57 protein-coding genes and 1 pseudogene (2 of these 58 only partly in view) are annotated in these 55,366 nt (G+C 73.2%); 40 read left to right on the top strand and 18 right to left on the bottom strand.

Features of this window, described 5'->3' with window-relative positions; translation table 11 throughout:
* The 12 genes and pseudogenes from ACFOW4_RS11650 to ACFOW4_RS11595 form a co-directional block, all read left to right on the top strand.
* A pseudogene (locus tag ACFOW4_RS11650) lies at nt 1–262 on the top strand (flavin reductase family protein); its annotated part reaches 284 nt to the left of the window's first position; the annotation flags it as partial.
* A gap of 163 nt (nt 263–425) precedes the next feature.
* The gene (locus tag ACFOW4_RS11645; RefSeq protein WP_377526984.1) at nt 426–791 is read left to right on the top strand and encodes a DUF485 domain-containing protein; all 366 of its coding nucleotides are present in this window, start codon (nt 426–428) and stop codon (nt 789–791) included.
* Nucleotides 769–2,442 carry a cation acetate symporter gene (locus tag ACFOW4_RS11640; RefSeq protein ID WP_377526982.1) on the top strand — a complete coding sequence of 558 codons (1,674 nt, stop codon included), beginning with the start codon at nt 769–771 and terminating at the stop codon, nt 2,440–2,442. Before ACFOW4_RS11645 ends, ACFOW4_RS11640 begins: the two co-directional genes overlap by 23 nt.
* A gap of 92 nt (nt 2,443–2,534) precedes the next feature.
* A complete protein-coding gene (locus ACFOW4_RS11635; RefSeq protein ID WP_377526981.1) occupies nt 2,535–3,512 on the top strand; it encodes an NAD-dependent epimerase/dehydratase family protein in 978 nt (325 codons plus the stop codon).
* 76 nt (nt 3,513–3,588) lie between these two features.
* Nucleotides 3,589–4,818, top strand: a complete 1,230-nt coding sequence (locus ACFOW4_RS11630) for an LCP family protein (protein ID WP_377526979.1) — start codon at nt 3,589–3,591, stop codon at nt 4,816–4,818.
* A 206-nt stretch (nt 4,819–5,024) separates the two neighbouring features.
* On the top strand, nt 5,025–6,281 hold the full coding sequence (locus ACFOW4_RS11625; protein WP_377526978.1) for an LCP family protein: 1,257 nt from the start codon (nt 5,025–5,027) through the stop codon (nt 6,279–6,281).
* 219 nt (nt 6,282–6,500) lie between these two features.
* Complete coding sequence (locus ACFOW4_RS11620) at nt 6,501–7,418, top strand: LCP family protein (protein WP_377526977.1); 918 nt, start codon at nt 6,501–6,503, stop codon at nt 7,416–7,418.
* A gap of 59 nt (nt 7,419–7,477) precedes the next feature.
* The gene (locus ACFOW4_RS11615) at nt 7,478–7,813 is read left to right on the top strand and encodes a rhodanese-like domain-containing protein (protein ID WP_089018477.1); all 336 of its coding nucleotides are present in this window, start codon (nt 7,478–7,480) and stop codon (nt 7,811–7,813) included.
* A 10-nt stretch (nt 7,814–7,823) separates the two neighbouring features.
* Nucleotides 7,824–8,612: a glycerophosphodiester phosphodiesterase gene (locus ACFOW4_RS11610; protein WP_377526976.1), complete on the top strand. Its 789-nt coding sequence runs from the start codon at nt 7,824–7,826 to the stop codon at nt 8,610–8,612.
* A 56-nt stretch (nt 8,613–8,668) separates the two neighbouring features.
* Nucleotides 8,669–10,123, top strand: coding sequence for an ATP-binding protein (locus tag ACFOW4_RS11605; protein WP_377526973.1), 1,455 nt, complete (start codon nt 8,669–8,671; stop codon nt 10,121–10,123).
* 45 nt (nt 10,124–10,168) lie between these two features.
* Nucleotides 10,169–10,603, top strand: coding sequence for an ATP-binding protein (locus tag ACFOW4_RS11600; protein ID WP_377526972.1), 435 nt, complete (start codon nt 10,169–10,171; stop codon nt 10,601–10,603).
* 60 nt (nt 10,604–10,663) lie between these two features.
* The gene (locus ACFOW4_RS11595) at nt 10,664–11,551 is read left to right on the top strand and encodes a DUF5926 family protein (protein ID WP_377526970.1); all 888 of its coding nucleotides are present in this window, start codon (nt 10,664–10,666) and stop codon (nt 11,549–11,551) included.
* Nucleotides 11,552–11,590: 39 nt separating this feature from the next.
* Here the strand turns inward: ACFOW4_RS11595 and ACFOW4_RS11590 are convergent, their stop codons facing one another.
* Nucleotides 11,591–12,808, bottom strand: a complete 1,218-nt coding sequence (locus ACFOW4_RS11590) for an arginine deiminase (RefSeq protein WP_377526969.1) — start codon at nt 12,806–12,808, stop codon at nt 11,591–11,593.
* Between the two features lie 163 nt (nt 12,809–12,971).
* Between ACFOW4_RS11590 and ACFOW4_RS11585 the strand changes: the two genes are divergently transcribed.
* The 5 genes from ACFOW4_RS11585 to pheA all read left to right on the top strand — a co-directional run bounded on the left by ACFOW4_RS11585 (nt 12,972) and on the right by pheA (nt 16,472).
* On the top strand, nt 12,972–13,712 hold the full coding sequence (locus ACFOW4_RS11585; protein WP_377526967.1) for a hypothetical protein: 741 nt from the start codon (nt 12,972–12,974) through the stop codon (nt 13,710–13,712).
* Nucleotides 13,713–13,881: 169 nt separating this feature from the next.
* A complete protein-coding gene (locus ACFOW4_RS11580) occupies nt 13,882–14,340 on the top strand; it encodes a hypothetical protein (protein ID WP_377526966.1) in 459 nt (152 codons plus the stop codon).
* Between the two features lie 73 nt (nt 14,341–14,413).
* On the top strand, nt 14,414–14,803 hold the full coding sequence (locus ACFOW4_RS11575; protein WP_377526964.1) for an ACT domain-containing protein: 390 nt from the start codon (nt 14,414–14,416) through the stop codon (nt 14,801–14,803).
* Nucleotides 14,804–15,013: 210 nt separating this feature from the next.
* Complete coding sequence (locus ACFOW4_RS11570) at nt 15,014–15,505, top strand: hypothetical protein (protein WP_377527084.1); 492 nt, start codon at nt 15,014–15,016, stop codon at nt 15,503–15,505.
* Between the two features lie 10 nt (nt 15,506–15,515).
* A complete protein-coding gene (gene pheA / locus ACFOW4_RS11565) occupies nt 15,516–16,472 on the top strand; it encodes a prephenate dehydratase (RefSeq protein WP_377526963.1) in 957 nt (318 codons plus the stop codon).
* Between the two features lie 44 nt (nt 16,473–16,516).
* On the opposite strand, the gene ACFOW4_RS11560 is transcribed toward pheA, so the two are convergent.
* The 3 genes from ACFOW4_RS11560 to ACFOW4_RS11550 form a co-directional block, all read right to left on the bottom strand.
* Complete coding sequence (locus ACFOW4_RS11560; RefSeq protein WP_377526962.1) at nt 16,517–17,239, bottom strand: AIM24 family protein; 723 nt, start codon at nt 17,237–17,239, stop codon at nt 16,517–16,519.
* A gap of 117 nt (nt 17,240–17,356) precedes the next feature.
* Nucleotides 17,357–17,701 (bottom strand): metallopeptidase family protein, encoded by a 345-nt coding sequence (locus ACFOW4_RS11555; RefSeq protein ID WP_377527083.1) that lies wholly within the window; start codon nt 17,699–17,701, stop codon nt 17,357–17,359.
* 109 nt (nt 17,702–17,810) lie between these two features.
* Nucleotides 17,811–18,242 (bottom strand): OsmC family protein, encoded by a 432-nt coding sequence (locus ACFOW4_RS11550; RefSeq protein ID WP_377526960.1) that lies wholly within the window; start codon nt 18,240–18,242, stop codon nt 17,811–17,813.
* Nucleotides 18,243–18,372: 130 nt separating this feature from the next.
* Between ACFOW4_RS11550 and ACFOW4_RS11545 the strand changes: the two genes are divergently transcribed.
* The 3 genes from ACFOW4_RS11545 to ACFOW4_RS11535 all read left to right on the top strand — a co-directional run bounded on the left by ACFOW4_RS11545 (nt 18,373) and on the right by ACFOW4_RS11535 (nt 20,988).
* The gene (locus ACFOW4_RS11545; protein WP_377526959.1) at nt 18,373–19,155 is read left to right on the top strand and encodes a hypothetical protein; all 783 of its coding nucleotides are present in this window, start codon (nt 18,373–18,375) and stop codon (nt 19,153–19,155) included.
* A 199-nt stretch (nt 19,156–19,354) separates the two neighbouring features.
* Nucleotides 19,355–20,176 (top strand): HAD family hydrolase, encoded by an 822-nt coding sequence (locus tag ACFOW4_RS11540; protein ID WP_377526957.1) that lies wholly within the window; start codon nt 19,355–19,357, stop codon nt 20,174–20,176.
* Entirely contained in the window at nt 20,176–20,988 is an 813-nt protein-coding gene (locus ACFOW4_RS11535) for an HAD family hydrolase (protein WP_377526956.1), read from the top strand. Before ACFOW4_RS11540 ends, ACFOW4_RS11535 begins: the two co-directional genes overlap by 1 nt.
* A gap of 18 nt (nt 20,989–21,006) precedes the next feature.
* On the opposite strand, the gene ACFOW4_RS11530 is transcribed toward ACFOW4_RS11535, so the two are convergent.
* Nucleotides 21,007–21,609 carry a bacterial proteasome activator family protein gene (locus ACFOW4_RS11530; protein WP_377526954.1) on the bottom strand — a complete coding sequence of 201 codons (603 nt, stop codon included), beginning with the start codon at nt 21,607–21,609 and terminating at the stop codon, nt 21,007–21,009.
* Nucleotides 21,610–21,697: 88 nt separating this feature from the next.
* Between ACFOW4_RS11530 and ACFOW4_RS11525 the strand changes: the two genes are divergently transcribed.
* Both ACFOW4_RS11525 and ACFOW4_RS11520 read left to right on the top strand, forming a co-directional pair.
* Nucleotides 21,698–22,495 carry an alpha/beta hydrolase family protein gene (locus ACFOW4_RS11525; RefSeq protein WP_377526952.1) on the top strand — a complete coding sequence of 266 codons (798 nt, stop codon included), beginning with the start codon at nt 21,698–21,700 and terminating at the stop codon, nt 22,493–22,495.
* An 84-nt stretch (nt 22,496–22,579) separates the two neighbouring features.
* Nucleotides 22,580–23,764 (top strand): ABC transporter substrate-binding protein, encoded by a 1,185-nt coding sequence (locus ACFOW4_RS11520; RefSeq protein ID WP_377526951.1) that lies wholly within the window; start codon nt 22,580–22,582, stop codon nt 23,762–23,764.
* A gap of 70 nt (nt 23,765–23,834) precedes the next feature.
* Here ACFOW4_RS11520 and ddaH read toward each other — a convergent pair whose 3' ends face one another.
* Nucleotides 23,835–24,668: a dimethylargininase gene (ddaH, locus tag ACFOW4_RS11515; protein WP_377526950.1), complete on the bottom strand. Its 834-nt coding sequence runs from the start codon at nt 24,666–24,668 to the stop codon at nt 23,835–23,837.
* A gap of 59 nt (nt 24,669–24,727) precedes the next feature.
* On the opposite strand from ddaH, the gene ACFOW4_RS11510 reads away from it, so the two are divergent.
* Complete coding sequence (locus ACFOW4_RS11510; RefSeq protein WP_377526948.1) at nt 24,728–25,186, top strand: Lrp/AsnC family transcriptional regulator; 459 nt, start codon at nt 24,728–24,730, stop codon at nt 25,184–25,186.
* Nucleotides 25,187–25,269: 83 nt separating this feature from the next.
* Nucleotides 25,270–26,226, top strand: coding sequence for a zinc-binding dehydrogenase (locus ACFOW4_RS11505; RefSeq protein WP_377526946.1), 957 nt, complete (start codon nt 25,270–25,272; stop codon nt 26,224–26,226).
* Nucleotides 26,227–26,233: 7 nt separating this feature from the next.
* Here ACFOW4_RS11505 and ACFOW4_RS11500 read toward each other — a convergent pair whose 3' ends face one another.
* From ACFOW4_RS11500 to ACFOW4_RS11490, 3 genes are all read right to left on the bottom strand, one after another.
* The gene (locus tag ACFOW4_RS11500; protein WP_377526943.1) at nt 26,234–27,367 is read right to left on the bottom strand and encodes a hypothetical protein; all 1,134 of its coding nucleotides are present in this window, start codon (nt 27,365–27,367) and stop codon (nt 26,234–26,236) included.
* Between the two features lie 206 nt (nt 27,368–27,573).
* Nucleotides 27,574–27,840 (bottom strand): DUF6457 domain-containing protein, encoded by a 267-nt coding sequence (locus ACFOW4_RS11495; protein ID WP_377526942.1) that lies wholly within the window; start codon nt 27,838–27,840, stop codon nt 27,574–27,576.
* Nucleotides 27,837–28,436, bottom strand: a complete 600-nt coding sequence (locus ACFOW4_RS11490; RefSeq protein WP_377526940.1) for a molybdenum cofactor guanylyltransferase — start codon at nt 28,434–28,436, stop codon at nt 27,837–27,839. The genes ACFOW4_RS11495 and ACFOW4_RS11490 overlap by 4 nt, the downstream gene beginning before the upstream one ends.
* Before the next feature lie 115 nt (nt 28,437–28,551).
* On the opposite strand from ACFOW4_RS11490, the gene fdhD reads away from it, so the two are divergent.
* On the top strand, nt 28,552–29,442 hold the full coding sequence (fdhD, locus tag ACFOW4_RS11485; RefSeq protein WP_377526939.1) for a formate dehydrogenase accessory sulfurtransferase FdhD: 891 nt from the start codon (nt 28,552–28,554) through the stop codon (nt 29,440–29,442).
* 72 nt (nt 29,443–29,514) lie between these two features.
* On the opposite strand, the gene ACFOW4_RS11480 is transcribed toward fdhD, so the two are convergent.
* Nucleotides 29,515–30,561, bottom strand: a complete 1,047-nt coding sequence (locus ACFOW4_RS11480) for a DUF4192 domain-containing protein (protein ID WP_377526937.1) — start codon at nt 30,559–30,561, stop codon at nt 29,515–29,517.
* A 183-nt stretch (nt 30,562–30,744) separates the two neighbouring features.
* Here ACFOW4_RS11480 and ACFOW4_RS11475 point away from each other — a divergent pair, with 183 nt between their 5' ends.
* The 5 genes from ACFOW4_RS11475 to ACFOW4_RS11455 all read left to right on the top strand — a co-directional run bounded on the left by ACFOW4_RS11475 (nt 30,745) and on the right by ACFOW4_RS11455 (nt 37,418).
* Nucleotides 30,745–31,659: a fructosamine kinase family protein gene (locus ACFOW4_RS11475; protein WP_377526936.1), complete on the top strand. Its 915-nt coding sequence runs from the start codon at nt 30,745–30,747 to the stop codon at nt 31,657–31,659.
* A complete protein-coding gene (gene moaA, locus ACFOW4_RS11470; RefSeq protein ID WP_377526934.1) occupies nt 31,656–32,669 on the top strand; it encodes a GTP 3',8-cyclase MoaA in 1,014 nt (337 codons plus the stop codon). The genes ACFOW4_RS11475 and moaA overlap by 4 nt, the downstream gene beginning before the upstream one ends.
* A gap of 1 nt (nt 32,670) precedes the next feature.
* A complete protein-coding gene (locus tag ACFOW4_RS11465) occupies nt 32,671–32,916 on the top strand; it encodes a MoaD/ThiS family protein (RefSeq protein WP_377526932.1) in 246 nt (81 codons plus the stop codon).
* A gap of 13 nt (nt 32,917–32,929) precedes the next feature.
* Nucleotides 32,930–34,174 (top strand): metallophosphoesterase, encoded by a 1,245-nt coding sequence (locus tag ACFOW4_RS11460; RefSeq protein WP_377526931.1) that lies wholly within the window; start codon nt 32,930–32,932, stop codon nt 34,172–34,174.
* A 61-nt stretch (nt 34,175–34,235) separates the two neighbouring features.
* Complete coding sequence (locus ACFOW4_RS11455; RefSeq protein ID WP_377526929.1) at nt 34,236–37,418, top strand: UvrD-helicase domain-containing protein; 3,183 nt, start codon at nt 34,236–34,238, stop codon at nt 37,416–37,418.
* Nucleotides 37,419–37,430: 12 nt separating this feature from the next.
* Here the strand turns inward: ACFOW4_RS11455 and ACFOW4_RS11450 are convergent, their stop codons facing one another.
* Both ACFOW4_RS11450 and ACFOW4_RS11445 read right to left on the bottom strand, forming a co-directional pair.
* Nucleotides 37,431–38,060 carry a prepilin peptidase gene (locus tag ACFOW4_RS11450; protein ID WP_377526928.1) on the bottom strand — a complete coding sequence of 210 codons (630 nt, stop codon included), beginning with the start codon at nt 38,058–38,060 and terminating at the stop codon, nt 37,431–37,433.
* 11 nt (nt 38,061–38,071) lie between these two features.
* The gene (locus ACFOW4_RS11445) at nt 38,072–39,088 is read right to left on the bottom strand and encodes an EamA family transporter (RefSeq protein WP_377526926.1); all 1,017 of its coding nucleotides are present in this window, start codon (nt 39,086–39,088) and stop codon (nt 38,072–38,074) included.
* A 611-nt stretch (nt 39,089–39,699) separates the two neighbouring features.
* Here ACFOW4_RS11445 and ACFOW4_RS11440 point away from each other — a divergent pair.
* The 3 genes from ACFOW4_RS11440 to ACFOW4_RS11430 all read left to right on the top strand — a co-directional run bounded on the left by ACFOW4_RS11440 (nt 39,700) and on the right by ACFOW4_RS11430 (nt 42,394).
* A complete protein-coding gene (locus ACFOW4_RS11440; protein WP_377527081.1) occupies nt 39,700–40,137 on the top strand; it encodes a hypothetical protein in 438 nt (145 codons plus the stop codon).
* A gap of 472 nt (nt 40,138–40,609) precedes the next feature.
* The gene (locus tag ACFOW4_RS11435; protein WP_377527080.1) at nt 40,610–41,017 is read left to right on the top strand and encodes a hypothetical protein; all 408 of its coding nucleotides are present in this window, start codon (nt 40,610–40,612) and stop codon (nt 41,015–41,017) included.
* 135 nt (nt 41,018–41,152) lie between these two features.
* A complete protein-coding gene (locus ACFOW4_RS11430; protein WP_377526925.1) occupies nt 41,153–42,394 on the top strand; it encodes an AAA family ATPase in 1,242 nt (413 codons plus the stop codon).
* 36 nt (nt 42,395–42,430) lie between these two features.
* Here ACFOW4_RS11430 and ACFOW4_RS11425 read toward each other — a convergent pair whose 3' ends face one another.
* Nucleotides 42,431–42,979 carry a GNAT family N-acetyltransferase gene (locus tag ACFOW4_RS11425; RefSeq protein WP_377526923.1) on the bottom strand — a complete coding sequence of 183 codons (549 nt, stop codon included), beginning with the start codon at nt 42,977–42,979 and terminating at the stop codon, nt 42,431–42,433.
* A gap of 134 nt (nt 42,980–43,113) precedes the next feature.
* Here ACFOW4_RS11425 and ACFOW4_RS11420 point away from each other — a divergent pair, with 134 nt between their 5' ends.
* Together ACFOW4_RS11420 and ACFOW4_RS11415 are read left to right on the top strand one after the other, a co-directional pair.
* Nucleotides 43,114–43,659, top strand: a complete 546-nt coding sequence (locus ACFOW4_RS11420; RefSeq protein ID WP_377526922.1) for a DoxX family protein — start codon at nt 43,114–43,116, stop codon at nt 43,657–43,659.
* A gap of 214 nt (nt 43,660–43,873) precedes the next feature.
* Nucleotides 43,874–45,319, top strand: a complete 1,446-nt coding sequence (locus tag ACFOW4_RS11415) for a glycosyltransferase 87 family protein (protein WP_377526920.1) — start codon at nt 43,874–43,876, stop codon at nt 45,317–45,319.
* Between the two features lie 4 nt (nt 45,320–45,323).
* Here the strand turns inward: ACFOW4_RS11415 and ACFOW4_RS11410 are convergent, their stop codons facing one another.
* From ACFOW4_RS11410 to moaC, 4 genes are read right to left on the bottom strand one after another with little or no spacing between them, the layout of a single operon-like run.
* Nucleotides 45,324–45,752 carry a molybdenum cofactor biosynthesis protein MoaE gene (locus ACFOW4_RS11410; RefSeq protein ID WP_377526918.1) on the bottom strand — a complete coding sequence of 143 codons (429 nt, stop codon included), beginning with the start codon at nt 45,750–45,752 and terminating at the stop codon, nt 45,324–45,326.
* Nucleotides 45,749–47,002, bottom strand: a complete 1,254-nt coding sequence (locus ACFOW4_RS11405; RefSeq protein WP_377526916.1) for a molybdopterin molybdotransferase MoeA — start codon at nt 47,000–47,002, stop codon at nt 45,749–45,751. The genes ACFOW4_RS11410 and ACFOW4_RS11405 overlap by 4 nt, the downstream gene beginning before the upstream one ends.
* 53 nt (nt 47,003–47,055) lie before the next feature.
* Nucleotides 47,056–47,526, bottom strand: coding sequence for a molybdenum cofactor biosynthesis protein B (locus ACFOW4_RS11400; protein WP_377526915.1), 471 nt, complete (start codon nt 47,524–47,526; stop codon nt 47,056–47,058).
* Nucleotides 47,523–48,014, bottom strand: a complete 492-nt coding sequence (gene moaC, locus ACFOW4_RS11395; RefSeq protein WP_377526913.1) for a cyclic pyranopterin monophosphate synthase MoaC — start codon at nt 48,012–48,014, stop codon at nt 47,523–47,525. Before moaC ends, ACFOW4_RS11400 begins: the two co-directional genes overlap by 4 nt.
* Before the next feature lie 1,020 nt (nt 48,015–49,034).
* Between moaC and ACFOW4_RS11390 the strand changes: the two genes are divergently transcribed.
* From ACFOW4_RS11390 to ACFOW4_RS11370, 5 genes are all read left to right on the top strand, one after another.
* Nucleotides 49,035–51,557 (top strand): putative bifunctional diguanylate cyclase/phosphodiesterase, encoded by a 2,523-nt coding sequence (locus tag ACFOW4_RS11390; RefSeq protein ID WP_377526912.1) that lies wholly within the window; start codon nt 49,035–49,037, stop codon nt 51,555–51,557.
* 79 nt (nt 51,558–51,636) lie between these two features.
* Entirely contained in the window at nt 51,637–52,995 is a 1,359-nt protein-coding gene (locus ACFOW4_RS11385) for a glycosyltransferase family 87 protein (protein WP_377526910.1), read from the top strand.
* A gap of 41 nt (nt 52,996–53,036) precedes the next feature.
* Nucleotides 53,037–53,669: a phosphoribosyltransferase gene (locus tag ACFOW4_RS11380; RefSeq protein WP_377526909.1), complete on the top strand. Its 633-nt coding sequence runs from the start codon at nt 53,037–53,039 to the stop codon at nt 53,667–53,669.
* Between the two features lie 19 nt (nt 53,670–53,688).
* Entirely contained in the window at nt 53,689–54,075 is a 387-nt protein-coding gene (locus tag ACFOW4_RS11375) for a zf-TFIIB domain-containing protein (protein ID WP_377526907.1), read from the top strand.
* A gap of 112 nt (nt 54,076–54,187) precedes the next feature.
* A complete protein-coding gene (locus tag ACFOW4_RS11370; protein ID WP_377526906.1) occupies nt 54,188–54,868 on the top strand; it encodes a maleylpyruvate isomerase N-terminal domain-containing protein in 681 nt (226 codons plus the stop codon).
* Nucleotides 54,869–54,894: 26 nt separating this feature from the next.
* On the opposite strand, the gene dnaB is transcribed toward ACFOW4_RS11370, so the two are convergent.
* On the bottom strand, nt 54,895–55,366 hold the end of the coding sequence (gene dnaB, locus ACFOW4_RS11365) for a replicative DNA helicase (RefSeq protein ID WP_377526903.1). Its footprint extends 929 nt past the window's final position; 472 of the gene's 1,401 nt are visible here — the last part of the coding sequence; its start codon lies off the right edge, out of view; its stop codon occupies nt 54,895–54,897.

The raw sequence follows: 55,366 nt of genomic DNA, 5'->3' as shown, positions 1-55,366 counted from the left end.
CCCGCCACACCGGCAGCTCGCCGACCGGTTCGCCGGCCTGTTCCCCTCTCCGGGTGGGCTCTTCGCCACGGGGCCGTGGACCGACACTCCGTACGGCCCGGTCCCGACCGACGCCGGCGGGTGGGCCGGCTGCCGGCTGGACAGCGCCCGGGAGTACGGCTGGGGCCTGCTGGTGGAGGCCACCATCGAGGCGGTCGACCTGGCCGACGAGACGGCGCCGCTGCTGCACTACCGCGGCCGGTACCAGGAGCTGCGCGACTGAGTCCGACCCGGACCGGTCATCGCAGTGACCTGGGTCACTCGGCGCAGCCAACCAACCGCTCGGCGCACTCACCGACCGGTGTCGATCTCAGCCTTCCCCGGCGGGGAGCGCGCTCTCTACGGTGCGCGAAACTCCCGACGCCTGTGAAGGTGGTGATCCACAGATGTCCACGGACACACCCGCGCCGACCGCTTCCCAGCCGGACCGGTACCTGGCCGTACAACGGTCGGACGAGTTCGCCGGGTTACGGCGCGCGTTGCGCGGCTTCGTCTTCCCGATGACCGTCGCGTTCTTCCTGTGGTACGCGCTCTACGTCATCCTTTCCGCGTACGCGCGGGACTTCATGGGCACGAAGCTCTTCGGCAGCAACATCAATGTCGCCCTCGTCTTCGGCCTGCTCCAGTTCGTCTCCACGTTCCTGATCGCCTGGCTCTACTCCCGGTACGCCGACCGGAAGATCGACCCGGTCGCCGACCGCATCCGCGCCGAGATCGGGGAGGTGACCCATGATGACGGTCCTCGCGGCTGAGGCGGGCAGCACCACCGCCCGCAACCTCACCATCACGCTCTTCCTGGTCTTCGTAGCGGTGACCCTGGCCATCACCATCTGGGCCAGCCGGCAGACCAAGACCGCCACCGACTTCTACGCCGGCGGCCGGTCCTTCTCGGGCTTCCAGAACGGCATGGCGATCGGCGGCGACTACATGTCGGCGGCCTCGTTCCTCGGCATCGCCGGCATCATCGCGCTGTACGGCTACGACGGCTTCCTCTACTCGATCGGCTTCCTGGTCGCCTGGCTGGTGGCACTGCTGCTGGTCGCGGAGCTGCTGCGCAATTCCGGCCGGTACACGATGGCCGACGTGCTGGCCTTCCGGATGCGCCAGCGTCCGGTCCGCACGGCGGCGGCCGTCTCCACCATCACCGTGTCGATCTTCTACCTGCTGGCCCAGATGGTGGGCGCGGGCGCGCTGGTGGCGCTGCTGCTCGGCATCAAGCCGGGCACCACCTTCCTCGGGATGGACGCGGACACCGCCAAGGTGGCCACCATCATCATGGTCGGCGCCCTGATGATCATCTACGTCACGGTCGGCGGCATGAAGGGCACCACCTACGTGCAGATCGTCAAGGCGTTCCTGCTGATGGGCGGCGCGCTGGTGATGACCCTGCTGGTGCTGGCCAAGTACAAGTTCAACCTCTCCTCGCTGCTCGGCGACGCCGCGTCGTCCTCCGGCAAGGGGGCCGCGTTCCTCGAACCGGGACTGCGGTACGGCGTCGAGGTGGCCGGCAACTCGACGCAGACCTTCTACAACAAGGTCGATCTGCTCTCGCTGGGCATCGCGCTGGTGCTCGGCACCGCCGGCCTGCCGCACATCCTGATCCGCTTCTACACCGTGCCGACCGCCCGGGCGGCCCGCAAGAGCGTGCTCTGGGCGATCGGCATCATCGGCACGTTCTACCTGCTCACCCTCGCGCTCGGCTTCGGCGCGGCGGCGCTGGTCGGCGGTCAGGCGATCACCGCGCAGGACAAGGCCGGCAACACCGCCGCGCCGCAGCTGGCCGAGGCGCTGGGCGTGGACTTCCTCGGCGGTGACCTGGGCGGTGCCACCCTGCTGGCGATCATCGCGGCCGTCGCCTTCGCCACGATCCTGGCGGTGGTGGCCGGGTTGACCCTGGCCTCCTCGTCCAGCCTGGCGCACGACTTCTACGCCAACGTGATCAAGCGGGGGCAGGCGTCGGAGCGGCAGGAGGTGACGGTCGCCCGGGTCTCCGCCCTGGTGATCGGCGCCGTGGCGATCGCCCTGTCGATCTTCGCGCAAAGCCTGAACGTCGCGTTCCTGGTGGCGCTGGCCTTCGCGGTCGCCGCTTCGGGCAACCTGCCGGCGATCCTCTACAGCCTGTTCTGGCGGCGGTTCAACACCTCCGGCGCGGTGTGGGCGATCTACGGTGGCCTGCTCGCCGCCGTGGTGCTGGTGTTCTTCTCCCCGGTGGTGTCCGGGGCGGCGACGTCGATGTTCCCGAAGCACGACTGGCAGTGGTTCCCGCTGTCGAACCCGGGCATCATCTCCATCCCGTTCGGCTTCCTGTGCGGATGGATCGGCACGATCATCTCCAAGGAGCACGACGAGGCGAAGTACGCGGAGCTGGAGGTCCGGGCCCTCACCGGCGCCGGCGCCCACTGATCCCGACTCGTGTTAGGAGGGGCCCCCTGTACAACGCCAGGCGTTAACAGGGGGCCCTTCCTTACCTTTCGGCGCTGGGTAGGCTGGCCGGCATGAAGGTTGCTGCGCGCTTCGGTTCCGGTCACCGCATCCTCGTCACCGGCGGCGCCGGCTTCGTCCCGTCACACCTGGTGGACGCCCTGATCGCGCGGGGTTGCACGGTGGTCGCGCTGGACAACTTCGTCACCGGCTCGAAGGACAACGTCGCCCACCTGCTGGAGAAGCCGACCTTCACCCTGGTCGAGGCGGACATCTCCGACGGCCTGCCGACCCACCACCCGGCGCTGGCCGAGCGCTTCGACGCGATCCTGCACATGGCCTCCCCGGCGAGCCCGACCGACTTCGAGAAGCTTCCGGTGGAGATCCTCCGGGTCGGCTCGGTGGGCACCCTGCACCTGCTGGACCGCGCACTCGCCGACGGCGCCCGGTTCCTGATGGCGTCCACCTCGGAGGCGTACGGGGACCCGAAGGAGCACCCGCAGCGCGAGACGTACTGGGGCAACGTCAACCCGATCGGGATCCGCAGCGTCTACGACGAGGCGAAGCGCTTCTCGGAGGCGGCCACCATGGCCTACCACCGCAGCCGGGGGCTGGACGCCGCGATCGTACGGATCTTCAACACGTACGGCCCGCGGATGCGTCCGGACGACGGCCGGGCGATCCCCACCTTCATCTCCCAGGCGCTGCGCGGCGAGCCGATCACCGTGCACGGCACCGGCAACCAGACCCGGTCCATCTGCTTCGTCGAGGACCTGGTGCGGGGCATCCTGCTGCTGCTGGACTCGACCGAGACCGGCCCGATCAACTGCGGCACCGAGCACGAGCTCACCATGCGGCAACTGGCTGAGTTGATCGTGTCGCTCTCCGGCAGCACCTCGCAGGTGACCTACATCACCCGCAGCGCGGACGATCCGGAGATGCGCCGCCCGGACCTGGCCCTTGCGCGCGACCTGCTCGGTTACGAGCCGACCGTGGCGCCCGAAGACGGCCTGCGACGCACGATCGAGTACTTCCGTTCGCGGCTAGGGTAACCGGCCGGCGGGACACCGCCGGTGGCTGAGTGTCGCCTGAGGGCGGCGGTGGCTCTCGCTACGTACCCTGAGTTACATGTCCGCGTACTCCTCTGCCGGCGTCCCGGTTCCGTACCTGCATCGCAGCGCCGGGCGCGCGTCGGTGCCCGACCCTGACCGGGCCTCCGGCCGCGCGCGGCCGGGCGAGGCGCGCTGGTACCCGTCGCCCGACGAGGAGCGGCCCGGCGGCGGCCCGGGTGGGCCCGGCGGGCCCGGCGGCCCGACGGGTCCGGTCTACGGCGGCCGGCCGGGGCGTCGCGGGCCACGACCGCGCTGGGGACGGATCGGCCTGGTGGCCGGGGTCGCGGTGCTGGTGCTGGCCCTGCTCGGCGGCGCCGGGGCCTGGTTCTACGCCCGCAACCTCGACAGCGACCTGGCCCGCACCGACCCGTTCGCGGAGATCACCGGCGGCCGTCCGGCCAAGACGGTCGACGGTGCGTTGAACATCCTGCTGGTGGGCAGCGACTCGCGGGACCCGGACGCCCCGGTCGACACCAAGAGCCAGTGGCGCGCGGACACGATCATCGTGATGCACATCCCGGCGGACCACCAGGAGGCCTACCTGGTCTCCATTCCGCGTGACCTCTACGTGCCGATCCCGCAGAGCGCCGGCGCGGACTGCGGCTCCGGGCAGCGCGCGAAGATCAACGCCGCGTTCGCCTTCGGTGGGCTGCCGCTGGCGGTCCGCACCGTGGAGTGCTTCACCGACGTACGCATCGACCACGTCATGGCGATCGACTTCGCCGGGTTCAAGCAGGTCACCGACGCCCTCGGCGGCGTCGACCTGAAGGTGGAACGGACCATCACCTCGATCCACAAGCCGTACCGGACGTTCACCAAGGGCACCAACCACATGGACGGGGCGGAGGCGCTGGACTGGATCCGGCAGCGCAAGCAGTTCCCGGACGGGGACTTCGCCCGGATGCGACACCAGCAGGAGTTCCTCCGGGCGCTGCTGGACAAGGCGGCGAGCACCGGCACGCTGGCCAACCCGAAGAAGCTCAACGACTTCCTCCAGTCGGTGACCGCGGCGGCCACCGTCGACCAGGGCTTCTCGTTGACCGACATGGCGGTGCAGTTCCGCAACCTGCGCGGCCAGAACCTCACGTTCGTGACCAGCCCGAACTCGGGTAGCGCGACGATCAACGGGGAGTCGGTCGTGGTCTCCGACCGGGAGAAGGCGCTGGCCATGTACCAGGCCATGGCGAAGGACACCATGGCCGACTGGGTGAAGGCCAACCAGAAGAACGGCACCGACGGCGGCTGATCCGGCCGGAGCGGGCGGCTGGGGCCCGGCTGGCGTGGCGGGTCCACTGTCCGGACGGCGACCCTGACCGTTCGGACCATCGAGTGGCGACGATCGACCGATCAGGTGGATCCGGCGTCCGGATTGCCCGGGATCAACTCGCCAAGCGGAAATGATGTCCGTACAGTGGGGCCGCCCCCCTCCTGACCACGTGAGCTGGAGCACGCATGCCGGTTCAAGCCCGCCGTCGCCCTTCGAGTACCGGATCCGCCGCGCCGAGCGGCCGGATCGCCGCGTCCATCCCCGTCCAGCCGGGTCCCGGCGGCGGTGGGCCGGGCGGTCGCGGGCCCGGCGGTGGTGACAGGTCGGGCGGCGGTGGAGGGGCGAAGAAGCGGCCCCGGCGCAAGGATCCGCTCTGGGCCCGGCTCACCCTGATCTTCGGTGCCGTGCTCATGTTGACGAGTGGGGTCGCGATCGTCGGCAGCAAGGCCGTGATCGGGCAGGCGACCAAGGACATCGCGCAGCGCGACCTGCTGGGCGGCGCCGGCAAGTCGGACGCCGAGGGCGGGGCCAACCTGGACGGCCCGATCGACATGCTGCTGCTCGGCGTGGACGCCCGTGAGCGGTGGGCCGCCGACAACGTCCGGTCGGACAGCATCATCATCCTGCACATCCCGGCCTCGCACGACCAGGCGTACCTGATCTCCATCCCCCGGGACACCGAGGCGCAGATCCCGGCGTTCCCGAAGAGCGGCTACACGGGCGGCACCGAAAAGATCAACGCAGCCTTCGAGGCCGGCGCCCGCAACGGCGGCGGCTGGGAGGGCGGCGCCCAGTTGATGGCGCAGACGATCAAGCAGCTCACCGGGATCAGCTTCGACGGCGCGGCGATCATCAACTTCGGTGGCTTCAAGAACGTCATCGACACCCTCGGCACCGTCCGCATCTGCGTGAGCCACGAGGTCAAGTCGAAGCACATGTCGTTCGTCGACGGCAAGCCCATGTGGAACGCCGACGCCAAGAAGACCGGCAAGCCGATGACCGCGGTGGTGCACAAGAAGGGCTGCCAGGAGATGGAGGGCTGGGCGGCCCTCGACTACTCCCGCCAGCGCTATGGGCTCCCCGGCGGCGACTACGACCGGCAGCAGAACCAGCAGCAGCTGATCAAGGCGATGGCCCGCAAGGCCACCGACGGCGGCATGCTGAGCAACCCGGCCAAGCTGAACCAGCTGATCAAGGCGGCCGGCAAGGCCTTCGTACTGGACACCGGCGGCGTACCGATCGAGAACTTCATCTTCACCATGCGCGGGGTCACCGCGAACGAGTTGACCATGCTGAAGACCAACAACGGCAGCTTCAACGGCAACGGCAACAACCGCGAGGCGTTGAACCCCGAGACGCTGGACATGTTCCGGGCGGTCAAGCAGGACAAGCTCGCCGAGTTCGTCTTCACCCACCCCGAGGTGATCTCCAGCCGCAAGTGACGTGGCGGTCGCCCGATCCGCCGAAGTCGCGGAAAGCCGGCGACCGTCGCGTCACCGCCCGTAGCCTGACGTGAGCAGGTTTCACGTATCGGCTGCGGGGAGGCGGTCACGTCCAGGTCGGGGCGGAACGCGGCGGACCGGACCGGCCCCGGCCGCCCCCGCTGGCCGCGCCTCCTGCTCGGCGTCGGCCTGACCCTCACCCTGCTGTCCGGGATCGTCATGGTCGCGCTTCGGACCCTCAGCCAGCGGTACGAGCGCACCGTGGTCAAGGAGCAACTGCTCGACGCCAGCGCCCGCACCGGGCGGACCGACCTGGACGGGCCGCTCAACTACCTGCTGATCGGCAGCGACCGGCGTGCCGGCAGCAGCGAACCGGACCAGCGCTCGGACACCATCCTCATCGTGCACGTGCCCGCCGGGCAGCAGGAGGGGTACCTCGTCTCCATCCCGCGTGACCTGCTCGTGGCCATCCCGGCCGGAAACGGCTTCGGCGGTGGACAGGACAAGGTGAACGCCGCGTACGAGCACGGCGGCGGTGGGCAGGCCGGCGCCCGGCTGCTGTCGGCCACCCTGACCCGACTCACCGGGATCCGGTTCGACGGCGCCGCGCTGATCGACTTCTCGGGCTTCCGAAAGGTGATCGACCTGCTCGGCGGGGTGCGGATGTGCGTGGACACCGAGGTCCGCTCGATCCACACCAACCGGGTCTTCCACACCGGCTGTCAGCGGATGAACGGGGCACAGGCGCTGGACTACGTGCGACAGCGCTACGACCTGCCCGGCGGCGACTACGACCGGCAGCGCCATCAACAGCAGTTGCTGCGGGCGATGCTCGGCAGCGCGAGCGAGGCGAACCTGCGTGCCAACCCGGTGAAGCTGGACCAGGTGATCCGCGCGGTGGGCAGCTCGCTGACCGTGGACACCAACGGCGTACCCCTGGAGGACCTGGTCCTCGCGCTGCGCGCGCTGCCGGCCGACGCGCTGCGGGGCGTCCAGGTGCCCTCGTACCCGCAGACCATCGACGAGGTGTCGTACGTCGTGCTGGACAACGGTGGCAACGGGCTCTTCGAGGCCGTGCGCGGCACCCGGATGCCGGCCTGGGCACAGGCCAACCCGCGCTGGGTCACCCGGTTGTGATCGTACCGACGGCCCGGGTCGGCACCGATCGGGTCGCCGAGGATCTAGTGTTGTTTCCTGTGTTCGGACCCCAGGTTCCCACCGTGCCCGTGACCGAGATCGCCGACGACACCTACCTGCTGGACGTGCGGGAGGACGACGAATGGGCGGCCGGGCACGCTCCCGGCGCCCACCACCTGCCGATGATGGAGCTGCCGGCACGCCTGGCCGAGGTGCCCACCGACCGGGACGTGGCGGTCATCTGCCGCTCCGGCGGGCGCTCCGCCCAGGTCGTCGCCTACCTGGTCAACAACGGCTGGGAGCAGGTGCGTAACGCCGACGGCGGGATGCGCCAGTGGGCCGCCGTCGGGCGGCCGGTGGTCGACGCGAACGGGCAGCCCGGCCAGGTCATCTGAGGGGCCGGCAATGGGCGGGCCTCTGATCTTCGCGCACCGCGGCGCCTCGTACGACCTGCCGGAGCACACCCTCGCCGCCTACCTGCGCGCCCTCGACGAGGGCGCCGACGGCCTGGAATGCGACGTCCGGCTGACCCGGGACGGGCACCTGGTCTGCGTGCACGACCGACGGCTGGACCGCACCAGCAACGGGCGCGGACTGGTCAGCGCGCGTACGCTCGCCGAGCTGGACGCGCTGGACTTCGGCTCGTGGCATCCGGGCGGCGCTCCGGCCGGTGACCTGCCGCCGGACCCGTCGCGTACGCGGCTGCTGACCCTGGCCCGGCTGCTCGACGCGGTGCTGGCCGCCGGCCGGCCGGTCCGGCTGCTCGTCGAGACGAAGCACCCGTCCCGCTACGGCTCGGACGTGGAGCGGCGACTGGTCGCGCTGCTGCGCCGGTACGGGCTGGCCGAGCCGGCGCCGGACGATCCGGTCCAGGTCACCGTGATGTCGTTCTCCCCGCTGGCGGTCCGGCGGGTCCGCGAGCTGGCCCCGACCCTGCCCACGGTGCTGTTGCTGGAGGTGCTGCCGCGCTGGCTGCGGCTGGGTCGGCTGCCGTTCGGCGCCCGCATCGCCGGGCCCGGCATCGGCCTGGTCCGGGCCCGCCCGCAGCTGCTGCCCGCGCTGCGGGCGGCCGGCAACGAGGTGTACGTCTGGACGGTGAACGAGCCGGCCGACCTGGAGCTGGTGCTGGCCGCCGGGGTGGACGGGATCATCACCGACCGGCCGGCGCACGCCCTCGCCCGACTGGACCGTTGACCGGTACCGCCCGGGCGGGGGTGCCCAAACCCGGGCCGGCGGGGCAGACTCGGCACATGCCGGAGCGCATCGACTTCCCCGCTCTCATCGCCGGCCACACCGTCGTGATCGAAATGATCAACTCCGGGGACGCCGGCCTGCCCGTCCTCACCCAGCTGCTCCGGGTGGCGCAGCCGGCGCTCGGCGCGGCCGGCATGGCGTTCGCGGAGTTCGGCCCGTCCGGTGGCCGCGTGATCGCCGCGACCGGCGCGGCCGAGTGGACGCTGGGCCGTCCGCTGCCGGCCGACGACCCGGCCACCGTCTGCCTGCTCTCCGGGCCGCGCGTGCAGCAGGTCCGGATCGACCACCTCAGCGGCAAGCTGACCGGCGAGCTGGCCGGCTGCGGGTTGCGCCGGATGGTGGTCTCCCGGGCGGAGATCGGCGGCCACACCGTCGGCAGCCTGCACGCCCTCTACTCCGGCGACGACGAGCCGGCCGTCGAGCACCACGGCGTGATCGCCTACCTCGCCTCCTGTGTCGCGCACATGTACGGCGACCAGAGCGGGCTGCCCGTGCACGGCGACGGCCCGGTGGTCGCCGCACTCGCCGACGGTCTGGCCGTGGTCGACCGGGACGGGCACGTACGGCTGTGGAACCCGGCCGCCGCCCAGGTCACCGGTCGGTCGGCCGACCAGGCGCTGAGCCGTCCGCTGCCGTTCCCGCTCCCCCCGTCGGGGCAGGTACGCGACCACCGCCTGCCGGACGGGCGCTGGCTGCGGATCACGTCCGGGGAGCTGCCCGGCCCGGGCGTGCTGCGGGTGGTCACCTTCCGGGACATCACCGACCAGCAGCGCCGCGACCACGACCGCGAGCTGTTCGTCGCGGTGACCAGCCACGAACTCCGCACCCCGGTCACCGTGATCAAGGGGTACGCGGACACCCTCACCGACCACTGGGAGTCGCTCACCGACGCCGACCGGCGGCAGGGCGCCCGCGTGATCGGGCAGCGCGCCAACGAGCTGGCTCGCCTGGTCGACCGGCTGCTCTCCTCGGCCGCCGAGGCGGGGCCGGGGGACGACCCGCCCGCTCCCTTCGACCTCGGCGACGCGCTGCGGACGGCGATCGCCGACCTGCCGGCGGAGCTGCGTCGGCGGCTCGTCCTGCGCCTACCCGCCGACCTGCCCAAGGCGCTCGGCCACCGGCCCAGCCTGGCGACCGTGCTGACCGAGCTGGCGACCAACGCCGGCAAGTACTCGGCGGCGGACTCGTCGATCGAGATCGACGCCGCAGTCGATGGTCAGATGGTGTCGTTCCGGGTCAGCGACCGAGGCATCGGCATCCGCCCGGAGCACGTCGAGCGGGCGTTCGACCGGTTCTGGCAGGGCGAGTCGGGCGACCGCCGGGGCTACCCGGGCGCCGGGCTGGGCCTCTATCTCGTCCGCCGGATCGTTGAACAGCAGAATGGATGGGTATCCCTACGTCCGAGGACCGGCGGCGGTACGGTCGCAGAGGTGCGCCTGCCGCGCGGGTGACCGGCGGTGGCGGGACGTGGAGGGACGAGCGTGGCAGCGGCGGCGATGGAACGGGCATGGTGCGTGGTGGTACCCCACCACCCCGCCGGCGCGCGGCTGGCCCGGCACCGGCTCGCCGACGAGCTGACCGACGTCGTACCCCCGATGCTCCTGGCGGATCTGGTCGCGGTGCTCGCCGAGCTGGTGGGCAACGCGGTCCGACACGCGCAACCGCTGCCCGGTGGCGTGGTGCGGGTCGCCTGGCGGCTGCGGCCGTCGGCGGACGGCCCCGGGGTCCAGCTCCGGGTGACCGACGGCGGTGCGGGGGCCGGGCCGCGGATCCGCACGGCCAGCCCGGACGCGGCCGACGGGCGGGGGCTGCACATCGTCGCCGGCCTGGCCAGCCGCTGGGGTGTCGAGCGGGACGGTCTGGGGCAGAGCGTCTGGGCCGCGTTCGACCCGACCGGGACGACCCGGCCGGACCTGGTCGTGGCCGGCTGACGACCACGCGGGGCGGGTCCCGCCCACGGGCGGCCGCCCGGACCTCTAGGCTGTGACGCCGTGAGCAAGCGTCGAAAGAGCCAGCGCGCCGCCGCGGACCCCGCCCCCCGTCGGGACAAGGTGCGGGACATCTTCGTGCCGCGACCGTTCGACGGGCTGGTCGACGAGCCCGAGTGGATCGCGTTGCGGGAGTTGGTACCGGCCGCGTCCGCGCCGCTGAAGCTGGCACCCGCCCTGGTCGAGGAATTCGGGGACCGCCCGGCCACGCTGGCCACGGTGCTCCCGATGGCCGCCCCAGCGATGACCAAGCCGGACGGGCGGGTGCTCATCGGCCTGCAGCGCCACCAGCAGTCCGGTGACGTCTCCCGGGACCTGGCCGAGGCGCTGCTCTGCGCGCTGCGGACCGAGGCGGGCGACCCGGTCGCGGTGCCACCGCTGCCCGGCGCCGGCCCCCGGCTGCAGGACATCCTGGTGGACGGTCCGCTGGAGATCACCATGCACGAGGGGTTCGAGTTCTGGCTGGACCCGGGCGCCGCCGACGACCCGAACGTCCAGGCCTCCCTGGAGCGGGCGAACGCGGCGATCTACCCGACGGTCCGCCTGAGCGCGGCCAGGGCCGCGTACTGGTGCCGCGTACCGGAGAAGGCGCACGTGCGCTGGGTGCTGCCGGACGACGAGGACGCCGCGCTGGACGCGCTGGCCCGGCTCGGCGCGGCCGGCACGCTGCCACTGGGTGAGCAGACCCGCTTCGCCGGGATGTTCCGGGCCCACGGCCGGCTGGTCCCGGTCTGGGACCTGCCGGAGGAGACCCCCGCGGCCGAGTGGGAGGAGCCGGTGGCGCAGTTCGCCAAGCGGTACGCCGAGGCGCTGACCGACACCGGGCCGCTGGACGCCGCCGGCCGGCGGGCTCGGCAGGGTCTGCTGGGCCGGCAGCTCACGCTGCGCTGACGGCCCCGCCGGGGGTGCCGGCGACGTCTCGGTGGACCTTCAGCCCGCCACGGGCAGCGGGTCGCGCACCACCGGGCAGGACATGCAGCGCGGGCCGCCCCGGCCGGAGCCCAGCTCGGAGCCGGCGATCGGGATCACCTCGATGCCCGCGCGCTCCAACTGGGCGTTCGTCTCGGTGTTGCGCTCGTAGCCCACGCAGAGCCGCGGCGCGAGGGCGAGGGTGTTGTTGCCGTCGTCCCACTGTTCGCGTTCCGCCGTGACCGGGTCCAGGCCGGTGTCGATGACCCGGAGCTGGTCGAGGTCCATCGCGTCGGCGGCGGCGCGCAGGAACGGCGCCGGGCCGTCCACCCGCGGATCCTCGCCGTGCGCGCCGGCGATGACGGTGTACGCGGACAGCATGCTGGCGACGTTCGGGTACATCAGCACGGCGTCGACGTCGACCATCGTGCAGACCGTGTCCAGGTGCATGGTGGCCCGCTCCTGGGCGATCGGCACCACCAGGATGGTGTGTGCCAGCCCGGCGGCGAAGACCTGCCGGCCGAGCCGTTCCGCGCCCGCCGGCGTGGTCCGCTCACCCACCCCCACGGCCAGCACGCCGGGGGCCAGCAGCAGCACGTCCCCGCCCTCCAGGTGCTCCAGTTGGGGCCGGTAGACGAACTCGGTGCCGGCGAAGCGCGGGTGGTGGCGGTAGATGGCGTCGGTGAGGGTGGTCTCGCGGCGGCGGGCCGGCATGGCCAGGCTGGTGACGCCGACCCGGTCGCCGATCCACAGCGACGAGTCCCGGGTGAAGAGCAGGTTGGGCAGCGGGTCGATGACGAAGTCGTGCCGGTCCATCAGCGTGTAGACCAGCCCACCCGGCCGTTCGGAGCTGATCCGCAGCTCCTCGTGCGCGAGCCCGGCGATGAGCACGTCGGCCAGCGCGGCCGGGTCCAGATAGGTCAGGTGGTCGGCCACCCGGGCGCGCAGCGTGTCGCCGAGCCGGGGCGAGCTCAGCACCTCGTCGGTGAGTTCGGCCCGGGCCTCGGGGACGGCCAGCGTCTCGGCCAGCAGGGTGGCCAGGTAGAGCACCTCGACCCCGCGCTCGCGCAGCGCGGCTGCGAAGGCGTCGTGCTCCTCCTGGGCCCGGCCGACCCAGGGGATCGCGTCGAAGAGGAGCGAGTCGTTGTTGCGGGGGGTGAGCCGGGCCAGTTCCGGGCCGGGCCGGTGCAGCAGCACGGTGCCGAGCCGACCGACCTCGCTGTCGACGTAGTGGGTCACCCCAGCAGCGTAGGGCAGGGTTTGGCGGCATCCGAGAAAAGAACTGTGGATGAATATGGCATTCATCCACAGTCATTCCGGCGCTCCGGCTTGCCGAACACCGGGACTGGCAACGTAGGGTAGTGAGGACATAACTTCGAGGGACCTTTTGCCGGAGGTCGCGATGACTGTCTTTCCCGCTCGCCGAGCCGTACCGACCGCCCGGGCACTGCCGCCCGTCGCGGTGCCCCACCCCCGCGTCGAGTCGCCGGGGGTTCTCGAACCGGTCCGTCCGACCCCGCTCGAGTGGGCCCGCCGCCGTCGGGCCGAGCGGGGCGCACGACGGCTGGAGGCGGCCGGAGCGCGGGCACTCGGCCAGCTCGACCACCTCGGGCCGGCCTGGCACGTCATCGAGTGGCCCCGCACCGACGTGGCGGACGTCCTGCTCGACCGAAGTCAGGACGACCGGGCCGGGTTCCTCGCCATCGGGCCCAGCGGCCTGTTCGCGGTCACCATCGCCGACCACGGCCGGGCCCGGGTGCTGGTCGCCGGCGACGTGGTGCAGATCAACGGCAAACGGCCGCCGTACGTGGCGGAGGCCCGCCGGGACGCCAAACGGGCCAGCAAGGCCCTCTCCGCCGCGGTGGGGTTGACCATTCCGGTCACGCCGGTGCTGACCTTCGTCGGCTCCGGCGTGATCAGCGTCTACGGCCTGCCGAAGGACTGTCTGATGGCCACCCACCGCGAGCTGGACCGGCTGCTGGTGGCCGGTGGCAGCCGGATCAGCCCGGCCACGGCCGAGAAGCTGTCGCGGGTCGCCCAGCATCCGAACACCTGGCTCAACGGCACCTACCGTCCATCGGGCGACTACCGGTGGTACGAGGAGGGCCGAACGGCCGCTGACAAGGCGGGCCACCGCCGGTAACGTCACCGGCGACGCCACGCGGCTCCGGTCCCCTCGTCACCCACCGGCCCGCGCCGTCGCCGGTCGCCCGGTCAGGGCAGCGCGTTCCGCCCGGCGGCCCCAGTGCGCTCGGCGGTTACGTCGGCGACCGGCTAGCGTGGACAGTCCGTTGGTGGACATAGGAGGCGCGGTGGCCCACGTCGAACTCTCGCTCTCGGAAGTGTTCGTGCCAGCGGCGCGGACCTCGACAGAGCACGGGTCCGACAACTTCGGCCAGTGGTCCTCGACGGTCTCCCGAGCCGACGAGCCCTGCCTGCTGATCGACGCGGAGACCCGCGTGGTGGCCATCTCCGCCGCCGGCTGCGAACTGCTCTGCCTCGGCGAGCCGGACGACCTGATCGGGCGCCCGCTGCTCGACGGCGGGCTGCGCCTGCTCGACTTCACCGCTAACCGGGGCGAGCTGACCGAGGCCGAAACCGACAAGATCCCACCGCTGCTGGCGCTCACCTCCGGCCGGCTGGCCCGCGGTCTGCTCCGCGTGGAGGCCGCCTCGGCGGACGCCTCGGACGCGACCGTCGACGCCATCTCCACCCCCGTTCTCGCCGACGGCGAGGTGGCCGGGTCGCTCACGTTCTTCTCCGAGGTCTGACCTGCGACGGTGTGTCGTTCGCCGCACGCGGCGAAGCTGGGGCGGGCGCGCTCAGAGGCCGTAAGGTGCCCTCATGCTCGATATCACACTGCTGCCGGGGGAGTACGCCGTGTGCCGGTTGGCCGCCGACGCCACCCTGCCGCCCGCGTTGTCGAGCGGGCTCGGTGCCGCCGACGTGGTGACCGTGAGCTGGACCGCCGACGGGATCTCGCTGATCTGCCCGACCGACCGGGCCCCTGAGCAGGCCGTCGTGGAGACCGCCTGGCGCTGCCTGCGGGTGGCGGGACCGCTGGACCTGGCCAGCACCGGCACCCTCGCCGCGCTGGTCGATCCGCTGGCCGAGGCGCGGGTCAGCGTGGTGGCGTTCTCCACCTTCGATACCGACTACGTGCTGGTGCCGGCCGTCCGGCTGGCCGAGGGCACCGCCGCGCTGGAGCGCGCCGGGCACCGCGTGCTCGGCTGACCTTCACCCGGCCGCCGGTTCCTCCTACGATGGGCTCGGCCGCCCGGCCGCAGCGATGTTCTCCGATGTACCGAGGATCGGCCCGTGCCGTTCACCCCACCCCGCCACCAGCCCGCCGCCGCACCCCCGCACCGCCGCCTCGCGGCGTCGGCGCGTCCCGCCGTGCCCGTGCGCCCCGTCATCCGCGTGCTGCCCTGGGCACTGCTCGCGATGGTGGCGCTGGCGGGCTGCGGCGCCCCGCCCGAGCTGAGCCGGCCGGCGGCCGCTCCCTCGTCCGCCCCGGTGACGCCGGCCAGCCCGCCGGCCACACCGCCCAGCGGGCCACCGACCAGCACACCGCTCAACCCGCCGGCCGGTCCCGTCCCGGCCACCTCCGACGCCGGTCTGGTCGCCACGACCTGCCAGGACGGGCCGTCCGGGCAACGCGTGATCGACCTGCTGCGCGGCCGGGCCGCGGTGTTGCCGGACGACGTCCGGGTCCGGGTCCGCACCGGGCCGCTCTGCGCCGCCGACTGGCAGTACACCGTGCTGGAGGTGACCGGGCACGAGGAACTCCAGGTGGTCACCCGGGGCCGGGGCGGCACGCCACAGCTGGTCACCGCCGGCACCGACGTCTGCTCCATCGAGGTCCGTGCCACCGGCCCGGCCGGCATCCGGACGCTGGCCTGCGACGCCGGCCCGGCCCTCGGGCCGGGTGCGTAGGCTGGTCGGCATGCCGGGAACACCGCCGACGCGCTTCGTCTACCTCGGTCCGGAGGGCACCTTCGCCGAGCAGGCGCTGCGCACCGTCCCCGCCGCCGAGCGCGGCAACCGTACGCCCGCCCGCAGCGTCGGGGAGGCGCTGGAGAACGTCCGCGCCGGCGACGCCGACGCCGCCCTGGTGCCGCTGGAGAACTCGATCGGCGGCGCGGTCGGCGTCACCCTGGACGAGATGGCGGAGGGCGAGCCGCTGGTGATCACCCGGGAGGTGATCCTGCCGGTGGAGTTCGTGCTCGGCGCCCGACCCGGCACCTCGCTCACCGCGGTGCGCTCGGTGGCGGCCCACCCGCAGGCGTCCACCCAGTGCCGCAACTGGCTGCGGGCCCACCTGCCGGACGCGGTGGTCGTCGACGTGCTCTCCAACGGCGCGGCGGCCGCCGGCGCCGGGGCGGGCGAGTACGACGCGGCGATCTGCGCCCCGATCGGGGCGACCCGGCACCGGCTCGCGGTGCTCGCCGACAAGATCGCCGACCACCCGGACGCGGTGACCCGGTTCGCGCTGGTCTCCCGCCCCGGGCCGCCCCCACCGCCGACCGGCGACGACGTGACCTCCCTGGCCGTCTACATCGCCCACGACCGGGTGGGTGCGCTGCTCTCGGTGCTGATGGAGCTGGCCGTCCGGGGGGTCAACCTGACCCGGATCGAGTCCCGCCCGACCGGTGAGGCGCTGGGCCGGTACGTCTTCTTCCTCGACTGCACGGGGCACGTGGCCGACGTCCGGCTGGGCGAGGCGTTGCAGGGGCTACGCCGGGTCTGCGCCGACGTCCGCTTCCTGGGCTCGTACCCCCGGCACCGGTGGGTCGACGGGGCGGGTGACCGCCCGGTGCCCGCGCCGGCCGGCCTCTCCGACGTCGACTACACCGATGCGGCGGCCTGGCTGGCCCGGCTGCGTACCGGCGAACTGATCTGACGGCGGCGGGGGCGCCCCGACCAGAGGCGCCCCGCCGACCGGCGTCAGCTCAACAGACCGCCGAGCAGGCCGCCCTGCTGCTCCTGGGTGCCGCTGCCCATGATCGGCGGCTCCTCCGACGGCTGGACCACCACGAAGCCCTGACCGGCGAAGCTCATCGTGAACGACTCGCCGGTACGCCGGCCGAGCAGCGTGCCCAGGCCGAGTTGCTCCGCCCGGTGGTAGCCGGTCTGCAGGTTCGCGGACCAGCAGACCGCGGCCTGCGGGTCCACGTACGTCGGGGCGTCCACGTTGAGCACCACCGGGGTGCCGTTGGTGGTGATGGCGATCCGGCCCTGCCCGGTGAAGACGCAGTTGAACAGGCCGGACGAGGAGGCCATCCCGGCGCCGCCGACCATCTTGATGTCGTACTGGAGGGTCGAGTCGAAGGCGAGGACGCTGGAGCCGTTGATGGAGAGCGCGTCGCCCGGCTCGAGGTCGATGATGTGCACGTCCTTGGCCAACTCGGCGAGGAAGACGTCGCCCCGGCCGGACACCTTCATCAGCGGAACGCCCTCGCCGGTGAGCTTCTGCTTGAGAAACTTGCCGAGCCCGCCCGAGCCGAGCGCCTGGAACTGCACCTGCCCCTGGTAGGCGACCATCGACCCGACCCGGGCCATCGCCTCACCGTTCAGCTCGATCTTCAACATCTTGGAGTTCTGCAGCCGCATGCCGGGCTGGGCGGACTCCTTCTCCAGGTTCTCCGCGGAGAACAGCGCGCTGCGCATGAAAGGTGCCTCCTGAAAAGGTCGCGGTAGCTGACCCGACGGTAGGCGACCAGGGCAACCGCAGACCATCGGCCGAGCGGTGCGGCGCGGCGGCGGTGCTGCGGCGTCGACCGGGGCTCAGCCCCAGCCGAGCTCGTGCAGCCGCTCGTCGTCGATGCCGAAGTGGTGCGCGATCTCGTGCACCACCGTGACCGCGACCTCGTCGACGACGTCGTCGTCGCTGTCGCAGATCCGCAGGATCGGCCGGCGGTAGATGAAGATGCGGTCCGGAAGCACGCCGGAGTAGTCCCAGCCCCGGTTGGTGAGCGCGTGCCCCTCGTAGAGGCCGAGCAGGCTCTCGCCGGGCGGTGGGTCGTCCTCGACCAGGATCACCACATTGCTCATCAGGCTGAGCAACTGCTCGGGCACCTCGTCGAGGGCGTCGCCGACCAACTCCTCGAAGCGTTCGCGGCTCATCTCCACGGGCACCCGACCCATTCTGCCCGACCGTGCGCGTGGCCGGCCCGTCCGCCGCAAGGGTGGACGGGCCGAGGCGCGCCCGGGCGGCGCGGACCGGCCGGGCGCGGGTGGCTCAGGAGGTGAGGCGGGCGCTGAGGGTGATCTCGGCGCCCGGGGAGAGCAGCCGGGAGATCGGGCAGTTCGCCTTGGCGGCGTCGGCGAGCTTCTGGAACTCGGCGTCGTCGATGCCCGGCACCTGGCCGACGGTCTCCAGCTCGATCCGGGTCACGGTCATCCCGGCGTCGGTCTTGTCCAGGTGCACCTTGGCGGTGGTGTCGACCGAGGTGGGCGTCGAGCCGGCGTCCGCGAGGGCCTTCGAGAACGCCATCGAGAAGCAGGCGGCGTGCGCGGCGCCGATCAGCTCCTCGGGGTTGGTCCCCTCCCCCTCTTCGAAGCGGGACTTGAAGGAGTAGTTGCCGGACAGGCCGCCCTTACCGGTGCGGACGGTGCCGGCACCCTCGGTGAGATTGCCCTGCCATTGTGCGGAAGCGGTACGGATAGGCATGACCCGACGCTAGCGGATCGGCGACCGCCGGGCGACCGAGCGACACCGACGTCCCACCTGCGATCCCCGTCACCACCTGTCGCCTGTGTCATGATTCGACGCAGGCCCGTGACCGGCGGAAGGATGGCCGATGTCCGAGGAGCTGCCCATCCCCCGACAGGGCGACCGGTCCGACGGGCCCGCCGTGATCGAGTGGGGTGCCGTCGAGACGACACGCCGACGCCGGTTCGCCGGGTCGCTGGCCGGTCTGGGCCGCGATCCCCGGCTGCCTCTGCTGATCGCGGGTCTGGGTGCGGTCGCCGCCGTCGCCTCGCTGGTCGGCGAGTGGCTGGTGATGACGCCGCCGAACCGCGGCCCCGAGGGTGACGCCATTGTCCGGCTGCCGGCCGGGGTGTCCGAGATCGGCGGCTTCGGGGTGGCCTACCTGGTCGGGCTGCTCGCCCTGGTCTGCGCCGTGGCGCTGGCGCTGCGGGGCACGCCCGCTGTCCGGTCGAACGCGCGGCTGGCCGGGCTCACCCTGGCCGGGGCGCTGCTGGCGCTGCTCGTCGCCACCGCCTCCGCGCTCGACGAGTCGGGCCAGCGCACGCTCTTCTACTCATCGGAGGACGGCTTCCGGGCCGAGTACGGCCGCGGTCTGGTGATGGCGTTCGTCGCCTGCGTGCTGTTCGGCACTGCCCTGCGGTTGGCGCCGGGCGGCGGGACCGCCCCGGCCGGACCGGAGCGGGACGCCGGGCGCGCCCCAGCCTCTGACGACGACCGGGACGCGGCCAGTGGGCCGCGGAGCCGCAGCGGCGCGGCGAACGGCGGATGGCGTCGCCGGCCGGGTCGCGACCCGGAGGAGGGGCCACCGCCGCCGGCCGACCTGACCGTCACGCCGGCCGCGCCGTTCGCCCGCCCGGAACCCCCCGCCTGAGCGTCGGACGCTCGACCCTGCCGGCCCTCGTCGCCGGGGTGTCGCCGGACACCGGTGGTGTGCCGCCCGTTGGCGCCCGATTCGTCTGGAAGCCATGGTTGCGACCCGTTCCGCGAGGTACGGTTGCTGCCCGCCGTCACGCCGGGTCCCTTCCCGGACCGTACGGCTGGCTGCGACGGCGGCGGGCGAAGGAGGAACGATGACCCGCCCGGGACTACCCAAGCTGATCGCCACCGACCTCGACGGGACGCTCGTCCGCAGCGATGACACCGTCTCCGCGTACACCCACGGGGTGCTCGACCGGGTGCGGGCCGCCGGAATACCAGTGGTCGGCGCCACCGGTCGCGGTCCCCGGCTCACCGAACTGACCCGCAACGACATCCGGGCCGCCGACTTCCTGGTGATGGCCGGTGGCGGCCGCGTGGTGGACCAGAGCGACCCGGCCGGTCCGGTGGTGCTGCGCGACGAGCGCCTGCCCGCCGGGGTGCTGGCCCGGCTGGTGGCCGACCTCGAGGCCGAGGTGGGCCCGCTGACCGTGATGGTGGAGGCCTCCGACGAGCACGACGCGCCGCTGTGGGGCGACTACCACCCGAGCTGGCCGTACCAGGACCGGTTCGAGGAGCGCAGCCGCGCCGAGTGCCTCTCCTGCGACGTGATCAAGGCATTCGTCCGGACCGCCGACCACCACGTGGACGAGCTGCTGGCGGTCGCCCGCCGGATCGTGCCGCCGCGGGTCGCCACGCTCACCCAGGCCGGGCTCGACTTCGTCGAGATCTGCCCGCCAGGGGTGGACAAGGCGACCGGGCTCAGCGTGGTGGCGCAGACCCTCGGGGTCGACCCGGCCGACGTGCTGGTCTTCGGCGACATGCCCAACGACCTGCCGATGTTCGAGTGGGCCGGGTGGGCCCGGGTGGCGGTGGCCAACGCCCACCCCGAGGTCCGCGCCGCGGCCGACGAGGTGACCCTGCGCAACGACGACGACGGGGTGGCGGTGTACCTGGACCGGCTACTCTCCCGGTGATGGGAGAGACACCACGACTGGTCGCCACCGACATCGACGGCACGCTGATCCGCGACGACCACACGGTCAGCGCGCGTACCGCCGGCGTCCTGGCGCGGATCTCCGCGCAGGGCACGCCGGTCGTGCTGGTCACCGGCCGTCCGGTCCGCTGGCTGAAGATGGTGTACGAGCAGCTGGCCGAGCCGCTGCCGGCGATCTGCGCCAACGGCGCCGTGGTCTACGACCCGGTGCGCGACGAGGTGCTGCGCGCCGATCCGCTCGCGCCGCAGCACCTCGCCGAGGTGGCCCAGCGGCTGCGCGCCGAGGTGCCCGGGATCAGCTTCGCGGTGGAGATCCTGGACAGCCGGGAGATGCGGCACGAGGCGCAGTACCCGCTGCGCTGGGACGCCGACCACGAGGCGATCCGGGCGGTGCGGACGCCGGAGGAACTGTTGTCGCTCCCGGCCGTGAAGCTGCTCGTCCGGGCCGGCGAGCAGGATCCCGACGCCTTCGCCGAGCTGATCGCCACGGCGGTGGCGGGGTTGGCCGAGGCGACGCACTCGTCGGCCTCGGGGCTGGTGGAGATCTCCGCGGCCGGGGTGACCAAGGCCGCCGGGCTCGACTGGTACTGCGACCGGCTCGGCGTGGCCGCGGCGGACGTGCTGGCCTTCGGCGACATGCCCAACGACGTACCGATGCTGACCTGGGCCGGGCGCGGCGTGGCGGTGGCTAACGCGCACCGCGCCGTCCTGGCGATCGCCGACGAGGTGACGTCGGCGAACTCCGAGGACGGCGTGGCGGCGTACCTGGAGAAGGTCTTCGGGGTGGGCTGACCGGGCCGGGCCCGTTGGTCAGAGGTACTGGCCGGTGCTGTGCCCCTCACCACCGGACGGCTGGCCGATGCCCGGCATGCCGGGCACCATGCCGCCGGGGCCGCTGGGCAGCGCCTGGCGGCCGGAGCGCATCTGCTCCAACTGCACCCGGGCGGCCATCTGCTGGGCGACCAGGGCTGCCTGGATGCCGTGGAAGAGCCCCTCCAGCCAGCCGACGAGCTGGGCGTGCGCGATCCGCAGCTCGCCCTCGCTGGGGGCCTTGTCCTCGGTGAAGGGCAGCGAGATGCGCTCCAGCTCCTCGCGCAGCTCGGGGGCGAGGCCCTCCTTGAGCTCGACGATCGAGCGCTCGTGGATCTCGCGCATCCGGTGCCGGCTGGCGTCGTCCAGCGGAGCGGCCTTGACCTCCTCCAGCAGCTGCTTGATCATGCTGCCGATCCGCATCACCTTGGCCGGCTGCTCGACCAGGCGGGTCGGATCCTCGCCCTGGCCCTCGTCGGTCTGCACCGTGCCGACCGGCCGGCCGTCCGGGCCGACCACCACCACGGTGCCGGAGTGACCGGTGCCGTCGTGGCCCGGCTCGTCGTTCTGTCCAGCGGAGCGCGCTTCGGTCATGGGGTCCATCTTTACCCAGCGGGCGCGACCCATGCCGCCCGGGACCGACTCCGACGGTGGAACCACCCGGGCGGGGCGCGGGCGCTACCGTCACCGCATGCCCGCCGACCCACGTGCCGTGCTGACCCGACCCGCCCCGGACCCCGACCACACCGTCGCGTACGGCGAGCATCCGGATCAGGTGGCCGACCTGCGGCTGCCGGCCGGCGACGGTCCCGCGCGGCGGCTGGTGGTCGTGGTGCACGGCGGCTTCTGGCGGGCGGAGTACGACCGACGGCACACCGGGCCGCTCGCCGCCGCCCTGGCCGGGCTCGGTCACCCGGTGGCGCAGCTGGAGTACCGCCGGACCGGGCAGCCGGGCGGCGGCTGGCCCGGCACGCTCACCGACGCGCTCACCGGCGTGGTGGAGCTGCCCCGGCTGGCCGCCGAGGCGATGCCGGGCCGGGTCACCCGCGACGCGCCGATCCTGGTCGGTCACTCGGCCGGGGGCCACCTGGCCCTGTACGTCGCGGCCGTGGCACCGGCGGCGGTGGGTGGGGTGCTCGCCCTCGCTCCGGTGGCCGACCTGGTCGAGGCGTACCGGCGGGATCTGGACTCGGGCGCGGTGGACGCGCTGCTCGGCGGCGGCCCGGAGCGGTTCCCGGAACGGTACGCCGCGAGCGATCCACGGGCATTGGTGCCCATCCGATCACGCATAGTAGTCGTCCATGGTGCGCGGGACCAGCAGGTGCCGGTGGAGTTGAGCAGGGACTTCGTCGCCGCCGCCCGGGCCGTCGAGACCGACATCAGCCTGGTTGAGCTGCCCGAATGCGAGCATTTCGGCCTCATCGACCCGGAGTCCGCGGCCTGGCCCCGGGTGGCCGCTGTGTTGCGTTCCCTGCACGATGATCACTAGCCATTGACGCAGCGTCGCGGAGCAGGTAGAACGCCGGAGGGGTGGTGGTGTTCCGCCCCTGCAAAGCTCCTGGGAAGGAACTCGGTGTCGCAGATGAACCGCAGACGGGCGCTCCAGCTGCTGGCCGCGCTCGGTACGACCGGATTCGCCGCCGGGTGCGGCTCCGACACCGACCAGCAGAGCGCCGACCGGGGCCCGATCAAGATCGGTCTGATCGCGCCGCAGGGCGGTGGGTCCAAGAGCATCGGCGACGACATCACCAACGGCTTCCAGCTCTACCTGGACCTGCACGACCAACGGCTCGGCGGGCACCCGGTGACCCTGCTGACCGCCGACGAGGGTGAGAACGCCAAGACCGGCAAGGCCGCGGTCGACGGGCTGCTCAAGCAGGGTGTGCTGGCGCTCACCGGCGTGGTCAACTCGGCGGTGATGGTCGGCATCCGGGACACCATCGAGCAGGCCCGGGTTCCGCTGATCGGCTCCAACGCGTCGCCGAGCAGCCTGCAGAGCGTGGTCTACATCTGGCGTACGTCATACGTGCTGGACGAGGCGGGTCGGGCGCTGGGCCGGTACCTGCGCGACCAGCTTCCGTCGAACGGCCGGGTGGCGATCATCGTGCCGGACAACCTCGGCAGCGATGACGTGGTGCGCGGCTTCCGGCAGGAGTTCGGGACCACCGATCCGCGGATCACCAGCCCGGTTGTCAAGACCAAGGACCTCCCCAACCCCGGCAAGAGGGCGTACGTCTCCGACATCGGCACGGCGCTGGCCAACAAGCCCACGGCGGTCTTCTGCTTCTACTCCGGAGCGGCCGGGATCGAGTTCGTCAAGCAGCTGCGCAACGAGTTCTCCGGCCCGATCTACGCCCCCGGCTTCCTCACCGAGGGAACCGTCCTGGAGAGCCTCAAGAACGACGCGTTGGGCATCCAGACCGCCCTGAACTACTCGGCGGATCTGAACAACACCGCCAACCGGGTGTTCGCCTCGGCCTACCGCAAGAAGCACCAGGTCTCCCCGAGCACGTACGCGATGGCGTCCTACGACGCGGCGCAGGTGCTCGACCAGGCGGTCCAGCTGACCGGAGGGTCGCCGACCCCGCAGCAGGTCAACCTTGCGCTCGGCAAGATCGGCCAGATCGACAGCCCGCGCGGCATCTGGCAGTTCAACCAGCCGCGCACCCCGCAGCAGAAGTGGTACCTGCGCGAGGTCCAGCGCGACGGTCAGGTCATGTCGAACGTGCTGATCAACGAGCTGGCCACGCTGGGCTGAGCCACCCCGGACCGACGGCAGGGGCCGGCCTCCCATCCGGGAGACCGGCCCCTGCCGCGTACCGCTGGGGTCAGTGGCGCAACTCGGCGATGCAGCACTTCACGCTGCCGCCGCCCTTCTTCAGCTCGGCCAGATCGACCGGCACCGGGGTGTAACCCGCCGCCTTGAGCTTGCCGGCGAGCCGGGTGGCCTCGCTGTTGAGCACCACGTTCGCACCGTCGCTGACCAGGTTCAGCCCGAAGGTCATCGCGTCCTCGTCGTCGGCGACCACGGCGTCCGGGAAGAGCTGGGCGAGCACCCGCTGACTGGCCGCGGAGAACGCGCCGGGGAAGTAGACGACGTTCGCGTCGTCGAGGGCGGCGAGCGCCACGTCCAGGTGGTAGAAGCGGGGGTCGACCAGCCGCAGCGACACCACCGGCCGACCCAGCGCCTCCTGCGCCTCGGCGTGCGCCGCGAGCTCGGTGCGGAAGCCGTGCCCGGCCAGGATGAGCCCGCCGTGCGCCTCCGGCACGTACGCGAAGTCGCCCTCGCCCTCGTTGGTCTCGCTCGGTGCGATGAACCGCCAGTCGCCCGACTCGTAGAAGGCGCGGTGCGCGGCGGCCTCGGCGGCCCGCTGCTCGTGCTTGAACCGCGCGCCGTAGACGCTGCCGTCGACCACGAAGGCGCCGTTGGCGGCGTACACCATGTCGGGCAGACCGCGCTCGGGGGTGAGCAGGTGCACCTCGTGCCCGAGGCTGACCAGCGTCTCCCGCAGCCGGTCCCACTGCTTGACCGCCAACTCCGCGTCGACCGGGGTGGTCACGTCCATCCACGGGTTGATCGCGTACTCGACCGCGAAGTGGTCGGGCGAGCACATGAGATATGTCCGCTTTCGCGGGACTCGCTGCTGGTTCACGGTGACCAAGAGTAGGTACCTTAGAACTTTGGTAACAGCCACAACCATTGCTTCCCAGAGGCGGAACGTTGCAGATAGACGCCGTAGACCAGCGGATCATTGCGTTGCTCGTCGCCGACGCCCGAGCGTCGTACGCCGACATCGGCACGCGGGTGTCACTCTCCGCCCCGGCGGTGAAGCGGCGGGTCGACCGACTGCGGGCCACCGGGGTCATCCGGGGATTCACGACCGTCGTCGACCCGGCCGCCGTCGGCTGGACCACCGAGGCGTTCGTCGAGCTGTTCTGCGCCGGCCGGACCACCCCGGCACAGATCGGCGTGGCCGTACGCCGGCACCCGGAGGTGGTCGGTGCGTACACCGTCTCCGGCGAGGCGGACGCGCTGGTGCACCTGCGCGCCGCCGACATCGGTCACCTGGAGGCGGCGCTGGAGCGGCTGCGGGCCGAGTCCTTCGTGACCTCCACCCGCAGCACCATCGTGCTCTCCCGGCTGGTCGAGTCCCCCGGCGTCGGCCCCTCCACCCGCTGAACTCTTGACCTCAAGCCCGGTTGAGGGTGTGAGCTGTGCCGGCGGGGGTCGCCGGGGCGCCCGCCTGGGTTGAGGGGGATGCCATGCGGGCGGTCTGGCTACGCGAGTTCGGCGGGCCCGAGGTGCTGGTGCCGGGCACCGCGCCCGACCCGGTACCCGGCCTGGGCCAGGTTCTGATCGACGTGGCGCACGCCAACATCACCTTCGTCGAGACGCAGCAGCGGGCCGGCCGACCCGGACCGTTCCGGGTCACCCCGCCGCTGATCCCCGGCAACGGCGTCGGAGGGACGATCACCGCCGTCGGACCGGACGTCGACCCGGCGCTCATCGGCCGGCGGGTGGTCAGCGCCACCGGCGGCTCCGGCGGGTACGCCCAGCGCGCCGCGGTCGACACGTCCGCACCGATCGACGTGCCGGCCGGGTTGGCGCTGGACGCAGCCGTGGCGCTGCTGGCCGACGGGCGTACCGCCGGCATGCTGATCGACGCGGTCGGCGTCCGCCCCGGCGACCGGGTGCTGGTCGAGGCCGCGGCGGGCGGCGTGGGCAGCCTGTTGGTGCAGCTCGCAGCACACGCCGGAGCACGAGTGGTCGGCGCGGCCGGCGGTGCGCGCAAGGTCGGCCTGCTGCCCGGGCTGGGCGCCGAGGTGGCCGTCGACTACCGCGCGCCGGACTGGGCCGAGCGGGTCCGGGCCGCCGTCGGCGGGGTGGACGTGGTGCTCGACGGGGTCGGCGGGGCGATCGCCCGGACCGCGTTCGAGCTGCTCGACCGGGGCGGACGCATGGTCAGCTTCGGGCTGGCGAGCGGGGAGTGGGCGGCGGTGCCGGCGGAGGCCGCGGCGGCACGGGACGTCACCCTGGTCCGGCCGGACGTGCCGCCGGCGCGGATGCGCGCGTACACCGAACGGGCCCTGGCCGAGGCGGCGGCCGGGCGGCTCCGGCCGCTGATCGGCCAGCGCTTCCCGCTGGAGCGGGCCGCCGCCGCGCACGCCGCCATCGAGTCCCGCGCCATCACCGGGAAGACCCTGCTGGACGTCTCCTGACCAGCGCTCAGAGGTACATGCCGGTGCGGTGTTCGGATTCGTCGCGGCGGACCGGCTTGTCGCCCTCGCCGAAGAAGCGCTTGCCGCCGAACTCGCCGTGCAGCCGGTCGTCCAACTCGTCGGCGAGCCCGGTCATCACCTGCACGGCCAGCATCAGGTGGGTGGCCTGGAAGTTGCGACCGAAGACGGGGATGGACGCCCAGACCGTGTCGTCCGCGCAGTAGAGGCGGCCGATCGGCATCCGGTTGGTCAGCTCGGAGAGCTTGACGTACAGCCGCTCGGTCGGCTCGACCTCGGTCAGCACCGGCGAGAAGACGTCCACCAGGGGCGGATTGTCGCGGACCCGGACGAACACCATCGCCGAGCCGGCGCGGATGGTGATGTCGCCGTCCGAGTCGATCTGCAACCGGTCGGCGTCGGACTTGAGCATGGTGGAGACGACGGTACGGACCCGCTCCGGCAGGTCCAGCACCTCGTCCGGTGCCGCCTCGGCGGTGGCCGCCTCGGCCAGTGCCTGCTCCAGGTCGGCCTCGACGTCGGAGTCCGGGCCGAACTCGCTGCGGGCGGTACCCAGCGGCTCCACGGTCAGCGACTCACCCTCGGCGTCCTGGATCAGGTAGACGAGGAAGGCTGGGTGCGGTGCGCCGTACACGTCGCGCAGCGTCCGGGCGAGCAGCGCCGCGATCCGGCTCGCCTCCGCGGTCGTACCGTCCAGCCCGAAGAAGCCCTTGGAGCCGGCGACGACCCCGGGCGGCGACCAGCCGAGCGCGACCATGTCGGCCACCGCGGCCCGGTCCAACCGGTAGCCCTGAGGCAGGGTGGCGTTGCCGACCGCCCGCGCCGTGAGCGTGCCGTCCCCGTCCACGTCCACGCTGATCGAGTAGACGGCGTCCCCGGTCCCCGAGGCGGTGGGGTCCAGGGTCAGCTCGACGTGGGCCCCGGCGGGCAGGTCCCGCAGCCGTTCGGCGAGCGCCCGGGCGAACTCGCGCCACGCCTCGGTCACCTTGGCCCGCAGGTCGGCGGTGCTGGGCTCGTCGAGCAGGATCGACTCCGCTGGCTCGGCTGACTGGGCCGACCCGGCTGGCTGAGCCCGGTCGCCGGGCAGCTCACCGTTCGGCGCCGAGGGGTGGTCGGCCGTCATGATCGCCTCCGTCCGTCACGATCACCCTACCCACGCGACCCGGGGGCCCAATCAGCCCGGACCGGGATCGGACACCGGCCCGGTCCGTGGCGGTGACCTCGCCTCGGCGACCGGGAGGCCATCGGGCCGGCGGAGTCCACGCGGCGACCGGGGTGACGGCGACGGCGTGGTTCACGGAGGGACCGGGGTGACCGCGGCGGCGGGACTCAGGGAGCAGCCGGGTCGGCCGGGTCGGCGCCCAGCCCTACCGGCCAGGTGGCCGCCAGCGCGCTGAGCCGGGCGGCGGCGTCCGCCGGGTCGGCGCCCCGGCCCACCGCCACCCCCAGCAGGTACGCGCTCACCGGAGCGCCCGGCCGCAGCACCTGGTGGGCGACGTCCCGGGCCAGGTCGAGCACCATCGGCACCGACACCTCGACCGGGTCCAGGCCGAGCTCGGCGCAGGCCGCCGTGACCCAGTCGTCCATCACCGTCATCGCGCCCACTCCTCCGCCCGGCGTACGTCCTCGTCAGTGTCGCAGTCGAACCACGGCGGCGGGCCGCCACCGGACCACGGCACCTCCCGCACCACGAGGCCGGCAAGCAACCCCCGGACCGGGGCCCCGGCCAGGGTGCCGCCCCGCTCGGCGGCCAGCCGGCCCAGCGCGCCCCGCAGCGCGTCGACCCGCCACACCCCGCAGAGCGACTGCCGCCGCCCGTCGCCGTCGAGGAAGCACGCTCCGTCGGGCCCGTCCACGGTGAGGTGGGTGAGCAGCTCACCGACCGCGTCGCGGGTCAGCAGCGGCAGGTCCGCGGCGAGCAGCGCGACCCCCGTCGTGCCGGGGTCGAGCAGCGCCAACCCGGCGGCGGCCGCCGCGACCGGCCCGCCGCCCGGCGGCTCCTCCCGGGTCACCCGGACGCCCTCGGGCACCGGACCGGCCGGGCCGACCACGATCCGTTGAGTGGCATCGGCGACGGCGGCGAGCACCCGGTCCCGCATCGGCCGCCCGCCGACCGGCAGCGCGGGCTTGTCCACCCCGCCCAGCCGGCGGGCGGCCCCGCCCGCGAGCACCACCGCCGCGTACCTGACCATCTGGTCACGGTAGCCGCGCGGACGTCCCGCCGCCGGCCGCGATCGGAGGGCCGCGCGGCGTGAACAGTGGGCAGGTGGTGGTGCGGGGGTCCGGGGCCGGGTGGAGGATGGCGGGATGGGACGGGCCACTGACCGACGCGGCGTACTCCGGATCGACCTGGACGCGGTGGCCGACGGGCGCGGGTCCGTCCGTCGGCCGGACACCCTCGCGGTGGAGGAGCCGCTGGAGATCCGGGTCGGTGCGGCCGGGCCGGGTCGACGCCGGCCGCTCGCGGTGACCATGCGGACCCCCGGCGACGACCTGGACCTGGCCATCGGCTTCCTGCTGACCGAGGGGCTGATCCGGTCCACCGACGACGTGCTCACCGCGCAGCTCTGCGCCGGCGCGGAGACGCCGAACACGTACAACGTGGTGGACGTGGTGCTCGCCCCCGGCGTGCCGGAACCCACCGTCGACCCATCCCGGAACTTCTACACCACCAGCTCGTGCGGGGTGTGCGGCAAGGCCAGCATCGACGCGGTACGCACCCGGTCGCTGTTCGCAGTCGCCGCGGACCCGCTCACCGTGCCGGCCGCCGTGCTCGCCGAACTGCCCGAGCGACTGCGCGCCGCCCAGCGCGGCTTCGACCGGACCGGCGGGTTGCACGCCGCGGGGCTGTTCACGCCGGCCGGCGAGCTGGTCGTGCTGCGCGAGGACGTGGGCCGGCACAACGCGGTGGACAAGGTGATCGGCTGGGCGGTACGGGAACGCCGGCTGCCGCTTGCCGGGCACCTGCTGCTGGTCTCCGGGCGGGCCAGCTTCGAGCTGACCCAGAAGGCGTGGATGGCCGGCGTGCCGCTGCTGGCGGCGGTCTCCGCGCCGAGCACCCTCGCCGCCGAGCTGGCCGACGAGGCCGGGATGACGCTGGTCGGGTTCCTGCGCGGCCGGACCATGAACGTCTACGCCGGCCCCCAGCGGATCACGGTGGACGAACGGAACGGCGCCTCCGCCCGCTCGCACGACTGACTGCCGCAGCCGGGCCCGCGCCGGGCGGCCCGAGCTGGCCGGCACAGCGCCGCGGTCGCCGGACGCGACCGGTCAGCGGAGGCCTCGGCGGCTGCGCTTCCGTCGGCGAACGACGCCCGGCAGGCCGACCGACGGCCAGCCGTCCAGCTCCGACGGAGGCACACCGCGCCGGAGCAGGTCGTCCAGGAGCACGGCGAGCGAGTAGTCGGGGTGTCGGGCCAGCGCCTGTTCCAGCGCGACCGCGGCCAGCGCGCCCTGCCCCGCCCGCCAGGCGGCGAAGGCCAGCAGGGCGGCCGGCGCGGCGGTCAACTCCGGCTCGGCCCGGCGCAGCACGTCGGTCCAGAGCGCGATGTCGCGGTCCCGACCGTCGGTGCGTTCCCAGGCGTGGTCACGGACCGGCAGGTGGGCCAGGAGCAGGCTCAGCCAGGCCACCTCGTCGTCGTCGAGCCGTTCGCCCCGGCGCTGTCGGCGGTGCGCCTCGCGGACCGCCGCCACCCCGGCGGCCCGCAGCGTCCGGCCGCCCAGCAGGTCGCCGGTGGGCGCCTGCTCGATGAGGTCGGTCAGTCGGCGCCGCGCGCGGCCGGCGGCGGCGCGCAGCGCCACCCGTTCAGGGCCGTCCACCGGCGCCACCTGCGCGACGAGGGCAGCCCGGTCGGGCAGGGCGACCTGACCGGCGAAGATCGCGGAGGCGGTCACCTGGCTGGTCGCCGGGTCGTAGGTGCGCCCCTCGGGTGGGCAGCAGTCCGCCTCGGTGCAGAGGTAGGACCACCAGCGGCCGTCGGTCACCCGCAATGCGTCCAGCACCGCCAGCCCGGCCCCGGCGAGGGCGGTGCGGACGGCGTCCACGCTCGGGGTCACCCGGGCCGCGGCACCGTAGCCGACCACGGTGGCGGAGTCGGCGCCCTGACGCCGGATGACCCCGGCCAGGTGCCGTGCCCGCTCGGTCGGGTCCGCGGCGGGGTCGGTCAGGTCCGCGCGGGCGACGAAGACGATCCGCCGGCCGTGCAGGGCCACCGCCACCACGCTCTCGGCGGGATGGAAGCCGAGCAGGTACGGCACGGCGGCCAACAGGTCGGCGGGCGAGCGGACGGAGAGCCGGGGGCGGTCGGTGTCACTCATGCCGGCAGCCTGCGGTTGGCCGACCGTGCCGCGCTGCCCCTGTGGACGACACGCGCGTCATCCACAGTCACGCTACGTGTTTGCGCTGCTCAGCCCGCATCCACCTTGGTTCCCGCCCCGCCACATCGGGTCGATCTGTTCGGACCGAGGGGTTGTGTCGTGGGGACCGGTTACGGTGCGCTGATGGATCTGGCGTACCTGCGCGCGCACCCCGCGCACCTGCCGACCTTCCTGACCCACCAGCGGATCCGGGAGACGCCGGTGGCCGGCGGTGACATCTGCGCCGCCTCCCGGCTCACCCTCGACGACGGTCACTCCGTCTTCGCGAAGAGCTGGCCGGAGCGGGCCGGCCGGCCGGCGCCGGAGGGCTTCTTCGCCAGCGAGGCGGCCGGGTTGCGGTGGTTGCGGGAGGCGGGCGCGGTGGCCGTACCCGAGGTGATCGTGGCGCTGCCCGACCTGCTGGCGCTCGACTGGGTCGAGCCCGGCGAGCCGACGCCGGAGGCCGCCGAGCGCTTCGGCCGGGAGCTGGCCGACCTGCACCGGGCCGGCGCGCCGGCCTTCGGCGCGACCTGGCCCGGCTTCATCGGTGCGCTCCCCGCCGACAACACCCCCGACGACGGCCCCTGGTCGACCTGGTTCGCCCGGCGTCGGCTCACCCCCTACCTGCGGCGCTCGGTGGACAACGGCGCGTTGCCCGGCCCCGACGGCGCGCAGGTCGAGGAGGTGATCCGCCGGGTGGCCGGCCTCGGTGGCGACGAGCCACCGGCGCGGATCCACGGCGACCTGTGGCCGGGCAACGTGCTGTGGGGCGCCGACGGCCGGGCCTGGCTGGTCGACCCGGCCGCGCACGGCGGGCATCGGGAGACCGACCTCGCCCAGCTGGCGCTCTTCGGCGGGGCGCCGCACCTGGACCGCGTGCTGGCGGCCTACCGGGAGAGCTGGCCGCTGGCTGACGGTTGGCGCGAGCGGGTGCCCCTGCACCAGTTGCACCTCCTGCTCGTGCACACCGCGCTGTTCGGCGGCGCGTACCGCGATGCGGTCGTCCGGGCCGCCCGTGCGGCCCTGGCGGGCGCCGGGCGCGCTACGGTCGACGGGTGAGCGTCGCCCCGCGTACCGACGGCGTCCTCGTCGACCGGTACGGCCGCGTCGCCCGGGACCTGCGCGTCTCCCTGACCGACAAGTGCAACCTGCGCTGCACCTACTGCATGCCGGCCGAGGGGCTGCCCTGGTTGGCCGGCCCCGACCTGCTCAGCGACGACGAGGTCGTCCGGCTGGTCCGGGTCGCCGTGGAGCGGCTGGGTGTGACCGAGGTGCGGTTCACCGGCGGTGAGCCGCTGATCCGGCCGGGCCTGGTCGGCATCGTGGGCGCGGTGGCCGCGCTGGCACCCCGCCCACGCATCTCGCTCACCACCAACGGCATCGGTCTCGACCGGCTCGCCCCGACGCTGCGGGCGGCCGGGCTCGACCGGGTGAACGTCTCGCTGGACACCCTCGACGCGGACCGGTTCACCCGGCTGACCCGCCGTCCCCGGCTGGACGCGGTCCTCGCCGGGCTGGCCGCGGCGGCCGCCGCCGGGCTCAACCCCGTCAAGATCAATTCGGTGCTGATGCGCGGCGTCAACGAGGACGAGGCGCCGGCGCTGCTCCGCTTCGCCGTCGACCACGGCTACGAGCTGCGGATGATCGAGCAGATGCCGCTGGACGCCCAGCACGGCTGGGACCGCAGCACCATGGTCACCGCCGAGGAGATCCTGGCCTCCCTGCGTACCGTCTTCGATCTCACCCCCGACCCCGTCGAACGCGGCGCGGCACCGGCCGAGACTTGGGTGGTCGACGGCGGCCCGGCCCGGGTCGGCGTGATCGCCAGCGTCACCCGACCGTTCTGCGGCGACTGCGACCGCACCCGGCTGACCGCCGACGGCCAGGTCCGCGCCTGCCTCTTCGCCACCGAGGAGTCCGACCTGCGCGGCGCGCTGCGCTCCGGCGCGGACGACGACGAGATCGCCCGGCGCTGGCGCACCGCGATGTGGGGCAAACGCGCCGGGCACGGCATCGACGACCCGACCTTCCTCCAGCCGACCCGACCCATGTCGGCGATCGGGGGCTGACGTGGACCTGACGATCCGCTACTTCGCCGGCGCCCGCGCCGCCGCCGGCCGGCGAGAGGAGACCGCGCCCGCCGGCCGATCGCTGGACGACCTCACCCAGGAGCTGGCCGAACGGCACGGCGGCCGGCTGGCCGACGTGCTACGGGTGGCGAGTTTCCTGGTCGACGGCGTGACCTGTCATGATCGTCAGGCACCCCTGCCGGCCGGGGCCACGATCGACGTCCTGCCCCCCTTCGCGGGCGGCTGAGGGAGGCGCACAGATGTTGGCGGTTCTGGGGTTCGTGGCCGTCCTGGCGCTGATCACCGGTCTGATCCACTTCTATCTGTGGAAGCGCCTGGTCCGCGACACCACCACCCCGGGCCGCTGGCGACGCATCGGCGGGATCGCCGCGCTGGTGCTGGCACTGCTGGTGCCGGCGACCATGGCCGGCACCCAGGCCGGGCTCTACTGGCTGGCCTGGCCCGGTTACCTCTGGCTCGCGCTGATGTTCTACCTGCTGGTCCTGCTCGTCGTGCTGGAAGTGCCCATGCTGGTCACCCGGCTGCTGCTGCGTCGCCGGGTGATCTCCGCCCAGCCGACCACCGCCGCGCCCGAGCCGGTCCTGGTCGGTGCGGCCGGCCCGGCCGAGCCCCCGGCCGCCGACGCGGTCGCGCAGCCGGACCACGACCCGGCCCGCCGGTTGCTGCTGGCCCGTGGGGCGGCGATCTTCGCCGGTCTCACCGCCACCGGCATCACCGGATACGGGATCCGCACCGCACTCGGCCCGCCCCAACTGGACCGGGTGCAGATCCCGCTGGCCAAGCTGCCCCGCGGCATGGACGGCCTGCGCATCGCCACCGTCTCCGACATCCACCTCGGCCCGCTGCGCGGCCGGGCGCACACCGAGCGGATCGTCGCCGCGATCAACCGGCTCGACGCCGACCTGGTCGCGGTCGTCGGCGATCTGGTCGACGGCTCGGTCGCCGAGCTGGGTTCCGCCGCCGCGCCGCTGCGCGACCTGCGCTCCCGGTACGGCAGTTTCTTCGTCACCGGCAACCACGAGTACTACTCCGGCGTGGAGGAGTGGGTGCAGGAGGTGGACCGGCTCGGCCTGCGGGTACTGCAGAACCGGCGTCAGGAGATCCAGGCCCGGGGCGGCGTGCTCGACCTGGCCGGGGTCAACGACGTGTCGGCCGCCGGCACCGGGTTGGCCGCCCCCGCCGACTTCGGCGCCGCCCTCGCCGGCCGCGATCCGAGCCGCCCGGTGGTGCTGCTGGCCCACCAGCCGATCGCCGCGGTCGAGGCCGCGAAGTTCGGCGTCGACCTGCAGCTGTCCGGGCACACCCACGGCGGGCAGATGGTGCCGTTCAACCTGGCGGTCCGGCTGGAGCAGCCGGTGGTCAGCGGGCTGGGCGAGGTCGACGGCACCAAGGTGTACGTGACCAACGGCGCCGGCTTCTGGGGCCCGCCGGTGCGGGTCGGCGCCGAGCCGCAGATCACCCTCGTCGAGCTGCGCTCGGCATAGCGGAGGTCACGTCCGCGCGTGGCGGTGGGTGGCGCGCGCGGCGGGCGTGACAGGATGCGGCGTGCCCCCGTTCAGCGCCGTACCCCCCGGTGGCCTCCGGCCCTTCGTCGCGGACCTGCACATCCACTCGAAGTACTCGCGCGCGTGCAGCCGCGACCTCACCCTGCCGAACCTCGCCTGGTGGGCCCGGCGCAAGGGCATCGCCCTGCTCGGCACCGGAGACTTCACCCACCCGGCCTGGTACGACCACCTGCGGGAAAATCTGCGCCCGGCCGAGCCCGGCCTGTACCGGCTGAGCCCCGAGGCGGAGCGGGAGGTGGCGCGCCGGCTGCCGCCCCGGCTGGCCGGCACGGCGGAGGCGGACCCGGCCCGGTTCATGCTGAGCGTGGAGATCTCCACCATCTACAAGCGGGACGACCGGACCCGCAAGGTGCACCACCTGATCTACCTGCCGGACCTGGACGCGGTGGCCCGGTTCAACACGGCGCTCGGCCGGATCGGCAACCTCGGCTCCGACGGCCGACCGATCCTCGGCCTGGACTCCCGGGACCTGTTGGAGATCACCCTCGAAGCGAGCCCGGACGGCTACCTCGTTCCCGCGCACATCTGGACGCCGTGGTTCTCCGCGCTCGGCTCGAAGTCCGGCTTCGACGCGATCGCCGACTGCTACGCCGACCTCGCCGAGCACATCTTCGCCGTGGAGACCGGCCTCTCCTCCGACCCCGCGATGAACTGGCGGGTCGGCAGCCTGGACCGCTACCAACTGGTCTCCAACTCGGACGCGCACTCCCCGCCGGCGCTGGGCCGGGAGGCGACCGTGCTGACCGCCGAGCGGGACTACTTCGCCGTCCGGGAGGCGCTGCGCACCGGGGACGGCCTGGCCGGAACGATCGAGTTCTTCCCCGAGGAGGGCAAGTACCACGCCGACGGGCACCGGCTCTGCGGCGTGAACTGGTCCCCCGAGCGGACGCGGGCCGCGGGCGGTCGCTGCCCGGAGTGCGGCAAGCCGCTCACCGTCGGCGTGCTCAGCCGGGTGGAGGAACTGGCCGACCGCCCGGAGGGACACCGACCGACGCACGCCCGGGACGTCACCCACCTGGTGCCGCTGGCCGAGATCCTCGGTGAGATCAACAAGGTGGGCGCCCGGTCGAAGAAGGTCGAGGGTCGACTCAACGACCTGCTCGCTGCGCTCGGCCCGGAGCTGGAGATCCTGACCACGACGCCGCTCGCCGACATCGCGCAGGCCGGCGGCGAACTGCTCGCCAAGGGCATCGGGCGGTTGCGCCGCGGCGACGTGCGCCGGGTGCCGGGCTACGACGGCGAGTACGGCGTGATCACCCTCTTCGACCCGGCCGAGTTGGGTGCCGGCGCCGCGACCGCGCAGGAGACGCTGTTCGACGTACCCGTGCCGGCGCAGCGCCGCCCCGCGGAGCCGGCGGCGAAGGCGAAGCGCCCGGCGGCGAAGACCGAGCCGAAGCGGAAGGCGGCCCCCCAGCCGGCCCCGCCGATCGCGCCGCCGCCATCCCCGCACGAGCCGTTCGAGCCGATGCTCGCCGGCATGGAGGAGGTCGGCACCGGGCTGCTGGACCGGTTGGACGCCATGCAGCGGGTGGCCGCCTCCGCGCCCGGCGGTCCGCTGCTGATCGTCGCCGGTCCGGGCACCGGCAAGACCCGGACCCTGACCCACCGGATCGCGTACCTCTGCGCGGAGCTGAACGTCTTCCCCGAGCACTGCCTGGCCATCACCTTCACCCGCCGGGCCGCCGAGGAATTGCGGCACCGCCTCGACGGCCTGCTCGGCCCGGTCGCCGAGGACGTCACCGTGGGCACCTTCCACGCGCTGGGGCTGACCATCCTGCGGGAGAACGCCGAGGCGGCCGGCCTGCCGGCGGACTTCCGGATCGCCGACGACGCCGAGCGGGCCGCAGCCCGGTCCGAGGCGGGCGACGACCCGGCCGGGTACGTGGCGCTGCTGCGCAAGCAGGACCTGGTCGACCTGGACGAGCTGGTGAGCCTGCCGGTGGAGCTGCTGCGGGGCGACCGGAACCTGGTACGGCGGTACCGGGACCGCTGGCAGTGGATCTTCGTGGACGAGTACCAGGACGTCGACGCCGTGCAGTACGAGCTGCTGCGGCTGCTCAGCCCCGCCGACGGCAACCTCTGCGCGATCGGCGACCCGGACCAGGCGATCTACTCGTTCCGTGGTGCGGACGTCGGCTACTTCCTGCGCTTCTCGCAGGACTTCACCGACGCCCGCCTGGTCCGGCTCAACCGCAACTACCGCTCGTCGGCACCGATCCTGGCCGCCGCCGTGCAGGCCATCGCGCCGTCGTCGCTGGTCCGCGGCCGGCGGTTGGACCCGGCCCGGCTCGACCCGGAGGCGCCGCTGGTCGGCCGCTACCCCGCGACGTCCGTCGCGGACGAGGCCGACTTCGTGGTACGCACCGTCGACGAGCTGGTCGGCGGACTGTCCCACCGTTCGCTGGACTCCGGTCGGATCGACGGCCGCGCCACCGCACTGTCGTTCTCCGACATCGCCGTGCTGTACCGCACCGACAGCCAGGCCGCGCCAATCGTGGACGCCCTGACCCGGGCGAACATCCCGGTGCAGAAGCGCTCGCACGACCGGCTGCGTGACCGCCCGGGCGTGGCGGCGATCGCCCGCGAGCTGCGGCACGCCGACGGGCTGGCCGGCTCACTGGCCGCCCGGGTCCGGCTGGCCGGCCAGGTGGTCGCGGACCGGTTCGCGGTGCCCACCCTGGACGCCTCCACCGCGGTACGCCCGGAGGACGTCCGCTCGGCGGTGGACCTGCTCACCCCGCTGGCCCGGCGCTGCGGCGACGACCTGGAGCTGTTCCTGTCCCAGTTGGCCACCGGCGCGGAGGTGGACGCCCTCGACCCGCGCGCCGAGGCGGTCACCCTGCTCACCCTGCACGCCGCGAAGGGCCTCGAGTTCCCGGTGGTCTTCCTGGTCGGCGCCGAGGACGGGCTGCTGCCCCTGCGCTGGCCCGGCTCGACGCCGGACGAGGACGCGATCGCGGAGGAGCGGCGCCTGTTCTTCGTCGGCCTCACCAGGGCGCAGGACCGGCTGTACGTCAGTCACGCCGCGCGCCGTACCCGGCACGGCTCGGAGCGCGACTGCGTACCGTCACCGTTCCTGAACGTCATCGACCCGGGCCTGTTCGAACGCTTCGGCGAGACCGAGCCGCGCCGCCCCAAGGACCGCCAGCTCCGCCTGATCTGACCTGCCACCGGTTCAGCTGAGGAGCACGGCGAGCCACGCGCCGGCGAGCAGCGCCGGCCCGAGCGGCAGCAGGGTGTCCCGGCGTACCCGCCGGGTGGCGAGCAGGACGAGCACCAGCCCACCGTGCAGCAGATGCGGCAGGAGCAGCCCAGCCACCAGGGCATCCCGACCGAGCCAGCCGAGCGGCAGGCCGAGGACGGCGGCGAGCTTCACGTCGCCGAAGCCCAGTCGCGACCCGGGCAGCAGGGCCAGCAGCACGTGCGCCGCGGCGGCGACCACCGCGCCCACCAGCGCGCCGACCAGCCGGCCCGGGGTGCCGACGAGTATCGCCGCGCCGGTCAGGCCGCCGACGGCGAGCGACCCGGCGGTGCCCACCAACGGGTCGGGCAGCCGCAGGCACGCCAGGTCGATCACGGCGAGCACCAGCCCCACCGCCGCCACCGCGAGGAACACCGGCAACGCGGGGTCGTCGCCCAGCGCGACGGCAAGCCCGCCGAACACCACGGCGGCCACCGGCCCGAGCAGCAGCGGGGAGCAGCCCCGGATCGGCGACGGCGGGGTGAAGCGGCGGGCCAGCGCGGGTACGGCGAGGCCGGCCAGCGCACCCAGCAGCACCGCCCACAGCGGTGCACCGGCCGACATGCGCGCGGACGTTACCGGCGCTCGCCCGCCGGCGCGGTCCCCGATCGTGATCCCGCGCCCGGTCGGCGGGGGCGTTCCGTGCTCACCACCAGGGCCACCCCGGCGACGATGACCGCGCCGCCGAGCAGCACCTGCGCGGTGATCGGCTCGGCCACCAGCAGCGCGCCCAGCAGCACCGCGACCGCCGGGTTGACGTAGGCGTACGTGGAGACCAGCGAGATGGGCGCGTGGTGCAGGAGCCAGACGTACGCGGTGAAGGCCACCAGCGAACCGGCCACCATGAGGTAGACCAGCGCGAGCCAGCTTCGGGTGGTGACCTCGGTCGGGTGGAAGCTGCGCAGTTCGCCCCGGCCGACGGCGATGACGGCGAGCGCGACGGCGCCCGCCACCATCTCGTACACCGTGGCGACGAACGGGTCGGCGGGCATGCGGATCCGTCCGGACAGGAAGGATCCGATCGACCAGCAGGTGGCCGCCGCGACCACGGTCAGCGCCCCGGCCAGCGGCACCGCGTTCGCGCCGCCGGTGGGCAGCACCAGCAGGACCAGCCCGGCGAAGCCCAGGGTGACCCCGGCGAACGTCCAGAACCGGGGTCGGTCCCCCGTGGCCGAGCGCAGCAGCACCACCAGCAGCGGCACCGTGGCGACCAGCAGCGCGGCGATCCCGGACGGCACCGCCACCCCGGCCGGCCCGGACTCAGCGAGTACCACCAGGCCGTTGCCGCAGGCGAGCAGCAGCACCCCGACCAGGGCGGCCGAGCCGAGCTGCCGGAGGTCGACCCGGAGCGCTCCCGGGCCGCGGCGCAGCCGCAGCACCACCGCCAGCACCAGGCCGGCGGCGGCGAACCGGGTGGCCGCCGACATCAGCGGCGGCAGCGACTCCACGGCGATCCGGATGGCCAGATAGGTGGAACCCCAGAGGACGTAGACCACGATCAACGCGGTCCAGATCAGGGTCGGGGCAGCCCCGGCGGCGGCCTCGGCGGCCCCTACGGCCGGGCGGGAGGCACTTGGTGGAGGTGAGCTCATCAGTGGTCCACGCTACGGTGGCCTCGGAGTCGGCGTCCCCCATTGGTGGCCGGCCTCTCACCACTCGCGCAGGAGGGGCGTGCATGGCGAACTACGGACCACCGGGTGACGCCTTGCCGGAACCGTGGCGTGGGCGACGGCCCGACGAGCCGTCCGGGCCCAGCGCCGGGGCCGGCGGCTGGGGTGGCGGGCCCCGCGAGCCTGCCGGCGGCGCGGACCAGCAGCCCTATCCTCCGACGGTGGATCCCTATCCACCGGCAACCCGCCCCTATCCGCCGGAAAGTCGGCCCGCCGCCCAGCCGGGCTACAGCGCACAGCAGGGCTACGGCGGACAGCCGGGCTACAGCGCACAGCAGGGCTACGGTGAGCAACCGGGCTACGGCATACAGCAGGGCTACGGCGGGCAACCTGGCTACGGCGGGCAGCCGAGCACGCCCTACGGCGGCGGGCAGCCGGGCACGCCCTACGGCGGCGGACCGGCGGCGACCTACGGCGGCGACCCGTACCAGCCGGGTCCGGCGTCGTACGGTGGCAATCCGTACCGGGACGCCGCGCCGGATCCGTACGCCGGCGACCCGGCGAAGACTCCCGGCAAGCGCGGCCGCGGACCCCTGCTCGCGGTGCTGGCAGTCGTCGTGCTGCTCCTGCTGGCCGGAGGCGGGACGCTGTGGTTCCTCAGCGGGCGGGACGAGCCGGACCCGGTGGCCGCGCCGACGGAGTCCGCGGTCGCCGTGCGGCCGAGCGCGGCGGCGGATGATCCCGCCGCCCCGGCGCCGAGCGAGCCGGCACCGGAGTCCTCGGCCGACCCACGGTTCGTCAAGGTCGGCCAGTGCGTACGGAACGAGAGCGCCACCGGCAGCAAGCCGAAGCTCCTGATCAGCGGCTGTGCCCCCAAGTCGTACGAGGTGCTGCGCCGCATCGACGGCGCGACCAGCGGTGAGAAGGACGCCGAGGCCAAGTGCGCCAAGGTGGCGGGCTACACCAACTGGTACTTCTTCGACAGCGAGTTGGACACCCTCGACTTCGTCCTCTGCCTCAAGCAGCGCTGACGCCACCCACCCTGGGGATGACATGACGACCTACGGATCATCGGGTTCCGGGCAGCCGGACGACCCGTACCAGCGCCCGCCGACCGGCCCCGACGGCCGCCCGCCGGTCGACCCGACGCTGCCGCAGTGGGGTCAGCCGGGTGGGGAACCCCCGACCCAGCCGCAGTGGGGTCAGCCGGGTGGGGAACCCCCGACCCAGCCGCAGTGGGGTCCGCCGCCCGGCGGGGAACCCCCGACCCAGCCGCAGTGGGGCCCGCCGCCCGGCGGCTCCGGCTGGGCCCCGCCGCCCACCTCCGGGGCGGGCTATCCGCCCCCCACCTCCGGTCCCGGGTATCCGCCGCCGCCCGGACCGTTTCCGCCGGCCGGGCCAATCCCGGGCCAGCCGGCCGTGCCGTGGGGCGCGCCGGCGCCGGGCGGGTACGGGATGCCGCCCGCGGCCCCGCCCGTGCGGAAGACCGGTCGCAAGGTCGCACTGATCATCACGCTGGTGGTGCTGCTCCTGCTCTGCCCGTGCCTCGGCCTGGCCGGCTGGGCCGTCTGGAAGGCCGCCGACGACAAGAGCTCGGCACCGTCGCTGAGCGCGCCGACCAACCCGCCGATCCTGCCCGGCGCCGAGCCGACGTCGGCGGCGCCGAGCCCCAGCGAGGACGAAGAGGACGAGTTCGTAAAGGGCGACTGCGTGGTCAACGACGGCACCGAGGACGACGCGGAACTGCGCAAGGTGCCGTGCGGGCCGAAGACCTACCAGGTGCTGCTGCGGATTCCGGCCACCACGGATGGCGACCGGTGCAAGACGCTCGCCCCACAGGCCACCGCCAACTACGTGCACGACAACTCGGTCGACGTGTTCGACTACGTGCTCTGCCTGAAGAAGCGATGAGCCGATAGGCGAAACTAGGGCTGTCTAGCGTGGACGCTAGACAGCCCTAGTTTTTTGTCGACGGTTTCGACACGCCGGTAGTCCCATCTATCCATGTCTAGCCTCGCAGCTAGAGGGCCCGATACTGTGCGATGCGTGGATCCGGTCCGCAACCCGTACGCCCCCGGCGCCGGCCAGCGCCCGCCCGAACTCGCGGGGCGGGGGCGGGAGCTGGACGTCTTCGACATCGTGCTGGAACGCATCGCCCGGGGTCGCCCGGAGCGCAGCCTGATGCTCACCGGGCTGCGCGGCGTCGGCAAGACCGTGCTGCTCAACACCCTCCGCTCCCAGGCGATCAACCGGCTCTGGGGCAGCGGCAAGATCGAGGCGCGTCCCGACCAGTCGCTGCGCCGCCCGGTCGCCGCCGCGCTGCACATGGCGGTCCGCGAGCTGGCTCCCCGGCACCGGGCACCCGACCGGATCGACGCCTTCCTCGGCGTACTCAAGGCGTTCGCCCAGCGTTCCGTCCCCACCGGCCGGGCCGGTGCCGCTCCGAAGCTGCGGGACCGGTGGCAGCCCGGCATCGACGTGCCGGCGGCCAGCGGCCGGGCCGACTCCGGCGACATCGAGATCGACCTGGTCGAGCTGCTCAGCGACGCCGCCGCCGTGGCCAGCGACGTGGGCACCGGCATCGCCATCTTCATCGACGAGATGCAGGACCTCGGCCCGGAGGACGTGTCGGCGCTCTGCGCCGCCTGCCACGAACTGTCCCAGCTCGGCGCGCCACTGATCGTGGTCGGCGCGGGCCTGCCGCACCTGCCGGCCGTGCTCAGCGCGGCCAAGTCGTACTCCGAACGGCTCTTCCGCTACCAGCGCATCGACCGGCTCGACCGGATCGCCGCCGACCAGGCGCTCTGCGCGCCGGCCGAGCGTGAGGAGGTGGAGTACGAGCAGAAGGCGCTCGACCTGCTCTACGAGAAGTCCGGCGGTTATCCGTACTTCGTGCAGGCGTACGGGAAGGCGACCTGGGACCACGCCCCGCGCTCGCCGATCACCGCCGCGGACGTCCGGGTCGCGGCACCCGAGGCCGAGGCCGAACTGGCGGTCGGCTTCTTCGGCTCGCGATTCGAGCGGGCCACCCCGGCGGAACGCGAGTACATGCGTGCGATGGCCACGCTGTCCCTGGTGGAGGTCGACGGCGGCAGCCCGGTCCGGGACGACATGGACGCCGCCGTGCCCACCGCGGAGATCGCCCGAGCCCTCGGCCGCAAGCCGGCCAGCCTCTCCCCGGCCCGCGACGCACTGATCAAGAAGGGGCTCATCTACTCGGGCGAGCGCGGCACGGTGGCCTTCACCGTTCCGCACTTCGGCCGGTACCTGCGCACCCAGCCGGCCTGATCGACACCCGGAAGGGTCGCCGTCGGGCCCGCGTCGTCAGACCCGGGACCAGGGCGCCGGAAAGAGCACCTCACCGCGCGGTGGTGGACCCTCGCCGCTGGTCGACGGCGGCAGGACCAGCGCCTGCCACGGCTCACCGAGCCCGGACCACGGGCTGGTCAGGCCCAGCTCGTCGGCCCGACCGAAGCCGAACCGGCGGTAGAAGGCGGGATCACCGAGGACGACGACCAGTCGCTCGCCCAGCTCGGTGGCCGCGTCGATGGCGGCCTGCACCACCGCGCTGCCGTGCCCGACCCGCTGCCGGTGTGGCGCGACGGCCACCGGGCCCAGCGCCAGCGCCGGCACGTCGGTTCCCCGCTCCGGTCGAACCCGGACCCGGGTGAGCAGCGCGTACGCCACCACCTCGCCGCCGTACTCGGCGACCATGGCCAGCTCCGGCAGCCAGGCCGCGCTGCCGCGCAGCTCGTCGACCAGCCTCACCTCGGCCGGTGTCGCCACGTCCGGCCGGGCGAACGCCGCCGCCAGCACCCGACGGACCGGCGCGGTGTCGGCCTGGTCTTCGGGTCGGAGCCGCAGCGAGGTCACCCGCGCGACGTTACCTGGCCGGGTCGGTCCATCCGCGACGGTCGCTCGAATCGGCGTGGCGTGGCGTCCACGTTCACCGATCCGGATCGGCGGTTGCCGGGGTAGCGACGGTCGCGACGGGGTATGACTGATCCATGACGCCCGTACGCTCCCTAGCCCGCGCCATGCTGAGCGGCATCTTCGTGGTCAGCGGGTACCGCAACTTCGTCAACCCGACGCGGTTGGCCCCGGCGGCCAAACCGGTCACGGATCGGATGGCACCGCTTCTGCGGAAGGCGCACCCGAGCATCCCCACCGAGACGGAGCAGCTGATCCGGATCAACTCGGCGGTGCAACTGGGCGCCGGGCTGATGCTCGCCACCGGGCGACTGACCCGACCCGCCGCGCTGGCCCTCGCCGGCACGCTGGTGCCGGTGACCATCGCCGGCCATCCGTTCTGGAAGAACGACGACCCGATGGCGCGGAACAACAACCAGATCCACGTCCTGAAGAACCTCGGCCTCCTCGGCGGTCTGCTGCTCGCCGCAGCCGACACCCAGGGCAAGCCCGGTCTTCGCTGGCGGACCGGTCACCGCATCGGTCACTCTCGACGTTCCGTGCAGCGCGCCGTCCGTACCGCCAAGCGGGAGGCCCGGATCGCCGTCCGATCCGCCGCCACCGCGCGGCGACTCCCCGGTTGACCTGCGTCGATCCTCCCCTCCGCTGCTCCCACCCCCGCTAAAACCGCGAATTACCTGAACCGCCCGGTAGGCGTTAACGCGGTTGAAATGTCAAAAACATGTGTGGGATCGGACACGGTCGCATAACGCGGGAGGCACTGACGTGAGGCGCCGTTCTAGGCTCCGTGCAGGACCTGGACGGATAGGACGACCTTGGTACGGGGGTGGCCACGCCATGCCGGCGACTGTCGGTAGACGGGCGGACCGCCTCGCCCCAGGTCAGCGCGTGACGCGTGGGATCGATCGCAGGACAGTGGTACGGGTCGGCATCGTGGCCGCCGTCGCCTACGCCGCATGGCTCGCCATCGGTGCCTTCGGGCGGCCGTACAACTTCTTCGACATGAAGATCTACCACGGCGCGGTGGTGTGGTGGGCGAGCGGTCACGAGCTCTACGAGTTCATCGCGCCCGGCACCACCCTGGGGTTCACCTACCCACCCTTCGCCGGTCTGGTGATGCTGCCGATGGCCCAGCTACCGGTCGACGCGGCCGGGATGGTCAACGCCCTGGCCAGCATCGCCGCGCTGGCCCTGGTGCTGGCCGGGCTGCTGCGCCCGATCGTCGACCGGCTGGCCTGGCCGCTGTGGTTCGCCGTGGCCGTCGCCGTCCCTCTGGCGGTCGCCATTGAACCGGGCCGCGAGACCCTCGGCTACGGCCAGGTCAACCTGCTGCTGTTCGCGCTGATCATGGCCGACCTGATCGGTCTGCGCTGGCGCTCCCGCCGGGGCACCCACTACGCCGCCACCGACGGCCCGCTGCTGCGCTTCCTCTACGGCGGCGCTTGGGCCGGCGCTGGCATCGGCCTGGCCACCGCGGTCAAGCTCACCCCCGCGCTGTTCATCGCCTACCTGCTGATCACCCGCCAGTGGCGGGTGGCGGCCACCGCCATCGGCACGGCGATCGGCGTGACGCTGGGCAGCTTCGCGCTGGTCGGCACCGAGTCGAGGGCGTACTTCGGCAGCGTGCTCTGGCAGACGGAGCGGGTCGGCGCGGCGGACATGACGCCGAACCAGTCGCTCGCCGGCCTGCTGGCCCGGCTCTACGACTCGATCGAGACGCCCGGGCTGCTCTGGTTCGCCTTCTCGGTGCTGGTCCTGGCACTGGGTCTGTCCCGGGCGGCCAGCGCCCGCGCCGACGGCGACGAGCTGACCGCGTTCACCCTGGTCGGTCTCACCGCCAACGTGATCAGCCCGATCTCGTGGACGCACCACCTGGTCTTCGTGATCCCGGCGATCATCGTGCTGGCCGACGCCGCGATCCGCCGCCGGGAGGCCAGCCGGGGGCTGACGCAGCGCACCGGCCAGGGCCCGGGGTACGGGGGGCTGCCCGCGGTCAACGGGCTGCGTCCACCGATCTGGTACCCGACGCTGACCGGTCTGCGGCACGGCGTCGCCGCGGGCGGGCTCTACCTGCTCTTTCTGATCTCGCCGATCTGGCCGTACGAGCACCAACTGCCCGAGGTGTCGCACTACCAGGACGGGCTCTTCGGCGCGCTGATGGAGAATTCCCTCGCGCTCGCGCTGATCGTGCTCGTCGCCGCGCTGCCCTGGCGGCCGGGCGCCGAGCCCGCGTTCTACGGTGACCGACTGGCCCGGGCCGTGCTGGTGAACGGCCGCCGCTGAGCCGTCAGGGGCAGTTGACCCACTCGTCGGTGCCGTCGGCGAACACCTGCCGCTTCCAGATGGGCAGCCGCGCCTTGACCTCGTCCACCAGCCGGGCGCACGCCGCGAACGCGGCCGCCCGGTGCGCCGTGCTGACCGCGGCGACCAGCGCCACGTCGCCGATCCCGAGCGGGCCCACCCGGTGCGACACCGCCACCGCGTAGACGTCGGGTTCGGCGGCGATCTCGGCGGCCACCTCGCGCAGCACCTGCGCCGCGCTCGGGTGCCCCTCGTACTCCAGGCTCACCACCGGGCGGCCGTGGTCGTGGTCGCGGACGACACCCTGGAAGGAGACCACCGCGCCGGCGCGCCGGTCGGCGACCGCAGCCTCGTGCGCAGCCCGGTCGAGCGGCTGGTCGGTGACCTCGCCGAAGGTGAACGCCGGGGCGGTCACGAGCGCTCCCCGGGCAGCAGCGGAAGCGGCACCACCGGCACCCGGTCACCGGGCTCACCGGTGGTGCCCGGCCGGATCACCGCGAACCCGTCGGCGCCGGCCAGACCGCGCAGCATCGCGGAGCCGACATGCCGCACCGGGTGGGCGGTGCCGGCGGCCCGGTCGAGTCGGACCAGCGCCAAATGGGTGTGGTCGCCGCGCCCGGGCACCCGCTCGGCCAGGGTCGCGTGCGGCAGCGCCGGCATCGGCCGGCCCTGGAGACCGGCGAGCAGCGGCGCGACCAGGGACACCAGCGCGACGATGGCGGACTGCGGGTTGCCCGGCAGGCCGGCGACGAACCGGACCCGCCCGTCGGCGCCCGCCAGCCGGGCCAGCAGCATCGGGAAGCCCGGCCGGACCGCGACCGTGTTGACCACGTAGTCGGCGCCGAGCGCCTCGAGGGCGGGGTGCAGGTGGTCGACTGGCCCGTGCATGGTGCCGCCGGTGGTGCAGACCAGGTCGGTGTTGGCCAGCGCCGCGCGCAACGCCGCCACGTGCGCGGGCAGCGTGTCGGCCACCGGGCCGACCACGTCGGAGGGGCGGACCTGGCAGCCGTACCGGCGTAGCCAGGCTGGCACCGCCGGCCCGAGCGCGTCACGGACCCGGCCGGTCGCGGGCGGGCCGGCGGTGAGCAGCTCGTCGCCGAAGACCAGCAGCGCGGCGCGCGGCGCGCGGCGCACCCGCAGCGTGTCGTGGCCGCAGGACGCGGCCAGGCCGATCACCGCCGGGTCGACGGGCGTGCCCGTCGGGAGCAGTTCCTCACCGGCGGACGCCTCCTCACCCGGCTGACGCCACTCCGGCGTCTCCCGGGGGGTGCCGCTGACCAGGCCCTCGCTGGTGCGCGACTCCTCGACGCGCAGCACCGCGGTGGTGCCCTCCGGCACCATGGCACCGGTGGCGATCTCGACGGTCGTGCCGTCCTCGGTCAGCGGTGCCGGGGTGTTGCCGGCCAGCACCCGCCCGACCACGCGCCAGGGGCCGGCACCGCGCACCGCCCAGCCGTCCACGCTGGAGGTGGGGAAGGCCGGCAGGTCGGTGCGGGTGGTCAGCGGCTCGGCGAGGGTGTGCCCGTCGGTGTCGGCCAGCGGCCGGGCGGCGGCGGGGAGCGCGGCGGCCAGGCCGACCGCGTACACCCGGGAGCGGGCCTCCTCCCAGCCCGCCGGCGGGGGCGCGACGGCCCGATCGGCGGCGGGTGCGGTTTCCGTGCTCACCGGCCGAGCCTATCGGGACCGACCGACACTCGCCGGGCCTGGGCGCGGACCGGTCAGTGGTCGCCGCCGCGGAGCTGGTCGACGGTGTGCGCGAGGATCGGCCCGAGCACCGCGAGCCCGTCGCGGGCGCCACCGGTCGAGCCGGGCAGGTTGACCACCAGCATCCGGTCGACCACCCCGGCCAGGCCGCGGGAGAGCACCGCGGTGGGCACCCGATCGCGGCTGTACGCGCGGATCGCCTCGGCGATGCCGGGGATCTCGTAGTCGAGCAGCCCCCGGGTCACGTCCGGGGTGCGGTCCGACGGGGTGACGCCCGTGCCACCACTGGTCAACACCACGTCGACGCCGTCGGTGACGGCGGCGCGCAGCGCGGCACCGACCGGATCGCCGTCGGGCACCACCACCGGCTCGTCGACCTCGCAGCCCAGCTCGCGCAGGCCGGCGACGAGCAGCGGACCGCTGGTGTCGGCGTAGACGCCGGCGGCCGCCCGGTTGGAGGCGACGATCACCCGGGCCCGGATCACGGCCGGTCCTCCGGGCGGACCCACTCGCCGGTCTTGCCGCCCTCCTTGCGTAGCACCCGGACCGCCTCCACCGAGGCCGCCGGGTCGACCGCCTTGACCATGTCGACCAGGGCGAGACCAGCGACCGCGACCGCCGTCAGCGCCTCCATCTCCACCCCCGTCCGGTCGGCCGTGCGGGCGGTGGCGGTGATCTCGACGGTGTCGACGGTCAGCGCCAGGTCGACGGTGACACCGTGCAGGGCGATCGGGTGGCAGAGCGGGATCAGCTCCGGCGTGCGCTTGGCGCCCATGATGCCGGCCAGCCGGCCGACGGCCAGCGCGTCGCCCTTGGGCAGGCCGTCGCGGTGCAGCAGGTCGATGACCTCGGGCGTCGTCCGTAGCCGGCCGGCGGCCACGGCCAGACGGCCGGTCACCGCCTTGGCGGAAACGTCGACCATGCGGGCCGCGCCGGCGCGGTCGACGTGGCTGAGCTGCGCAGGTTCGGTCACGGCCGTGAGCCTATCGGTGCGGTACGAGGTGCTCACTCCGCCGGCGGCGCTCGAAGGGAGCCAGCGACGATTTCAGCAGTCTCACCGCCTGCCTGAACTGGCCGAGCAAGACGTTCGACGGGTCCATACGGAGAGCCCGCTCGACGAGGAACCACACGTCGTGGTGCTCGCGCCCGAAATGGACCAGGTCGATTCGTTACGGCTCGAGTTGCAGTCGGTAACCATTCCGTTGCCAGCTCAGCAGACGCCGACCCGATTCACTGGATTCGAACATACGTCGGAGATTCGCCACGCAGGTGCGGGCATTGGGCACGGCGAACCGGGGGTCCACCTGCCACAGCTCGTTCGTCGGACGAGCGACTTCGACGGGCTGACCGGAGACACGGCCAGCTTCGCTAGGACCGCCTGCCGCTTCGGCGTCCCGAGATGCAACTTGACGCCCGCAAGACGCACCTCAAGGCCACTCAGGACCCTGATCTCCAACCGGGCCCCGATTCCGCATCTGTGGGTGCTCGGACGATCACTTCAGGAAACATTAACGTTGTGTGGAATTTGAACCAATCTCGTTGACCGCACCCTGCGACCGGGTCTGACCTGGGCTGGAAGCAGGCATTCGTCCGACCGGGCGAACGCTGGGTCCGAACTCCGGATGAGACTTGGGCGTTCGGCCGTCAGACTGACCGAGGAACGTCGGAGTGTTGTCGATAGCCTCTTTCGGCAGCGCTCGCAACATGCTCACGCGCAGCTTGAACAGTTCGACCGCGCTCCGCTCAGGAGTCATGGACAGAACGTCACAAAACCCTCGGTCTTGGCTAATGTTGCGCATACCGACATTTATTGCTGCTAACCGCTTTCCCTTCGCCTTAGGCTCTCGTCATCGACCGACCCGGGATACCGAACCGGCCGGGATGAGTGGAGGGAGCATGCAATGCGCGGCAGCGAATGGCACTGACATCCGAGTGACGCTCAGCGGTAGGCTCCCGTCGTCAGCACGTAACTGTCGGCGACGGCAGGAGTTTCATGAGCCGGGCGACATCAGAGAACTCCACCAGGACGCACCGACAGTTGCTGTTGCTCGTCGGTCTCGTCGCTCTACTGGCCACCGGTCCGATACTGGTCGCCGGTGCCGGCGTGCTGGCCAGACCACCCAACTCGGTGGGCGACGGAGCGACGATCGTCGCGCTGATCTTCATGACAGCCCTCGTGACGATCATCAAGGCACCGATCCGCATCAGATCCACCACCCATTCCATCACCTGGACCGAGACGGCGATCGTGATCGGGGTGGCCGTCGCTCCGCCTGCCTGGGTGGTGTTGGCAACCGGGATCGGCGTCGGCGCCGCATCGGCCATCATGAAGCTGCCGACGATCAAGACAGCGTTCGGCGTCAGCAAGAACATCCTGGTGGCTGCTGGGGCGGGCGCCACCGCTCAGGCCATCCACTGGCATTGGCCCACGGCCGGCGTGGCGGAGTTGGCCACTCTGCTCGGGGCCATCTACCTGGTGGCAGCACTGCTCGACGACCTCCTGGCGATCCCGGTGATCGCACTCGCGACCAATACCCGGGTGTCCCGTCAGTTCCTGAACAACCTTGACCTCCGGCTGGCCGGCTTCGGTGTCCGTTTCGTCGTAGCCGTCTGCACGCTGCTCATCCTCCGGCTGGATCCCCGACTACTACTGGCCGTCCCACCACTCGTGCTGAGCCTGCACCTGGCCTACTCCGCGCGGATCCGCGGTCGCACCGAGCAGCAGGCCTGGCAGCGGCTGGCCCGGACCACCGACGCGCTCAACGTGGTCGAGCTGGACACCGTCCTCACCACCGCCGTCACCCAGGCCGCCGAGCTCTTCTCCGCCGACGAGGTCGAGATCGAGCTGCGCGACGGCCCCCGAGTCATCCGCGGCGGCACCGGCGGCATCACCGTCGACGCACCGGCGACGACGCCCACCGACGTGGACGGCACCGTCGTCCCGGCGCCGCTCGAGGGGCACGACCGTTCCGTCGACGTCGGGGTGCTGCGGCTGCGCTTCCGCGGCCCGGTGCAGCTCTCCGAACGGGAGCGGTACACCCTGCGTACCTTCGCCTCCGCGCTGTGCACGGCGGTGCGCAACGCCCAGGCGTACGCGGAGCTGGCCCGGGTCGCCGACGAGCACGCCTACGCGGCCACCCACGACGCGTTGACCGGGCTGGCCAATCGACGGCACCTGCTCGACCAGGGCACCGAGCAGCTCACCGCACGCCACGCCGACGGGGTGACCGCGCTGGTGCTGATCGACCTGAACCACTTCAAGGAGGTCAACGACACGCTCGGGCACGCCGCCGGGGACCAGGTGCTGGTCCAGGTCGCCGAGCGGCTGCGGGGCGCCGCACAGGGTGGCGACCTGGTGGCCCGGCTCGGCGGTGACGAGTTCGCCGTACTCCTGCGGGGGTTGCCGGCCCCGGCGGTGGCCGCGCACCGGGCGGAGGCCCTGCTCGGCGCCCTGCACGAACCGTTCGACTTGGACGGCATGCGGATCAGCGTCGAGGCCAGCGGCGGCATCGCCGCGGCGCCGGCCAGCGGGGGGATGACCGAGTTGCTCCGCCGCGCCGACGTGGCCATGTACCAGGCGAAACGCGCCGGCCAACGGATCTCCACCTACGCTCCGACCCGGGACACCGCCGACCTGGGCCGGCTGGCCCTCGGCGGTGAGTTGCCGCGCGCGGTCGCCGACCACGAGTTCACCGTCAACTTCCAGCCCATCGTCGATCTGGGCACCGGCGAGGTGACCAGCGCGGAGGCGCTGGCCCGCTGGCACCACCCCACGCACGGCATGATCGATCCGTTGCGCTTCCTGGAGGCGGTGGAACGCTCCGGCCTGCTGCCGGCGTTCGCCGAGGCGATCCTCGACCAGGCGCTGATCGCGGCGGCGAGCTGGCGGGACGCTGGCTTCGACGTACCGGTGGCGGTGAACGTCTCCCCGCGCAGCCTGCTCGACGCGCGGTTCCCGGGTTCGGTGCTGGCCCGGCTGCGCGCTCACGACCTGCCCCCCGACCGGCTGGTGCTGGAGCTGACCGAGACGCTGACGCTGAGCCAGCTGGACGTGGTCGACCGTGTGCTCAGCCGGCTGCGGGACGAGGGGGTCCGACTGGCGCTGGACGACTTCGGCACCGGCTACTCCTCGCTCTCCCTGCTCTCCCGGATCCCGGTGCACGAGCTGAAGATCGACCGTAGTTTCGTGACCGCGATGGAGAGTTCCGCGGAGGCCGCCGCCGTCATCCGCTCCACCCTCGACCTCGGCCGCAGCCTCGATCTGGAGGTGGTCGCCGAGGGGGTGGAGAGTGAGCCGCAGCGGCGGGCGCTCTGGCAGCTGGGCTGCGCCGCCGGCCAGGGGCACCTGTTCGCCCGGCCGATGCCGGCCGGCACCCTGCTCGCCGCCCTCCAGCGCGGTTCCGGCGGCCGACCCGGCATCCTGGCTCCGCCGCTGCACGACGCCGGAGCGGTGATCCACCTCGCCCAGAGCCGCCGGCAGGCTGGACGGGCCCGCCTTCCCCACCTGCCCGCCTGAACACCCCCGCCGGCCACGTCCGCCGATGGCGGCACGGGGACCGGCCGGTGGACCAGCGCGGTCTGCCAGACTGGCGCGCGTGATCGCCGACGACCCGCCCGTCCGCCACCGGCGCTGGCACCGGCTCGACTCCGCCGCCGACGGGCTCGCCCTCGACCTCGGTCTCTACGCCGCCTCGGCCGGCTTCGCCGCGATCACCGCCGTCACCTCCACGCTGCTGCCGCACCGGGCCTGGGGCACGGTCGCCGCGGTCGGCTACCTGATCGCCGCGCTGATGGTGAGCGGTCAACTCCTGCTCCGTCGGCACGCCCCGGCGGCCCGGCTGGTCGCCCTGCCGGCCCGGTGGGCGGTCACCGGGTTCGCCTGGGCCACCACCACGCTGCTGCCGCTGCTCTGGCAGAGCATCGAACGGGCCGGCGGGCGCACCGACCGCGCGCAGGAGGAGGTGCTGGTCGTCGAACGGGCCGGCCGTCGACTGCTGGAGGACGGCACGCCGTACCTCGGCCACGACGCGATCGCCGCCCTGCCACCCGGCGATCAACTGCTCGGCTACACCCCGTACCAACCGGGCATGGCCCTGTTCGGCCTGCCCCGAGCCGTCGTCGACGCCTGGTGGACCGACGCGCGGATCTGGTTCGCGGTCGGCACCGCGCTGGCGCTCGCCCTGGCCGTCGTCGCCGCGCGCGACGCGTACCGCGGGCGACCGTCCGCTGCCCCTCCGACCGGGACCAGCGACGCCGAGCCACGGCGGGACGCCGCACTGCTGCGCGGCGTCCAGGCCGCAACCGTGCTGCCGATCTGCGCCCTCACCCTGGCCACCGGGGGCGACGACCTGCCCGTCCTCGCGCTCTGCCTGCTGGCGCTCACACTCGCCGCCGCCAACCGCCCCGGCCGGGCCGGTCTCGCGGTCGGACTGGCCGGTGCCCTGAAGCTCTTCGCCTGGCCGGTCGCCCTGGTCCTGATCGTCTGGGGACTGACCCGACGGGCCGGCGGCCGGGTCGCCGCCGGCGCGATCGGACTGCCGGTGGCGGCGCTGCTACCCGCCCTGCTGGTCGACCGGGACGCGCTGGCCGAGAACGTGCTGCGCTTCCCGCTGGGCCACGGCCTGGTGACCAGCCCCGCCCAGTCGCCGTTCCCCGGTCACCTGATCGCCACCGCACTGCCCGCCGGTCGGCTGATCGCCGCCGCGCTGCTGGTCGTGGCCGGCGTGGCCATCGCCGTCCGGCTCGCCCGCCGCCCGCCGCGCACCGCCGTCGCCACCGCCCTGATCTGCGGGTACGGGCTGCTCGCCGCGATCCTGCTGATGCCCACCACCCGGTTCGGCTACCTGCTGTACCCGCTGGCCCTGCTGACCTGGGCACCCGCTCTGCGTTCGACGAACCGAACGCCCGTCGAACCGGTGCCCGTCCGGCTGTCCGGTCGGACCTCTTCGGCGTAACCGCCGGACGGATCGGCACGGCAGGGCGTAGACCTGAAGGCATGACCACCTACCGCGACCGCGCCGAGGCGGGCCGGGTGCTCGCCGAGCGGCTCACCGCACTCGTCGGCGAACCCGACGTCATCGTCCTCGGGCTGGTCCGCGGCGGCGTACCGGTGGCCCGCGTGGTCGCCGAACGACTCGGCGCACCGCTGGACGTGCTGGTGGTCCGCAAGCTCGGCATGCCCTGGGCCCGGGAGGTCGCCTTCGGCGCGCTCGGCCCCGGCGGCGTGCAGGTGCTCAACGACCTGGTGGCCAGCCGGCTCAGCCCCGAGGACATCGCCGAGGTGAACCGGCGGGAACAGGCCGAACTGGAGCGTCGGGAGCGGCTCTACCGGGGCGGCCGTCCGCCGCTGGACCTCACCGGGCGGACCGCCGTGATCGTCGACGACGGCCTGGCCACCGGGGCGACCGCGCGGGCCGCCGTGGAGGTGTGCCGGCGGCTCGGCGCCCGGCGCGTCGTGGTCGCCGTGCCGGTCGGCGCCCAGGAGGCGTACGAACTGCTCGCCGCCGAGGCCGACCAGGTGGTCTGCGCCCAGCGACCGGCGGAGTTCGGCGCGGTCAGCGCCTACTACGACGACTTCCACGAGGTGGCCGACGACGAGGTCACCGAGGCGCTCACCGCGACCGCGTGACCGGACCGGGTACCGTCGGGTGATGACTCTCACCTGCCCCAAGTGTCATGGAGAAATGCGCCAGTACGAACGCAGCGGCGTCGTCATCGACCAGTGCAGCGAGTGCCGAGGCATCTTCCTCGACCGCGGCGAACTGGAGAAGCTGTTCGAGGCGGAGGCCAACTGGAGCCGCCAGCAGGCCGGCGGCCCGCCGCAGCAGCCCGCCCAGCAGCCGGGTGGCTACCCGCCGCCGCCCCCCGCCCCGCACCAGCCCGGCTACGGTTCCGTCCCGCCGCCCCCGCCGCCGGCGCACGGCTACCCGCCGGCACCGGCCTACGGCGGCCACGGGCAGCAGCAGCACCACGGCTACCACGGGCACTACAAGCGCAAGAAGCACAAGAGCTTCCTGGACGAGATGTTCGGCTGAGCCGAGCCACGACAGGCGGACGCGGGGTCGGGCGGCACGCCCGGCCCCGTCTCGGCGTCAGCGTGCCGTGCGCCGGTTGGCTGCCGGACGGAGCCGTGCGAGGCTGCACCACATGACCCCGATCCGGCAGGACGAGGCCCTGGCGCAGGCGTACGACGGGATCACCGCGGTGATCGCTGACCGGGACGACACGGACCTGCAACGACCGACCCGCTGCCGGGGTTGGCTGGTCGCCGACCTGCTCTTCCACGTCCTCTGCGACGCCCAGCGGGCGCTGGTGACGCTCGCCAGCCCCGTCGCCGGTCCGGCGGACGTCGACGACGTCAGCTACTGGCGGGGATTCCCGTCCGGCGGGGGCGATGACGACGCCCGCCACGCCTGGTGGGTACGCCGCTCCGCCACCGCCTTCGAACGACCGACCGGGATCGTCCAGGTCTGGCGGGACACCGCCCCGGCCGCGATCAGGGCCGCCGCGGCGGCGGACCCGACGGGCCACGTGACCACGCAGGGGCACGTGCTGCGGGTGCCGGACTTCCTGGCCACCCTGACCACCGAGGCGGTCGTGCACCACCTGGACCTGGTGCCCGAACTGCCCGACGCGCCGCCGCCCGGCCCGCTGGCCGTCCGGGTCGCGGTGTCCACCATGAACGGGCTGCTGAGCGACGAGGCGGTGCGTCCGGCCTCCTGGGACGACCACGAGTTCCTGCTCAAGGCGACCGGACGGCTCCCGCTCACCGACCGGGACCGGCTGGAGCTGGGCGAGTCGGCCGGCTGGTTCCCACTGCTGGGCTGAGGCCGCCACCCGACGGCCGCGCCTGCTCAGACGATGGCCATGTCCACGAACCGCGATAGGTGCAGCTGCGCCGCGACGGTCACGGTGTCGGTCGGCCCATTTCGATGCTTGGCAACAATGAAATCCGCTTCCCCCGCCCGCGGCGACTCCTTGTCGTAGTAGTCGTCGCGGTGCAGCAGGATGACCACGTCGGCGTCCTGCTCGATCGAGCCGGACTCACGCAGGTCGGAGAGCTGGGGCCGCTTGTCCGTGCGCTGCTCGGGGCCACGATTCAGCTGGCTGACCGCGATCACCGGGCACTCGACCTCCTTGGCCAGCAGCTTCAGGCCCCGGGACAGGTCCGCGACCTCCTGCTGCCGGCTCTCGGTGCGCTTGGGCGAGGTCATCAGCTGGAGATAGTCGACCACGATCATCTTGAGGTCGTGCCGCTGCTTGAGCCGGCGAGCCTTGGCCCGGATCTCCATCAGGTTCATGCTCGGCGTGTCGTCGACGAAGAGC

It is taken from the genome of Micromonospora sp. GCM10011542, from assembly GCF_042650685.1.
In the GTDB taxonomy this organism is placed as follows: Bacteria; Actinomycetota; Actinomycetes; order Mycobacteriales; family Micromonosporaceae; genus Micromonospora.
The sequence above is the reverse complement of the archived record's forward strand: the minus strand, read 5'-3'. Positions and strand labels throughout refer to the sequence as shown.

Bases quoted from the DNA above. Each gene is read 5' to 3' on its own strand.
- ACFOW4_RS11645 (WP_377526984.1), top strand. From the start codon at position 426: ATGTCCACGGACACACCCGCGCCGACCGCTTCCCAGCCGGACCGGTAC.
- ACFOW4_RS11640 (WP_377526982.1), top strand. From the start codon at position 769: ATGATGACGGTCCTCGCGGCTGAGGCGGGCAGCACCACCGCCCGCAAC.
- ACFOW4_RS11635 (WP_377526981.1), top strand. From the start codon at position 2,535: ATGAAGGTTGCTGCGCGCTTCGGTTCCGGTCACCGCATCCTCGTCACC.
- ACFOW4_RS11630 (WP_377526979.1), top strand. From the start codon at position 3,589: ATGTCCGCGTACTCCTCTGCCGGCGTCCCGGTTCCGTACCTGCATCGC.
- ACFOW4_RS11625 (WP_377526978.1), top strand. From the start codon at position 5,025: ATGCCGGTTCAAGCCCGCCGTCGCCCTTCGAGTACCGGATCCGCCGCG.
- ACFOW4_RS11620 (WP_377526977.1), top strand. From the start codon at position 6,501: ATGGTCGCGCTTCGGACCCTCAGCCAGCGGTACGAGCGCACCGTGGTC.
- ACFOW4_RS11610 (WP_377526976.1), top strand. From the start codon at position 7,824: ATGGGCGGGCCTCTGATCTTCGCGCACCGCGGCGCCTCGTACGACCTG.
- ACFOW4_RS11605 (WP_377526973.1), top strand. From the start codon at position 8,669: ATGCCGGAGCGCATCGACTTCCCCGCTCTCATCGCCGGCCACACCGTC.
- ACFOW4_RS11600 (WP_377526972.1), top strand. From the start codon at position 10,169: ATGGAACGGGCATGGTGCGTGGTGGTACCCCACCACCCCGCCGGCGCG.
- ACFOW4_RS11585 (WP_377526967.1), top strand. From the start codon at position 12,972: ATGACTGTCTTTCCCGCTCGCCGAGCCGTACCGACCGCCCGGGCACTG.
- ACFOW4_RS11575 (WP_377526964.1), top strand. From the start codon at position 14,414: ATGCTCGATATCACACTGCTGCCGGGGGAGTACGCCGTGTGCCGGTTG.
- ACFOW4_RS11570 (WP_377527084.1), top strand. From the start codon at position 15,014: ATGGTGGCGCTGGCGGGCTGCGGCGCCCCGCCCGAGCTGAGCCGGCCG.
- pheA (WP_377526963.1), top strand. From the start codon at position 15,516: ATGCCGGGAACACCGCCGACGCGCTTCGTCTACCTCGGTCCGGAGGGC.
- ACFOW4_RS11560 (WP_377526962.1), bottom strand. From the start codon at position 17,239: ATGCGCAGCGCGCTGTTCTCCGCGGAGAACCTGGAGAAGGAGTCCGCC.
- ACFOW4_RS11550 (WP_377526960.1), bottom strand. From the start codon at position 18,242: ATGCCTATCCGTACCGCTTCCGCACAATGGCAGGGCAATCTCACCGAG.
- ACFOW4_RS11545 (WP_377526959.1), top strand. From the start codon at position 18,373: ATGTCCGAGGAGCTGCCCATCCCCCGACAGGGCGACCGGTCCGACGGG.
- ACFOW4_RS11540 (WP_377526957.1), top strand. From the start codon at position 19,355: ATGACCCGCCCGGGACTACCCAAGCTGATCGCCACCGACCTCGACGGG.
- ACFOW4_RS11535 (WP_377526956.1), top strand. From the start codon at position 20,176: ATGGGAGAGACACCACGACTGGTCGCCACCGACATCGACGGCACGCTG.
- ACFOW4_RS11530 (WP_377526954.1), bottom strand. From the start codon at position 21,609: ATGGACCCCATGACCGAAGCGCGCTCCGCTGGACAGAACGACGAGCCG.
- ACFOW4_RS11525 (WP_377526952.1), top strand. From the start codon at position 21,698: ATGCCCGCCGACCCACGTGCCGTGCTGACCCGACCCGCCCCGGACCCC.
- ACFOW4_RS11505 (WP_377526946.1), top strand. From the start codon at position 25,270: ATGCGGGCGGTCTGGCTACGCGAGTTCGGCGGGCCCGAGGTGCTGGTG.
- ACFOW4_RS11500 (WP_377526943.1), bottom strand. From the start codon at position 27,367: ATGACGGCCGACCACCCCTCGGCGCCGAACGGTGAGCTGCCCGGCGAC.
- ACFOW4_RS11495 (WP_377526942.1), bottom strand. From the start codon at position 27,840: ATGACGGTGATGGACGACTGGGTCACGGCGGCCTGCGCCGAGCTCGGC.
- ACFOW4_RS11490 (WP_377526940.1), bottom strand. From the start codon at position 28,436: ATGGTCAGGTACGCGGCGGTGGTGCTCGCGGGCGGGGCCGCCCGCCGG.
- fdhD (WP_377526939.1), top strand. From the start codon at position 28,552: ATGGGACGGGCCACTGACCGACGCGGCGTACTCCGGATCGACCTGGAC.
- ACFOW4_RS11480 (WP_377526937.1), bottom strand. From the start codon at position 30,561: ATGAGTGACACCGACCGCCCCCGGCTCTCCGTCCGCTCGCCCGCCGAC.
- ACFOW4_RS11475 (WP_377526936.1), top strand. From the start codon at position 30,745: ATGGATCTGGCGTACCTGCGCGCGCACCCCGCGCACCTGCCGACCTTC.
- ACFOW4_RS11460 (WP_377526931.1), top strand. From the start codon at position 32,930: ATGTTGGCGGTTCTGGGGTTCGTGGCCGTCCTGGCGCTGATCACCGGT.
- ACFOW4_RS11450 (WP_377526928.1), bottom strand. From the start codon at position 38,060: ATGTCGGCCGGTGCACCGCTGTGGGCGGTGCTGCTGGGTGCGCTGGCC.
- ACFOW4_RS11445 (WP_377526926.1), bottom strand. From the start codon at position 39,088: ATGAGCTCACCTCCACCAAGTGCCTCCCGCCCGGCCGTAGGGGCCGCC.
- ACFOW4_RS11420 (WP_377526922.1), top strand. From the start codon at position 43,114: ATGACGCCCGTACGCTCCCTAGCCCGCGCCATGCTGAGCGGCATCTTC.
- ACFOW4_RS11415 (WP_377526920.1), top strand. From the start codon at position 43,874: ATGCCGGCGACTGTCGGTAGACGGGCGGACCGCCTCGCCCCAGGTCAG.
- ACFOW4_RS11390 (WP_377526912.1), top strand. From the start codon at position 49,035: ATGAGCCGGGCGACATCAGAGAACTCCACCAGGACGCACCGACAGTTG.
- ACFOW4_RS11380 (WP_377526909.1), top strand. From the start codon at position 53,037: ATGACCACCTACCGCGACCGCGCCGAGGCGGGCCGGGTGCTCGCCGAG.
- ACFOW4_RS11370 (WP_377526906.1), top strand. From the start codon at position 54,188: ATGACCCCGATCCGGCAGGACGAGGCCCTGGCGCAGGCGTACGACGGG.